This window comes from Xenorhabdus eapokensis (assembly GCF_001908105.1).
In genome coordinates this window covers 1-57,671 of sequence record NZ_MKGQ01000007.1, presented here as the reverse complement: position 1 = coordinate 57,671, position 57,671 = coordinate 1, and the positions used below count along the sequence as shown (strand labels likewise).

Here is a 57,671-nt window from a genome sequence, read left to right as displayed (position 1 = left end):
CATGCCAGCATTCTGCAAACTATGACCTATGCTCATTTTGCTCAAGATTATCTATTGGACGCTATTAAATTTAATCCACTAAAGGGATGTATCCACATTCCATCCACACTATCGGGAGAAAGTGGGCAATCATAGCACCCTAATAGATTTATAACCTATTGAAATACAACGGCAGCCCTTGTATAAAGGACTGCCTTATCCCCGCTAGTCGGGGTTTTTCATCTCTGGTGAGAAGTCATGGAAAATATTATCCAAAAAATTAATGAATTGAGAACAACATTACGCCATCACGAATATTTGTATCATGTTATGGATGCGCCAGAGATCCCTGATGCAGAATATGATCGCTTGATGCGAGAATTAAAAGCACTGGAAGAGCAACATCCAGAACTGGTTACTGCGGATTCTCCTACCCAACGAGTGGGAGCGGCGCCGTTAACGGCATTTGAACAGGTACGCCATGAGATCCCTATGTTATCTCTGGATAACGTATTTGATGAAGAGAGTTATTTGGCATTTGACAAACGCGTTCGTGATCGTCTGAAAGACAGCCAGGATTTGGTGTTTTGTTGTGAACTAAAACTTGATGGTCTGGCGGTCAGTTTGCTGTATGAAAATGGGGAATTGGTACAGGCCGCGACTCGTGGCGATGGGACAACGGGGGAGAATATTACCGCTAACGTCCGTACTATTCATGCTATTCCCTTGCGTTTGAAAGGGGATAATATTCCCGCTCGCATCGAAATTCGTGGTGAAGTTTTTATGAAGCACGCTGGATTTGAGGAATTCAATGAAGAAGCGCGTCGCACAGGAAATAAAGTCTTCGCTAATCCCCGCAACGCGGCTGCCGGATCACTACGCCAGCTTGACCCACGCATTACTGCCAAACGCCCATTGACTTTCTATTGCTATGGGGTTGGTGTTCTGGAAGGCGGAAAGTTACCCGCAAGTCACTACGAACGCCTGATGCAATTCAAGCGGTGGGGACTGCCTGTCAATGACAACGTGAAGTTATGCCAGGGAACGCAACGGGTGATGGATTTCTACCACGACATTGAGCAGAAGCGGCCGACTCTGGGCTTTGATATTGATGGAATTGTCGTCAAGGTCGATTCCCTCGTATTACAAGAAAGATTGGGGTTTGTTGCCAGAGCACCACGTTGGGCGACAGCTTTCAAGTTTCCGGCTCAAGAACAGATGACTATCATCCGTGATGTTGAGTTTCAGGTAGGGCGTACTGGTGCCATTACTCCGGTTGCTCGTTTGGAGCCTGTATTGGTGGCAGGTGTTACGGTGAGTAATGCCACACTGCACAATGCCGATGAAATTGAACGTCTGGGGCTGCGCATTGGCGATACGGTGATTATTCGTCGTGCCGGAGATGTTATTCCGCAAGTCGTGGGCGTTGTTCATGAAAACAGACCAGCAGAAACTCAGGAAGTCATTTTTCCCGTACATTGTCCGGTTTGTGGTTCAGATATAGAGCGCGTTGAAGGTGAAGCTGTCGCTCGTTGTACTGGCGGTTTATTCTGCGGTGCACAGCGTAAAGAAGCTCTGAAACATTTTGTTTCCCGTCGTGCTATGGATGTTGATGGCATGGGCGAAAAAATTATTGAGCAGCTTGTGGATAAAGAGTATGTCAAAACACCGGCTGAGCTTTTCCGGCTGACAGCCGGAAAATTAACGGGTCTTGAGCGAATGGGGCCTAAGTCTGCGCAAAATGTTATTAATGCCTTGGAAAAAGCGAAGAAAACCACTTTCGCACGCTTTATTTACTCTTTAGGTATTCGTGAAGTTGGCGAAGCGACAGCCGCCAACCTGGTTGCTCATTTTGGCACATTAGAAAAACTACGTGCAGCGGATATTGACGCTTTGATTGCAGTGCAGGATGTAGGAGGCGTTGTTGCCCGCCATGTTGTGAATTTCTTTAATGAGCCACACAATCAGGTTGTGATTGATGATCTGGTTAATAATATTGGTATTCATTGGGAATCGACTGAAAGTTTGAATTTTGATGAAGTCGACAGTCCATTTGCCGGTAAGACAGTAGTCTTGACGGGCTCATTGAGCCGTTTATCCCGAGACGAAGCTAAAGATAAGCTGACCGCCTTAGGTGCAAAAGTGACAGGAAGTGTATCTAAGAAAACAGATCTGGTTATTGCTGGTGAAGCTGCGGGTTCTAAGTTAGCTAAAGCTAGTGAACTGGGAATTTCTGTTATTGATGAAGAAGAAATGCTTCGTTTATTGGGTGAATAATACGTATTCCATTTAGGGACGCGATTATTAAAGTGTGATCGAGTTAGCTAAATAGAGATTTGTGACCATTTAGATAGTAAACTAATGTGATAGTAATCAAATTTTACTGTTATGTGTTGCATAAAATACAGGTATAAATTTGCACAAACTCGTGTTTGGAGCTCTTCTTTATGACTATGTCTCATATTTTCCATTTTATCCTCGCATTGGTCGTCATTGGCGGCCTGGCGATTTTGGCTAGTAATAACCGGAAGGATATTAAATTTCGTTATATAATTCAGTTGCTTGTGATTGAACTCTTTTTGGGATGGTTCTTCCTGAACTCTAACGCGGGTTTGGGAATAGTGAAAGGATTTGACAATTTATTTATCCATCTTTTGTCTTATGCAGCAAAAGGCACCAGCTTTGTTTTCGGTGGCATGATAGAAGCGAACCTGGCCTTTTTCTTTTTGAATGTCTTGTGTCCTATTATCTTTATCTCTGCCCTGATTGGGATTTTGCAACATATCAAAGTGCTGCCAATTGTCATCCGTGTGATCGGTACAGTACTGTCTAAAATCAACGGCATGGGTAAACTGGAATCATTTAATGCGGTGAGTTCATTGATTCTGGGGCAATCAGAAAACTTTATTGCTTATAAAAATGTGTTGGGCAAAATGTCTGAACGCCGGATGTATACGATGGCGGCAACGGCAATGTCCACGGTATCTATGTCTATCGTCGGTGCTTACATGACGATGCTGGATGCAAAATATGTGGTTGCAGCATTGATCCTCAATATGTTCAGCACTTTTATCATCTTGTCTCTCATCAATCCTTACTCTGTTGAGAGCGAAGAAGAAATCCATATGAGCAACCTCCACGAGGGGCAAAGTTTCTTTGAAATGCTGGGTGAATATATTCTGACGGGTTTCAAAGTGGCTTTGATTGTCACTGCGATGTTGATTGGTTTTATTGCTTTGATTGCGGGAATTAACGCAATTTTCCATCTGATATTTGGGGTTACCTTCCAAGAGTGCATGGGATATGTGTTTTATCCGTTTGCATGGATCATCGGTATTCCAGGTGATGAAGCGCTGAAGGTAGGCAGTATCATGGCAACCAAGTTGGTTTCCAACGAATTTGTAGCGATGCAGAGCATGCAAGAAATGTCTGCTCAATTAAGTGAACATTCGAAAGGCATTCTGTCCGTGTTTTTAGTCTCTTTCGCTAACTTCGGCTCCATCGGGATTGTTTCTGGTGCTATTAAAGGGCTGGATGAAAAACAGGGTAATACTGTTGCGCGTTTTGGCATGAAATTGCTGTTTGGCTCAACGCTGGTGAGTTTCCTCTCCGCAGCCATTACCGGACTGATTTTGAGCATCTAAATCTATTTTATTGGATTTGATAAAAAACAATCGAAAGTGGCGTCTTGGCAGGCGCCACTTTTTTATATTTGCTGGAAACTGTCTAATAGCACGCGTATTTTGCGGGATTAATTGAAGTTATTGGATGTTTTCCAATCGAATAGAGAGAGGCTATCTATATGGAGAACCATACCATACGGAGGGTGACAATCAGCCTCTACTTGAATCATTAATACAGATAACTAATGCATATATAAGAAAAATCCCTGAAAACTCGCGCTTTCAGGGATTCAGAATTTTGGTGGAGCTAAGCGGGATCGAACCGCTGACCTCTTGCATGCCATGCAAGCGCTCTCCCAGCTGAGCTATAGCCCCACAAATGTGGTTCAGGTTTTGAATACCAAATACTGATTACTCTGATGAGTCAATAAGATAAGTATTTGGTGGAGCTAAGCGGGATCGAACCGCTGACCTCTTGCATGCCATGCAAGCGCTCTCCCAGCTGAGCTATAGCCCCAAATCAAAATCCTGTGGAACGGGGCGAATCATATGAAACCCAGAGAATTCTGTCAATGAATTCATTAACATTCTCTGTGTAAACGCTGAAAAAGCCATCAGTGACCAAATTTGGAGAGCAAAAATAAAGGCACTGCATAAATTGAGTGCCTTTATTATTCAGATTATTTTGACGCAATATCGATAAATGACGATTTATTGCGCTTCACGCTGAGTAATATAATCCAGAGCCTTATCAATACGAGCTAATGAACGTGCTTGGTTAATAGCATGGATTGTTACATCAACACTTGGCGACTGGCCAGCACCTGTTACAGCAACACGCAGTGGCATGCCTACTTTACCCATACCTACTTCCAGTTCGTCAGCCGTGGCCTGAATAGCGTGATGGATATTCTCAGGTGTCCATTCTGTGATAGCTGCCAGTTTCGCACGGGCAACTTCTAATGGCTGGCGAGCAACTGGGCGCAGATGTTTTTTCGCCGCATCCGCATCAAACTCGGCAAACTCTTCATAGAAATAACGGCAAGATTCAGCCATTTCTTTCAGTGTTTTGCAGCGTTCACCCAACAGTTTGATCAAATCAACCAGTTCTGGACCTGTTCGAGTATCAATACCTTGCTGTTCAATATGCCATGCTAAATGTACAGCAACTTGCTCTGCTGGCAGGGTATTGATGTAATGATGGTTCAACCATTGCAGCTTTTCCGTATTGAACGCGCTGGCAGATTTGCTGATGGCATCAAGGCTAAACAATTCAGTCATTTCTTCAACGCTGAAAATCTCCTGATCGCCATGTGACCAGCCCAGACGTACCAGATAGTTCAACAGTGCTTCTGGTAGATAACCATCATCACGGTATTGCATTACGCTGACTGCACCGTGGCGCTTGGACAGTTTTTTACCATCGTCGCCGAGGATCATAGAAACATGGGCATATTCTGGGACAGGAGCGCCGAGTGCTTTCAGGATATTGATCTGACGTGGGGTATTGTTGATATGGTCTTCACCACGAATAACATGGGTGATTTCCATATCCCAATCATCAATTACCACACAGAAGTTATAAGTTGGTGAACCGTCGGTACGGCGAATGATCAAATCATCCAGCTCTTGGTTACTGAATTCAATCGAGCCACGGATGCTGTCATTAAACACGACAGAACCTTCTTGTGGATTGCGGAAACGTACAACATGTGGCTCATCGTGACTGTGCTGGCACTCGCTATCACGGCATTTTCCGTCATAACGTGGTTTTTCACCATTAGCCATCTGAGTTTCACGCAATTGTTCCAAACGCTCTTTAGAACAATAACAGCGGTAAGCAGTATCTTGCTCCAACATTTCATCAATCACCTGATTGTAACGGTCGAAACGTTTGGTTTGATAATAAGGGCCTTCATCCCAATTCAGATTTAACCAGTTCATCCCGTCCATAATTGCGTCGATGGCTTCTTGGGTAGAACGTTCCAGATCGGTATCTTCGATGCGAAGAACAAATTCACCTTTATTGTGGCGACTGTATAACCAGGAATAAAGAGCAGTACGCGCACCACCAACATGCAGATAGCCAGTAGGACTTGGTGCAAAACGGGTTTTAATTTTACTCATCAGGAATTGCCTTAATTACGTTTCTCTTTATTAGAGAGCGTGTTGGATGATTGAAGTAACAACAGTGGGGGTTATTTTATCACTGCACTTCAATTCCTCAATGGCGTTAACGGCAGGTTATTGAGAAAAGCTAAAATAAGCTGCTTAAATGATATCATTGCGTGATTATAATTGTTTCATTCTGTTTAATTTTACGACGAACGATTGTTTTGGTGATAAAAAGCGTTGACTCACTTCGAACTATCCCTATAATGCGACTCCATCACGACGGGGCGATTAGCTCAGTTGGTAGAGCATCTCCCTTACAAGGAGGGGGTCATCAGTTCGAATCTGGTATCGCCCACCATATTTCTCGTAGTGATAAAAATGATTTTATGATTGGGCGATTAGCTCAGTTGGTAGAGCATCTCCCTTACAAGGAGGGGGTCATCAGTTCGAATCTGGTATCGCCCACCAATCATAAATCAGTGGTATTGATGTCGTTAATAGTCATCGTGAAGTGGGCGATTAGCTCAGTTGGTAGAGCATCTCCCTTACAAGGAGGGGGTCATCAGTTCGAATCTGGTATCGCCCACCACTTCATTAGGTTGTTTCGTATCTAGTATCACACTGATATTTAGAATGGGTCGTTAGCTCAGTCGGTAGAGCAGTTGACTTTTAATCAATTGGTCGCAGGTTCGAATCCTGCACGACCCACCATTCAAATATCAAAATCAAAATTATCTAATTGGGTCGTTAGCTCAGTCGGTAGAGCAGTTGACTTTTAATCAATTGGTCGCAGGTTCGAATCCTGCACGACCCACCATTTAGATATCAAAATCAGAATTACCTAATTGGGTCGTTAGCTCAGTCGGTAGAGCAGTTGACTTTTAATCAATTGGTCGCAGGTTCGAATCCTGCACGACCCACCATTTAGGTATCAAGATATGAAGTGGGCGATTAGCTCAGTTGGTAGAGCATCTCCCTTACAAGGAGGGGGTCATCAGTTCGAATCTGGTATCGCCCACCACTTCATTCCGGCATTTCTTATCAGATCCCGCCTACTTTAGAGCCATATCTCCTGAATACTGTTTCTGTTGATACACATAACCTCGCACTTATTTTGCCTTTAATCCATAGCCCTTGAATTTTTCCAGAACTTGCTGCATTTCTGCCGGAGAAAGTATTGGCACTGTTTCCAGTATTGGCAGCACTTTCAAATAAAGTTGTGCCAATATCTCAATTTCATTGGCCAGCCATAGCGCTTTTTCCAGATTAACTTCCATGACAATCATGCCATGATGCTGCATCAATAATGCCTTACTGTATGCGATCCCCTTTTTTACATTGTCAGCTAGTTCAGCCGTCCCAAAAGTGGCATAAGGAATGCAGGGAATATGATCGATGCCTGTAACGGCAACCATGTAGTGGATAGCGGGTATAGCATGATTGAGGATAGAAACTGCCGTGGCATTAACCGCATGGTTATGTACAACAGCATTGAGATCAGAACGTACTTGATAGCAAGAGAGATGAAAATGCCATTCGCTGGAAGGCACCTTATCGGCTGCATATTTCCCCTGATTACTGACAAATACGATTTGATCAGGGGTTAGCTTTTCATAAGCTATACCACTGGGAGTAATCAGAAAACCGTCTTGATAGCGGGCACTGATATTACCCGATGTTCCTTGGTTCAATCCAAGTGCGTTCATTTTGAGACAAGTTTCAATAATTTCTTGGGCGATTTGCGCTCTATTCATCATTTTTACCTTGCATGATAATGACGATTACCCACACAGATCAGGGAAAAGCGCCCGTAATCCTTCCGCACTGGCATCACAAACCCCACGTTCAGTAATCAATCCGGTGATAAGTTCAGCAGGCGTAACATCAAAAGCATAGTTTTCGCAAGATGTACCTTGTGGCACTGTATTGACCCAGCTTCGTACCCCTTCGGGTGTGATGCCATATACGTGGGATTGTTCTTCTCCTGAGCGTTGCTCAATGGGAATTTCTTTTACGCCATCCCAGACGGTAAAGTCCAATGTAGGGGATGGCAGGGCAACGTAAAAAGGCACCTGGTTGGCTTTAGCTGCTAATGCCTTGAGATAAGTACCAATTTTGTTACATACATCGCCTTGGGCAGTTGTCCGGTCTGTGCCGACAATGCAGAGATCCACTTTGCCATGTTGCATCAAATGACCACCGGCGTTATCAGCAATTAAAGTATGGGGTACACCATGTGAACCTAATTCGAAAGCAGTTAATCCTCCTTGATTACGTGGGCGGGTTTCATCAACCCAGACATGCACCTTAATTCCGGCATCATGTGCCATATAAACTGGTGCCAGAGCGGTTCCCCAATCTACCGTCGCGAGCCATCCGGCATTGCAGTGAGTTAAAATATTGACCGTTTCGCTTGTTAGTTTGGTTTGTGCGATATTCTGGATTATTTTTAGTCCGTGTTCACCAATTTTGCGACAAAGTTCCACATCTTCATCTGCAATTTCATTGGCGATATGATAAGCCGTTGCTTCACGCTGTGAATGTTCGATATTTTCTAGTGCCCGATAAGTTCGATTCAACGCCCACTTTAAATTGATCGCAGTAGGTCGGGTTTTCACTAACATAGTGTAAGCTTGTCGCAGATTTTCATCGCTGCTTTCTTGACGCATTGCCAAAGCCATACCATATGCGGCGACGGCACCAATCAAAGGCGCTCCCCGTACCCACATTTCTTTGATGGCTGTGGCAGCATCTTGCATAGTGCGTAGTTGAATAGTCTGTATTTCAAAAGGAAGTTTTGTCTGATCGAAAATTTCGACGGTATAACCATCATCAGCGAGCCAAACAGAACGATAATGCGTGCCATTAATTTTCATATCAACCTCTTAACACTGCGCAATATAGCGTCTAATTAGCGAAAAAGTGGGATAGTTTTCTCGATTGACTATCAATTCTCGTGCCAGTTTTAGCGCCCGTTTTTCACAGATAGCACGCTGGTTTTGATTTTCAATTTGTTTGAAATCGGCAACACCAGCAAACCCAACAATACGCCGATTGATTTCTAAGCCAGCATAGGCAAGTGTGTCTTTAAATAAGGTAGCAAGAAAGTCATCTTGTACTGTTTTTAAAAAGGCAGCATCAAATGTGCCTTGTTGGTAAAGCACGACAGGATAGGCATCCCCAATGTCTTTTTCGTTCCATAATTGACGAAAATGGCGTTCAAACACCGACCAGGTTGTTTCTATTTGACCGAAAAGCCATGTTTGGTAATCAACGCATTGCGCATTATTTTCTCGCAGGGCTGGCTGGGCGAAGTAAGCCATCAATAAATTACCGATATAGTTACCGATATCAAACGCCATTGGCCCCATAAAACTAAATTCTGGGTCAATAACTTTGGTGGAATTTGGCGTTACCATGATTGAGCCGGAATGGAGATCACCATGTAGCAAGGCTTGAGCTTGTGTCATGAATTGATACTTATACTGCATGGCGGTTTGAATAAGTGCTCGATCTTGCCAAATGGAGGCGATCTCATCGTCAAGTTGGGGAGACGTCCAGTCATTTCTCTCTGCATTAAAATAGGGCTCAGTAAAAATCAGATCTTCAGTGATCTTACAAAGTTCATGATTATGAGCGAAGCAAGCAATAAGATTTTTTTTCTCTTTACCAGCCATGCCAATATCGGAAGTATGGAACAGCGTATTCGCAAGGAAAATGCCAATATCTTCGGCGAGATGGGGAAACTTTTCTCCAGCAATAAGGCGCTTGCGTAGGATGATGTGCTGGGATAAGTACTCCATGACAAAGAGAGACATTTTCTCATCATAAAAATAGACATCAGGAACATATTCTTTGGCGACTTTTCTTTCTTCAATCAAGGCATGATATTCAAAATGCACACGAACAAGGGAAAGCGGCCATGATTCACCCGCAGCCCGTACATAAGGCAGAGACTGCTTTACGACGATCGTTTTTTCTTTTCCAGAGACAATAAATACTAAATTAAGATTTCCATCACCCACTTCTTGAATTTGCCAGGTTTCAGGGGAACCGCCTGGTGAAATGGTTGTTGGTAAATTTTTAGCAAGATAATGTGATAAAGATTCGCAGGTTTGCGGGATATACCCTGTAGGGAGATGAGCAGACATTATTTTTCATCCTGATAATTTCATGAAGGAAAGTTCATAAACTGCACAGCGATAACTCATTCTGCTGTAATGAAATTTACATTTGTTAACTATAGATATGCAAAAGTAGGGTGTCTGTGATGGGACTAACGAATTCCTATTGAGTGAAATATTCTGTTTTTATTCGACTAACATCAAACGAGTATCAACTATGTTTGAGGTTTTGGCAGAGGAGGAAGGCCATAAGCAGCTCTGGCACGATCGCAGCTTTCATTATAGTCATCTGTTTCCCAGGCTTGGGGAAATTCTCTGCAAGGTGAGGGTCTGTTATCATAGATAGAACAGGAAACCGATTTACCAATTTCACCGCATAAATTGATGCATCGGGGGTGAGGTTCGTTTGTGCCTTTCATGCAGCGCCTGAAATCATTTAATTTTTCGGTCATAGATACGGGAACTGTACCGCCACCATCCTCAGCTTCAGCCCAATAAAATGAAACCCGAAAATATGCACAGCAAGCACCGCAGCTAATACAGGGGTTGTCTTGTAACTTAGATTGAGAAATTAGCATCTTACTCATACCAGAGTCGCTATCTGATGTTTAAGGTATTTACTTAGGAAAAATAACCTTTCCTCAAAAGCCCGTTTTCCAATGGAAAGTGAGTCTCCTTAAAAATAAATTATGTTGTCAAATGATATTTATTTTCAAGATAAATTTATATCTTTTTGATGTAATTTAAGTTATTTAATAGATTATTCCTTTAGCAAAGAAAATATAGCTGGATAGACCTTATCTAAATCAATATCGTTGACATTTTTAGGATCGTATAATGTGATAGATTTATCTTTTTTAGCCAGTGGTGCCCAGTTTTCCGGTTTTGTTACACCGTAAAAAGCAATAAGCTTTTTCTGTAGTGCGGCTGCTAAATGGCAAATACCGCCATCACCGACAACAACGAGTGTCATGCTGTTCAATAAAGATAAAAAAGAGCTCAGAGAATCAGATACGACGACTTCACTATTTTTTCCTATACGTGATTTTAAATCCTCAGCTAAAGGAATATCAGACTTATACGAGGAAATGAAAAATTTTGTATCTGGGTAACTTTCAAGGATTTTATTCGCGATTAAAGTGAGGTGTTCATTATTTATGAGGCTGTATTTTCTATTGTTAGATACAGAAAATAAAATCATGGGTGAGTACCGTTCAATAGAACGAAAGGTATTTTTAAAATTGATACAAGGGAAAAGCTCAGGAGATAATTCATTCTCATTAGGTGAAAATGTACGCAATACTTTTAATGCCTGATGGTAACCATTGACTTGTTCCTGATTCACTGGATAGTTAATTAACTTTGCATGCCAATGCTTATCTGTAACAACAGCATAGCGTTTTTTAGCCCCTAATAGCCATAAGAATAGATTATTTAGCTTCATAGGTGTGGGTTTGGCTGATATAGCAATATCAAATTTTTTCCGACGAAATGCTAATGCAGTTTTAATAATAGCCAGGTATTTATTTCCTTTAGGGATAATGCAGATATTGATTTCAGGACACAAATAATAAGCAAGTTCAGCATTACCTGAATCTATAAATAGGCTGATCTCTGCGTTGGGATATCTTTTCTGTAAAAACTTTATTAATGGCTGAGTGCAAATGAGATCACCAAATCCATTTCTACGTAATATGGCTATTTTCATATGATATGATCAAAATTAAAAGTTATATCGTTTAAATTAATTTAATGATAGCAGAATTAAGTCCGTTTTTAATCCCCTTAATTCCAGCTCCTGATTTTTTTTAAGTAGAAGAGCGAATAAGCTGAATGAAAGACCATGTCTTCGATTTTAATGACAATGAAACTTGCATTTTAGAATGCGGCTCGCACTCATTTCAATATGTCACGCGAAGAGGCTGAACAGTTAACGATGACCGAGTTCCAGATGATGCTGAAAGCCAAGTTTCCTGATGAGAAGGGCTTCCCTCATGAGGAGTATGATGCCGTTATTGATGCTGATGTTCAGCGTACTAATGACCTAAAATATCACAAAAGAATCCCCTGTCATTCACTGGCAAAAGATTTTTTAGGCGCCTTAATCCCGCATTACAATATGTGTGAGACAGAAGACTAAAGCGCTTATCGATACAACACAGGGGATCATCTGCGAATCGTGAGCTTTAGCGTTCTCGCGGGTTGAAAATAACGATTTAATTACCTGTTTCACCTGATGTTTTGACACACCTTTTGCGACTAAATGCCTGTGTTTTAACTTCATTCCAAAGCTGCCAATCTATCAGCGGCTCTTTATATAGTGAGAGACATAGGCTTTTTCCTTTGGTTTGGCTCGCTTGATTGTCAAGTCTGTCAGCTTCATAAATCACCAATCTTGTATAGAAAAATTGTAGAGATTTAGAAAGACACCACTAGACTTCGATAGATGAGGGATTTAATGAGTTTATTGATTTTACTAGGATTAATTGACTTGAATAGACTGTGAGAGAGGTTCATTTGGCGCCCCCTGCAGGAATCGAACCTACAATTAGCCCTTAGGAGGGGCTCGTTATATCCATTTAACTAAGGGGACTTTTTACTACTTTGTTTATATCTTATCTCTTCCTGCCTGTTTTAATCAAGTTTTTTACCTTTATTTGTTTCTGTTTGTTTTTAGTTGTAGTCGGTTCATTCACTTGCCATTGAGCACATAAGAGCCTAATACTCAAATACTTTATAGGTCTGCCGTGTACAACACGATGTCCACACAATTCCCGTGTACACCAATTGCTGCCATATCTGTAGCATCTTGGGTTGAATTTTCGACAAGCAAGAAAAGGAAAATCCCAAAAAAGCCAGGGTGCTTTTAACTCAATTACGTTCGGTTGTTAATTGGTTATCGAGCAGAACATAGCATAAGTCTGCATTGAGGCTAAAAGAGTAGAGCCTGCCAACAGGCAAAGAAGAATGAATTTTTTTATTTTATTATTCTCCATATTTCGTTTGAATTAACATTACTGCAACAACATTCAATCTCATAAACCTATTTTCGCCCAATAACAAGCGAATAGAGATTAACAATTAATTAACAATTGAAATTAAATGAAATATTTCGGTGCCCATTCTCTGAGAAATGTCACCATCGAAGAGGATTGCGAAATCAAAGATTACCATTAATGAAAGATTGGCAGTATATTTTACATATTGGGTGCAATAGCTGGTATATAACGCGATAGTTAATATCTAAAAATAATTTTATGGAGAACAATATGAAGTATAGTCTGAGCGGGGTTGCTCTTACAGCAGTCTTACTTGTGGGATGTGCCAGTTCATCGAATACGATGGAACAGGGACGTTCTGATCCGCTGGAAGGGTTTAACCGTGCTATGTTCAACTTTAATTATGATGTTCTCGATCCGTATGTACTGCGTCCTGTTGCTGTAGGTTGGCGTAATTATGTGCCGATGCCTGCCCGAAATGGTATTAGCAATTTTATGAGTAATCTTGAAGAACCCGCCAGCATGGTCAACAGTTTTTTGCGTGGTGATGTTCATGAAGGTGCAAAACACTTTAACCGTTTCTTTTTGAATACCTTGTTGGGAATGGGGGGACTTATTGATGTTGCTTCTATGGCGAACCCCAAACTGATAAAAGAAGATCCGATGCGTTTTGGTAGCACATTGGGATACTATAACGTGGGGTATGGCCCCTATGTTGTTCTGCCCGGTTATGGAAGTTTTACTCTGCGTGATGAAGGTGGTAACTTTGCGGATATAACTTATCCCGTTCTGTATTATCTCACTGGCTGGATGTCGGTAGGAAAATGGATGGTCGAGGGTATAGAAACCCGTGCCCGCTTGCTGGATTCTGATGGATTATTAAAGAACTCTTCGGATCCTTATTTGATGGTGCGCGATGCTTACTTCCAACGCCACGATTTTATGGCCAATGGCGGTAAGTTGGAGCCGGAAAATAATCCTAATGCGGCAACTATTCAAGATGAATTGGATTCTATAGATTAAATAGGTATCTATAATTAAAAAAGGATAGCGAGTGCTATCCTTTTTTTAGGTTACGTTATTCGGTTAGAGCACGTATTAGAACGAGTAGTTAAAGTTTATGCCATACAACCATGCGGTTCCTTTAGAATCAAACTCATATGGTCTATCGAAAGGAGCAATTATATCCTCTTTCAATTTTTCGCTAACATGTACTTTCTTACCGCGCATATAGGAAACACCAACATCCACGGAAGCATCTTTATTGAACGCATAAGTGGTTCCTAAGCTAAACCAAAAACGATCTTGATCCGGAATTGAGATAGAACGATTTTTGGCTGGCACAGGGCTTTCATCAAAGGCGATACCGGTACGGAATGTCCAGTTATCATCATAGTAGTAAGTTGTACCTAGCGAGATACGGTAAGCATCGCGGAAGCCTTCGTCTTTGTGGAATAAGGTAGCGCCGGAATCTTTGCTTTTACCACGTAATTCTTTAAATTCGCTCCAGCCTGTATACAAGAAGCTATAGTGAATTGCCCATTGTGGTGCAACACGGTTATAGCCTGAAAGTTCCCACATATCGGGTAAGTTCAGATCCAGAGTACCTTTAATGGTGTTGCCAGCAAGGCCGCCGGGGAGCAGCGCTGGCATTTCATTGCTGTAATCTCCCTTTTTGAACTTAACTTTGACCTTGGAGCGATACGTCAGGCTATAGCGGTTGTTTTCATCATACTGATATAGGAATCCTACATTCCAGCCATAACCCAAATCTTTACCTTCCAATTTGGCAGCTTCAGTCGTTGCTTGGGTATTAAATCCTGTCATTTTGGCTGTTGCAGGGCCTGTTTCACCCATATGACGAACGATTTCAGCATCGGCATAAACAGCGTTGACACCTAAGCCAAAGCTGAATTGATCATTAAATTTGTAAGCACCACTTAGATTAAAGTTCAACGTTTTGAGTGATGTCTTCCCACCAATTAGGTCAGCAGGATAATTATTACTGAATTCTGTGGATAAGCCAAAATTGCTCACGGCTGAGGCGCCAAAATACCACTGATCATTGATTGGAGCGATAAAATGCAGGTTTGGGATCCAGGCATGTGGTGCGATGTTTTTAGCATCTGTGCTCTGACTAGTCACAGGTGATTTACCGGTAATATCAACATCTGGGTTGACGTACACTAAACCACCAGAAAACGATGGGGTGTTAAATAAGGTCATGGCCGCAGGGTTACGACTTCCTACGGAAGCGTTATCTGCAACGGCACCTGCCCCAGAAAATGCACGGCCTAGTCCTGATGATGAATATTCATTCAATTGAAAACCAGCAGCACTAGCGTTGGATGAGAGGATTGCAACCGCCACTGCTAACGCTGAACGTGTAAATAGGTTTTTCTGGTCCATAACCAAAACCTCATTGTCTAATTATTATTAACATGCCACTCAAGTAGCTGAGAGCGCGGGATTGTAGAGTCGATTTGTCGCAATGACAACAATGACAAATATGACAAATCAGACCAGCGAACGAAGTATAGGCTTGATAATAGAATATGTTGCAAGAATGTTTTCTAAATATAACTAAAATGATTCTTAAATTGGGACTTGCTTAACAAAAAGTAGACAGCTTCCGTTAATGAAGTGTAAACGGATTTCTGTAGGCGTGGTCAGATCAATAAATCGTGAGATAAATGATGCCAAACAGCGTAAATACTGGTTATCGGTAGTGAGGAGAACGTAGAATTATTAGCAAGTTTTTTTAGCCGGAGAGAAATTAAATGTCTGATGCTATTAACCGTTGCAGTGCCGAAGAAACGGCTGCTTGCTGTTGTGTTGATGTGGGAACAGTGATTGATAATGAAGATTGTATCGCTTCTTACCAGTGTATTTTTACGAGTGAGCAAGAAGCAGAAGTTATGCTTAATATGTTGATTGAAAAGGCAAAATCAGTAGAATCTGATCCGTGTATTATACGCCATAGTATCGAAGCGGTGGATGGTGGAATGCAGTTATCGGTGGATTTTACCTTTAGTTGTCAAGCAGAAGCCCTCATTTTTCAGTTAGGCTTGCGTTAATTCACTCTAAACAACGGTTTTCTCATTGTTTTGCTATACCAAACAGTGAGAAAATTTCTTGTAACAGATTGTAAATCATTGTCTTTTCTTTGTACTCCCGTCGCTTATTCTTCGTTTAAGTTGTATAAATTATAAATAGTTTAAAGTTGAGTTTGTTCTCATTTTTAGTTTATACCTATTTGCTATTTCCCAACATTGCGTTAACAATGCATCATCAGGTCTGACCTCTTATGGGGTGAGTAAATGTTTTTAATCAATCAATTGATTTAGTTAATAATAATTAGGAGTTGCTATGGGTCGTTCTTCAACAAAAGTAATATCGCAACGGGAACGTGTCGCTATTGTCAGTGGATTACGCATTCCTTTTGCGAAACAGGCAACTTTCTACCACGGTATTCCGGCTGTTGACTTAGGAAAGGCTGTTGTAAGCGAACTGGTCATTAGGAGCGGTTTGTCGCCTGAGAAGATCGACCAATTGGTTTTTGGACAGGTGGTTCAAATGCCGGAAGCACCGAATATTGCAAGAGAAATTGTTTTGGGTGCAGGCTTAAGTGTGAATACTGATGCCTATAGTGTTTCCCGTGCCTGTGCGACCAGTTTTCAGGCAATTGTAAACGTAGCCGAAAGTATTATGGCGGGGGGAGTCAATATAGGGATCGCTGGAGGGGCGGATTCCTCATCTGTTTTGCCCATCGGAGTGACTAAGTCATTGGCGCGCACATTAGTTGACATGAACAAAGCCAAAAATCTCTCTCAACGATTAAAATTACTCAGCCGCTTGAAATTACGTGATTTATTGCCTGTATCCCCTGCTGTTGCCGAGTATTCCACAGGGCTGAGAATGGGGGATACCGCTGAACAGATGGCAAAAACTTATCATATCAGCCGCGAAGATCAGGATGCATTAGCACACCGATCTCATGTAATGGCGGCCAGAGCCTGGGAGCAAGGGCTTTTGCAAGAGGAAGTTACATCAGCATATTTCCCGCCATACAGTAAAACATTGGCAGAAGATAACAATATCAGAAAAAACTCAACGTTAGCTTCTTATGCCAAATTGCGTCCGGCCTTTGATCGTAAATATGGCACAGTGACAGCGGCAAACAGCACACCACTGACTGATGGTGCAGCAGCAGTGATGTTAATGCGTGAATCAGTTGCCAAAGAACTCGGTATGGTTCCATTGGGGTATTTACGGAGTTATGCATTTTCTGCCATTGATGTTTGGCAGGACATGTTGCTGGGGCCGTCCTATGCAACTCCGCTGGCACTGGATCGTGCAGGTATCACTCTGAATGAACTTACGCTTATTGACATGCATGAAGCCTTTGCTGCCCAAACACTAACGAATCTAAAAATGTTTGCCAGTGAGAAATTTGCCCGCGAAAAATTGGGGCGTACTCAGGCAATTGGTGAAGTGGATATGGATAAATTCAATGTATTAGGTGGATCAATTGCTTATGGGCATCCATTTGCGGCGACAGGAGCCAGAATGGTTACCCAGACGTTGAATGAATTGCGTCGCCGCGGTGGTGGACTTGGGTTAACGACAGCTTGTGCCGCGGGTGGTTTGGGTGCAGCAATGGTATTGGAGGTAGAATAATGGCTCAGACTGAAAAAGAAACGGTTATGTCAGCAGCAATGCAACCGGAGCAATCGGTATTCCGTTTTTCTGTCAGGGACGACAAGGTGGGAATTATCACCATTGATGTACCAGGAGAGAAAGTCAACACACTGAAAGCTGAATTTGTTGAACAGTTCTTGAAAGTGTTTGAAAAAGCGCAACAAGTTTCAGACTTGAAAGGGCTGGTTATTGTATCCGGCAAGCCAGATACCTTCATTGCGGGTGCTGATATTAGCATGATAGCGAATTGCCAAACTCAGGAAGAAGCAACAAAATTGGCTGAAAAAGGTCAAAAGCTCTTTGCGCAAATTGCCAGTTACTCTTTGCCTGTTGTAGCAGCGATTCATGGCGCGTGCTTAGGGGGGGGGCTGGAGTTGGCATTGGCTTGTCATGCGCGTATCTGTTCTTTGGATGAAAAAACACGTCTTGGTTTGCCGGAGGTTCAGCTTGGATTATTACCCGGTTCAGGCGGAACTCAGAGATTGCCTCGCTTGATTGGCGTCAGTGCTGCTTTGGACATTATATTGACAGGCCGTCAGCTTAAGGCAAAACAGGCGCAACGGTTAGGTGTGGTGGATGATGCGGTTCCTTTAGATATCTTGCTGGATGTTGCTGTGCAATATGTTAAAAAAGGCAGCGTGAAGCGTAAGCCATTGGCATGGTCGCAGCGTATACTGGCAAGCGCATTAGGTCGGCCATTGTTATTCCAAATGGTTCATAAAAAAACGCGAGAAAAAACTCGTGGCCATTATCCTGCACCAGAGAAAATCATTAATGTGATTTGTGCCGGTCTGGAAAAAGGTTCAGAAAAAGGTTTTCAGCTTGAAGCCAAGGCATTTGGTGAGTTGGCGATGACGCAGGAATCGGAAGCATTACGGAGCCTGTTTTTTGCTTCGACAACCTTAAAAAATGAAACTGGCTCTTCAGAACAGCCCACCGAAATCAAACAGGTAGGAATTTTAGGGGGAGGCTTAATGGGAGGCGGTATTGCCAATGTGACCGTGACGCGAGGAAATTTGCCTGCTCGCATCAAAGATATTAGTGAGAAAGGCATCAATCAGGCATTGAAATATACATGGGATCTTCTTTCTAAGCGGGTAAAACAGCGTCGTTTGAAATCCAGTGAGCGTTCCCATCAGATGTCGTTATTGACAGGAACGACGGATTACAGTGGGTTCAAACAAACTGATATTGTAGTTGAAGCTGTATTTGAAGATTTAGTATTAAAACGCAAAATGGTTGCAGAAATTGAAGAGCATACCAAACCCGAAACTATTTTTGCATCTAACACTTCTTCATTACCCATTCATAAGATTGCTGAAGCTGCGACTCGGCCAGAACAGGTGATTGGCCTTCACTATTTCAGTCCGGTAGACAAAATGCCGTTGGTGGAAGTCATTCCACATAAGGGAACGAGTGAAAAAACGATCGCAACTGCCGTCGCGTTAGCTAAGAAACAGGGAAAAACCGCGATTGTTGTTGGGGATAAAGCAGGTTTTTATGTAAACCGGATTCTGACACCTTATATTAATGAGGCAGGTTATTGTGTATTGGAAGGTGAGCCGATTGAACATATTGATAATGCTTTAATGAATTTCGGTTTTCCTATTGGCCCAATCAATCTGCTGGATGAAGTTGGCATAGATGTAGGCACCAAAATTATCCCTGTTTTGGTCGAAGACTTGGGAAGTCGATTTGCGGCGCCAGAGATTTTGGCTGCAATTTTGCAGGATGACCGCAAAGGCAAAAAGAATGGCCGCGGTTTCTATTTGTATGCGAGTAACAAATTGTATGCGAATAAAAAAAGCTCATTTTGGCCTTTTGGCAAAAAATCCAACAAAGAAGTGGACGCATCGGTTTATTCCTTATTAAAGATCAAACCAGCCATAAAAATGTTGCCTGCTGACATTGCCCAGCGTTGTGTCATGCTGATGTTGAATGAAGCCGTGCGCTGTTTGGATGAGGGGATTATCAGAAGCCCTCGTGATGGTGATATTGGCGCTGTATTTGGCATCGGATTCCCGCCATTCCTGGGGGGGCCATTCCGTTATATCGATAAGCTTGGCAGTGATAAAGTTGTAGAAGTTTTACGTCGCCTGGAGGCGCAACATGGGGAAAGGTTTGCTCCCTGTGAACGTTTAGTCCAGATGGCGGAACAGAAAAAGAAATTTCACGCATAACTTGAATTCTATTTTTACAATCAGTCAGATCGGCTCTCTTAAATTAGAGCCGATTTCTTTTACTTTGGCTTTAAGGCAGAATGCAAATTAGCTCTCATTGAAACGTTTTTATACCTTTATAAATTTACAGGGTATATGTCAAATATTCGCTTGATAATAGCGCTTGAGCTTACCTATTAATGCCGTATAACCAATGAGTTATCTCAATAACAATGAATGTATGTTATTTTGAAACAAATTCGCAATTAAACTAGACCGGTGAATTATGTACGTTTTTATTATGCGTCACGGTGATGCAGTCTTGAATGCAATCAGTGATGCGGCGCGGGAACTGACATCCCTGGGGTATCAAGAATCACAGAAAATAGCTTATTGGCTCTCGCAGCAATCGCCTGATATTGATCGTGTTTTGGTCAGCCCTTATATCCGTGCAGAACAAACACTAAAGGCTGTGCGAGAAAATTTGGTGCTTCCTGACGATGAAGAAATACTGGCTGAATTAGCGCCATCAGGAGATGCCGTGTTGGTTGCCAGCTACTTACACGTTTTGTCAACACAAGGACATAAATCTGTCTTGGTAGTTTCCCATTTGCCGTTAGTCGGCTATTTGGTTTCTGAGCTTTGCCCTGGACAAACTCCGCCGATGTTTGCCACATCCAGCATTGCTTGTGTCGAGCTGGATCCCCAAACAGAAAAAGGGTGTCTGCTATGGCAAACATCCCCTGCACAATTAGCGGCGAAATCCTAACCAGACACCTTAATTATTAGCGCCGCGTAAACTCATCCATCGCCACCAAAATGAGTAATGCAGCGTTCCCGCCCCACTCTTTGGGAGCTTGATGGAAAGCAATAATATCAGGATGTTGGGCAAGCCATAGCGGGGCTTGTTGTTTGAGAATATGTTTACCGTGTCCATGCATAACGCAGGCACAATAGACATGTTCACGACGACAGGCTGCGATTAATGCTCCAATTTCTTGTTTGGCCTGTAACTGAGTTAACCCATGTAAATCCAGAAAAAGTTCGGGGGAATAATCTCCACGACGTAATTTCTTTAATTCATAATGACTGTCGCCTTCCCGAATGTAACGGGTTGGGCCTTCCATATCCAAATTTGGCTGGAACTCATCGGAAAAATAGTAACTGGCATCCGCTTGCTCTTGCATCAAGCGTTCAGGGGCAACAAGGTTAATTTTTTTTCTTTTCGGAGGATGGGAAATCGTATCTTGCGCGATACGACGGGTTCCTGTAACAGACGTTCTGAATAGACTGATGTCTTCTGAGTTTAGTTGATATTTCTTCTTCATTACACATTCATTTACTCACCGCTTTTGGCAAGTGTACATGATTTTTTGTGATTTTTCTTGGCCGTTATTATTTTAAGTAACAAATTGTTCACAAAATGATTTGACAATTAGGTTTGGTTATAAAATAAATGTATATACAACATGAGCTCTGATACAAACAAGAAAAATAACAGGATAGTACAATGTCGATTGAACTAAGAGACACTGATGTCATATGGCGTAATGCCAAACTTGCCACAATGAACCCTGCAATTAAAAACGTTGATGGTGAAAGTCATTACGGCATGTTAGAACAGCATGACCTTATTGTGCGGGATGAAAAAATCTTAGCGATTTTGCCGACAGATAGCGTACCAGCCAACCAATGTAAAATCATTGACGCAGAGCAGCGCCTAATCACACCTGGCTTAATCGATTGCCACACTCACTTAGTTTTTGGTGGCAATAGAGCCTCTGAGTGGGAACAACGCCTGAATGGGGTTTCTTATGCAGAAATTAGCGCCAAAGGGGGAGGTATTAATTCCACAGTTAATGCCACCCGCAATAGTTCGGCTCAACAGTTGGAAAACGTATCCCAGAAGCGTCTCAATGCATTGATGGCCGAAGGAGTGACAACGATTGAGATGAAATCAGGTTATGGGCTGGATCTGGCAAGTGAAGAAAAACAGTTAAATGTTGTGCGGGCATTGGCACAGAAAAATCCCATCGAAATTAGCCCGACATTACTTTCTGCCCATGCTGTCCCCCCTGAATATAAACATAATCCTGATGCCTATATTGATTTAGTTTGTGATTCCATCCTGCCTGCTCTCTGGCAAAAACAGTTATTCGAAGCTGTAGATGTATTCTGTGAAACAGTGGGTTTCAATCTGAGCCAGACCAAACGCCTGTTTGCAACAGCAAAACGCTTAAATATTCCCGTCAAAGGTCATGTTGAGCAACTTTCCAATTTGGGAGGAAGTGAACTGGTTGCTGAATATCAAGGTTTATCCGTTGATCATATTGAACATTTGGATGAAAAGGGTATTGAAGCCATCAGCCGTAGTGGAACTGTCGCCGTGTTATTGCCGGGGGCATTTTATTTCCTGAGAGAAACTCAACGCCCTCCTATTGCATTATTGCGCCAATATGGTGTCCCAATGGCTATTTCGACAGATTTTAATCCTGGAACCAGTCCTTTTGCTTCTTTGCGCCTGATTATGAATATGGCGTGCGTACAATTGGGTTTGACACCAGAAGAAGCCTGGCAAGGAGTGACCATTCATGCCGCTCAGGCACTGGGACGAGCGGAGAGTCACGGTCAATTAGCGACAGGTTTTATGGCGGACTTTGTCGTTTGGGATGCCCAGGAACCCGTTGATATCTTATATGAACTGGGACATAACCCATTGGTTTATCGTATTTATCATGGCGAAATTACACATCGTGATGACTTAAATGGTTTTAATTAATGGTGGTGAGGAAAAAATATGAATTTATGGCATCCAACATCAGAAAACAGTTGGCAAGGGCGTAATGATCTTGCAGAAGCCAATAATGCCTTACGCTTGTTCCAGACAATAAAACAGCCAGCCAGTTTCTCACCGGCAGAATTTCCTCATCATATTGCGCTATTGGGATTTGAATGTGATGAAGGCGTTAAACTTAATCAGGGACGTCCGGGAGCGAAATTGGGATCAGAATATTTGCGCCAATCGTTGGCAAACCTGGCGAGTTATGACGGCCATGATAGGTTGGTGGATTTAGGTAATATCCGTGCTAATCCTGGTGAGTTGAGTGAGGCACAGCAGGCGCTCAGTGATGCTGTCTATGCATGCCAGCAACATAAGATGAAAACACTGATTTTTGGTGGTGGGCATGAAACGGCTTTTGCTCATGGGATGGGAATTTACCGTGCGTTTTCGGAGCAGCATGTCGGTATCATCAATTTTGATGCCCATTTGGATCTGCGAAATTCACCGCAACCTACATCAGGAACTCCATTTCGGCAACTTGCGCATTACTGCCAGCAACATCAACGTCCATTTAATTACAGTTGTGTTGGTGCCAGTTTGGCATCAAATACTCAGGCATTACTGGATGAGGCTAATCATCTTGATGTCACCATTATCTGGGATACTCATTGTGTTGAATCTATGTTGGATAAGGTACAGCAGCAATTACAAGATATAATTAATCAGGTTGATATCATTTATATGACTATCGATTTGGATGTGCTGCCAATTTGGCAAATGCCAGCCGTTTCTGCACCTGCGGCGTTGGGCGTTCCGCTGGAGCGTTTATTGCCATTAGTTCAACTCATCTGTCAGAGCAAAAAATTGCAAGCCGTAGATTTAGTTGAGCTTAACCCTTTATATGATATCCAGGGAATGGGGGGGAAAGTCGCGGCTCGCCTTGCATGGCAATTGGTGCACTGGTGGAATAAATAGGTTGGTGGGCGAGTAAAAAGTGAGAAGGAAGGGATAGTGACAGACGATTTACCAGATACATATGCCAAACCAGTGCCTTTGTATGCAAAAGTCAAACAAGCGATTATTGAAAAGATCTATACAGGGGAATGGAAACCGCATGATCGGGTTCCTTCGGAAGCGGAATTGGTCAGGCAATTTAACTGTAGTCGCATGACGGCTAACAGGGCATTGAGGGAGCTGACGGCAGAAGGTTTTCTATTCCGTTTGCAAGGCGTGGGTTCGTTTGTTTCCGAGCCGAAAGGACAATCTGCGTTATTTGAAATTCACAGTATTGCAGATGAAATTGCCTCCCGCTCTAACCAACATAGTTGCAAAGTACTGAAACTTGCTGAAGTGAGTGCCAATATGACTCAGGCTGCGGAATTCAGTATTGCAGTCGGCGCGCCGCTCTACCATTCCATCATTGTACATTATGAAAATGATGTACCTGTGCAGATTGAAGATCGCTTTGTCAATGTTCAGGCGGCACCGGAATATTTGCGACAAGATTTCCGTCAGCAAACTGCCCATAATTATTTATCCCAGGTAGCGCCATTGACAGAAGGGGAACATATCGTTGAAGCCGTGGCGGGAGATGCCCTCTCTTGTCGGTTATTACAAATTGAGGCAAATACGCCCTGTTTGTTAATCAGCCGGCGAACCTGGTCGAAAGAATTTATTGTTTCCAGTGCCAGGTTATTGTTTCCTGGATATCGATATAAATTGAAAGGGCGTTTTAGTTCATAGTTCTGTAATGGAGCTAAAAAAATTAGGTTGTAAAAACCTCTTATTTCCTTTGGATAGAAGAGGTTTTTTATTACTCATTGTAACAATAATGTAAAACCAATGTGATATTAAACACAAAACCAGCAAAAATACTTCCCTGTTCACCACAAAATTAATTGTGGATATATTATTGATTTTTATAAAAATAGTACTATTACCGCATTATTAACTTTATCTTCGTCACATTTTTGCCTATTGAATATACATGTATATACAACTATACAATTAACAAAATTCACAAAAATGAGATAGGAAAAAACCGTGACGATGCAAAATAATAAATTCAGCAACGTAACCATTCGCGCTCCCAGAGGAACGCAACTCACCGCAAAAAGTTGGCTAACCGAAGCACCACTTCGGATGCTCATGAATAATCTTGATCCCGATGTAGCAGAAAATCCTCATGAATTAGTGGTTTATGGTGGCATTGGTCGTGCAGCCAGAAACTGGGAATGTTATGAAAAAATCGTTGAAACCTTAAAGGATCTGGAAAGTGATGAAACCCTGCTGGTGCAATCCGGTAAACCTGTGGGGGTGTTCAAAACCCATGAGAATGCTCCGCGTGTATTAATTGCCAACTCGAATTTGGTTCCACACTGGGCAACATGGGAACATTTTAACGAACTGGATGCCAAAGGGCTGGCTATGTATGGCCAGATGACCGCCGGTAGTTGGATTTACATTGGCAGTCAGGGCATTGTTCAGGGAACTTACGAAACTTTTGTCGAGGCAGGCCGCCAACACTACAACGGCAATTTAACCGGACGTTGGATATTGACGGCAGGTCTGGGCGGTATGGGCGGTGCCCAGCCACTGGCTGCGACATTAGCAGGTGCCTCTTCATTAACTATCGAATGCCAACAAAGCCGCATTGATTTTCGTCTGCGCACCCAATATGTGGATGAACAGGCCGTTGATCTGGATGATGCTTTGGCGCGTATTGAACGTTATACCCAGGAAGGCAAAGCAGTCTCGGTAGCATTGTGTGGTAATGCTGCAGAAATCTTACCTGAGCTGGTACGCCGTGGCGTGCGCCCTGATATGGTGACAGACCAAACCAGCGCCCATGATCCATTACATGGTTACTTGCCAGTAGGTTGGACATGGGAAGCGTATTGCCGCCGTGCCGAAAGTGAGCCAGAAGAGGTGATCCAAGCGGCAAAAGCGTCAATGGCTGTACACGTTGAAGCCATGCTGGCATTCCAGAAACAGGGTATACCTACCTTCGATTATGGTAATAATATCCGCCAAATGGCGAAAGAGATGGGTGTTTATCATGCCTTTGATTTTCCCGGATTTGTTCCCGCTTACATTCGCCCTCTGTTCTGTCGTGGCATCGGTCCTTTCCGTTGGGTGGCACTCTCCGGTGATCCTGAGGATATTTATAAAACCGATGCCAAGGTAAAAGAGCTGCTGTCGAATGATGCTCATTTACACCGCTGGTTAGATATGGCGAGAGAGCGTATCAGTTTCCAGGGCTTGCCTGCACGTATTTGTTGGGTAGGGTTGGGAGATCGCGCCAAATTAGGATTAGCATTCAATGAAATGGTTCGCCGTGGGGAACTTTCCGCACCAATCGTGATTGGCCGTGACCATCTGGATTCCGGCTCTGTCGCCAGCCCTAATCGTGAAACTGAATCCATGCAAGATGGTTCTGACGCAGTTTCTGACTGGCCATTACTGAATGCCTTACTGAATACGGCTGGTGGTGCGACATGGGTTTCCCTGCATCATGGTGGCGGCGTTGGTATGGGATTCTCTCAACATTCCGGCATGGTCATTGTTTGTGATGGTACTGATGAAGCGGCTGAGCGCATTGCTCGTGTATTACACAATGATCCAGCAACGGGCGTTATGCGCCATGCCGATGCGGGCTATGAACTGGCTATCCAGTGTGCGAAAGAGCAGGGACTAAACCTGCCAATGTTAAACCTGTCAGTGACTGATGCGAAATAAGGAGCGTTGTTAAAATGAAAAATATTACTATTCATCCAGGAAAAATGACGCTTGAAGAATTACGTCATGTTTATCAGCATCCTGTTCACATTAATTTGGACGAACAATGCTTTCCTGCCATTGAGAGCAGCGTTGCTTGTGTGAATCGCATTATCAGTGAAAATAAAACCGCTTACGGTATCAATACCGGTTTTGGTTTGCTGGCGAATACCCGTATTGCAGAGCAGGATTTGGAAGAATTGCAGCGTTCTATCGTGTTGTCACATGCTGCGGGAGTGGGTGAGCCGTTGCCGGATGAAATTGTCCGCTTGATTATGGTATTGAAAATTAATAGCCTTGCCCGTGGTTATTCTGGCATTCGTCTGGACGTCATTCAGGGACTGGTTGCCTTGGTTAACGCTGAAGTTTATCCCTGTATCCCAAGTAAAGGTTCGGTAGGGGCTTCCGGTGATTTAGCCCCCTTGGCGCATATGAGCTTGTTATTGTTGGGAGAAGGTAAAGCCCGTTATCGTGGTGAATGGCTACCGGCAAAAGTGGCACTGGAAAAAGCAGGACTTGAACCGATGCGTCTTGTCGCAAAAGAAGGGTTGGCACTGCTCAACGGTACGCAGGCTTCTACCGCTTTTGCCTTAAAAGGGTTATTTGCCGCAGAAGATTTACTTGCGTCAGCGATTGTTTGTGGTGCCTTGTCTGTTGAAGCCGCTCTTGGCTCCCGTAAACCCTTTGATGCTCGTATCCATGAAGTGCGTGGTCAGACAGGCCAAATTGATGTGGCAGCCCTTTACCGTTTGGTATTAGAAGAACAAAGTGAGATTTGTGAATCCCATAAAAACTGCCCGAAAGTCCAGGATCCTTATTCATTGCGTTGTCAGCCACAAGTGATGGGAGCTTGTTTATCTCAAATCCGCCATGCTGCTGATGTTATTATGGTTGAAGCTAATGCCGTCTCTGATAATCCACTGGTATTTACCGAAGAAGATGAGGTGCTTTCTGGGGGTAATTTCCACGCGGAACCCGTCGCTATGGCATCGGATAATCTGGCTATTGCTTTGGCAGAAATCGGTTCACTGTCAGAACGCCGCATTGCCTTGCTGATGGATAGCAATATGTCCCAGTTACCCCCATTCTTAGTCGAAAACAGCGGTGTTAACTCTGGTTTCATGATTGCACAGGTGACTGCGGCTGCGCTGGCAAGTGAGAACAAGGCGCTGGCGCATCCTTCCAGTGTCGATAGTCTGCCGACATCTGCCAATCAGGAAGATCACGTTTCAATGGCACCCGCCGCAGGCCGTCGCCTGTGGGAGATGGCAGATAACGTGCGTGGGATCTTAGCTATTGAATGGCTGACAGCTTGCCAGGGCATGGATTTCCGTCATGGCTTGAAGAGTAGTCCGATATTAGAAAAAGCTCGCCATATTCTGCGTGATAAAGTTGCCCATTATGATAAAGACCGCTTTTTCGCACCGGATATTGAAGTAGCAATTCAGTTGTTGGCCGAGCAGCAACTTTCTGCCCTGTTGCCGGCCGGAAATATCTTAGAAAAATAAGTACAGACACATCGTTTTAGGCCGGATAAAATCCGGCCTTATCGTAGTATTTATCTCTTTATCTCTGCCAATCTAATAATAAAAGACACAAGGATAAATCATGCAAAACATCTCACAACTCAAACGAGGGTTAAGCGTTCGCCACATTCGGTTTATGGCACTGGGTTCGGCAATTGGCACCGGTCTTTTCTATGGTTCAGCGGGCGCCATTAAAGCCGCAGGACCTGCGGTATTGCTGGCTTATGCCATTGGTGGTGCAGCCGTTTTTATGGTTATGCGGGCATTGGGGGAAATGGCGGTACATCGCTCTGCGCCAGGTTCTTTCTCCTATTATGCCACCCAATACTTAGGGCCATTGGCGGGTTTTCTGACCGGATGGACTTACGTCTTTGAAATGCTGGTCGTTTGTCTTGCTGACGTCACCGCATTTGGCATCTATATGAAGCTCTGGTTTCCCCATGTTGACCAGTGGATTTGGGTACTTGGCATTGTCTTTTTTATTGGCGCAATCAACCTATGTAACGTCAAGGTATTTGGTGAAATGGAGTTTTGGCTGTCTATCATCAAAGTTGCTGCGATTATCGCCATGATTGTCGGCGGTTTTGCCATCATGATGTATGGGTTTGGTCAGGAAGCTGAGCATGTCACCGGCCTGTCGAATTTATGGGAACATGGTGGATTTATGCCAAACGGCATAGCGGGGGTGATTGCTTCGTTTACGGTTGTTATGTTTGCCTTTGGTGGCATTGAAGTCATCGGCATCACCGCCAGTGAAGCTAAAAATCCAGAAAAATCCATCCCACGTGCGATCAACGCGGTTCCGTTCCGTATCTTACTGTTTTATGTCCTTACGCTGTTTGTTTTGATGTGCATTTATCCGTGGAATCAAGTGGGACAAAATGGCAGTCCATTTGTCCAGATCTTCTCCAGTTTGGGAATTGATTCCGCAGCTAATATTTTAAATATTGTCGTCATTACCGCGGCAATTTCCGCGATCAACAGTGATATTTTTGGTGCCGGACGGATGATGTATGGCATGGCGCAGGAAAAACAGGCACCCGCCTCTTTTACTCAATTGACTAAAAACGGAGTACCGTGGGTGACGGTGCTGGCAATGTCTGGGATCTTGTTGGTCGGCGTCCTGTTGAATTATCTGTTGCCGGAAAAAGTTTTCGTCATTATTGCTTCCATCGCAACATTTGCAACGGTGTGGGTATGGCTGATGATTTTGCTGTCACAATATGTCATGCGTCGAAAAATGCCGGCAGAAGAGGTCAGACAGCTTAAATTTCCGGTTCCCTTTTGGCCTGTTGCACCGACTCTGGCCATTGCTTTTATGGCATTTGTTATTGCGGTATTAGGTTATTTCCCAAATACTCGGATTGCATTATACGTAGGGATAGTATGGATAGTATTATTGACGATTAGCTATTATTTATGGGTGAAAAAACCAAGTCATGGCTAACCCTCCCATACCAGCCTATGTATTTTGTGAATACAATTTCATCCTAAGATAACTCGGTGTTAAGAAAGCTGATTTGTGTTCTGGATCATGGCAAACTAGCGAGTTGATATATCTTTTTTGTTGTTTGGAGGTGTTTTTTGGATAAGATTTTAGTCGATGAGGCTGTTGCAGAGCTGCGTACCATTTTAGATATGTTGCGTTGGTCTACTAGCCGTTTTAGCGAATCGGATATCTATTATGGACATACTGCATGTAATCCGTGGGACGAGGCTTTGCAAGTAGTTCTCCCCTCATTGCGTTTGCCTATGGATGTTCCTGATTCAATGATGGCTTCACGCCTGACATCAACAGAGCGGCAACGCATCGTGGAACTTGTCTTACGTCGTATTAATGAACGCATTCCTGTTGCTTATTTGATCAATCGGGCTTGGTTCTGTGGTCATGAATTTTATGTCGATGAGCGAGTTCTGATTCCACGTTCACTGATTAGAGATGTGATTGAAAACCATTTTGAAGGACTTATCTCACGTCAGCCAGCGACAATTTTGGATCTTTGTACAGGAAGCGGTTGTATTGCAATTGCCTGTGCCCATGCCTTCCCAGAAGCCGAAGTTGATGCGGTTGATATTTCTCCTGATGCTTTGGCAGTTGCAGAAATAAATATAGAGAATCATAAGCTTTCCCACCGTGTCATCCCGATTCGTTCAGATCTATTTCATGATATACCATCGGTGAAATACGATATCATTGTCACTAATCCTCCTTATGTCGATGAAGAAGATATGAGTGATTTTCCTCAGGAATATGATCATGAACCTGAATTAGCCATGGCTGCCGGTATTGACGGGTTGGATTTGGTTCGTCGTATTCTGGCAACTGCCCCGGATTTCCTTTCAGAAGATGGAATACTGGTGTGTGAAGTAGGTAACAGTATGGTACACCTGATTGAGCAATACCCTGACGTACCATTCAAATGGCTGACATTCGAACATGATTATGGTGATGGTGTTTTTGTACTGAATCGCCAGCAGCTTGTTGAATATCAAGACTATTTCCAGCAATTCAAAGACTGATATTTTTTCATTCATCCAATGGTTAAAACGGATATTTCATATAAATTGTATCTATATTCAGTGGATTTCGAGTCGTAGCTAGCAATATTGTTGCTCGGAAGATTAAGGATAAAAGGCAAATAAAATTACTGAAATAAGATAGGTTTTAATCATTGGGTGAGTTATTGTTATTCGCTCTTTCTAAATGTACAGATAATGATGGCAGGGTAGGAATGGCAGGAAATAGTATTGGGCAGTTTTTTCGTGTCACCACATTTGGTGAATCTCACGGGATCGCACTGGGATGCGTTGTCGATGGTGTTCCACCAGGCATTGCTATTACAGAAGCTGACTTACAAATCGACTTGGACAGACGTCGTCCGGGAACTTCCCGTTATACGACACAGCGTCGTGAGCCCGATCAAGTTCGCATTCTTTCTGGTGTTTTTAATGGCGTGACAACAGGCACCAGCATTGGCCTGATGATTGAAAACACCGATCAGCGTTCACAAGATTACAGCGCAATTAAAGATGTTTTCCGCCCAGGCCATGCTGACTATACCTACGAACAGAAATATGGACTGCGTGATTACCGTGGTGGCGGACGTTCATCAGCCCGTGAAACCGCCATGCGCGTTGCAGCAGGGGCAATTGCTAAAAAATACCTACTCGAAAAACACGGCATTCTTATTCGTGCTTGCCTGACTCAAATGGGCGATATTCATTGTGAATTGAAAGATTGGGATCTTGTTGAACAGAACCCTTTTTTCTGTCCGGATGAGAGTAAGTTGACCCAGCTTGATGAATTACTCCGTACATTGAAAAAAGAGGGGGATTCTATCGGTGCCAAAGTGAGTGTGGTTGCTGAAAACGTCCCGGCGGGATTGGGTGAACCGGTTTTTGACCGTTTGGATGCCGACCTTGCTCATGCTTTGATGAGCATTAACGCGGTCAAAGGCGTTGAAATTGGTGATGGTTTCGGTGTTATCAATTTACGTGGCAGCGAAAACCGCGATGAAATGACGACACAAGGATTTACCAGTAACCATGCCGGCGGCATTTTAGGCGGAATTAGTAGTAGTCAGCCAATTATTGCACATATTGCCTTAAAGCCGACATCCAGCATTATGGTGCCAGGAAAAACTATCAATCGTCAGGGAGAAGCAGTGGATATGGTAACTCGCGGCCGCCACGATCCTTGTGTTGGTATTCGTGCCGTACCCATCGCAGAAGCTATGATGGCAATTGTACTGATGGATCACTTACTGCGCCAGCGGGCACAATGTGCTGATGTGATATCATCACTCCCGCGCTGGTAATCTGGGAAGAGGCTCCTGATACCCGTTTCGGTTGATGCTGAAAGGTATCAGGAGAACAGGCAAGCAATTTTCTGGTGAAATGCATAATGGAATGGTCATTTTTGGGGCCGGAAATTTACGGTTTCCTCTTTTTAGTTGCGATGGTAGCGGGGTTTATCGATTCTATTGCCGGAGGCGGTGGATTGTTAACCATTCCGGCGTTGCTATCGATGGGCGTTTCCCCTGTCCAGGCGCTGGCAACAAGTAAATTACAGGCTATAGGTAGCTCTTTCTCTGCCAGCCTCTATTTTATCCGCCGTGGTATAGTGGATTTGCGTTCCCAGCGTTTTGCTATCGTCATGACGATAATTGGCGCCATGTTGGGCGCTTTGTTGGTTCAATTTATCTCACCGGATTTTCTGCGTTATTTATTGCCGGTACTGGTAATCATTATCGGTCTTTATTTCCTATTGGTGCCGAATATTGGAGCAGAAGATCGGCAACATCGTCTTGAACCAATTGCATTTGGTTGTCTTGCTGGATGTGGTATTGGTTTTTACGATGGCGTATTTGGGCCAGGAACGGGATCTTTTTTCGCACTCTCTTATGTCATGCTTTGTGGCTACAATTTAGCGAAAGCAACGGCTCATGCCAAGGTACTGAACTTTGCATCTAACATCGGAGCTTTGGGGTTCTTTGTTCTTGGTGGGCAGATCTTATGGCTGGCGGGAGTTGTGATGCTGGTAGGACAAATCATCGGTGCGCGATTTGGCGCGAGTTTAGTACTGAGCAAAGGAAAGAAACTCATTCGCCCGCTGTTGGTAACAATTTCCTTTTTGATGAGCATCAAACTTCTTTATGATCAGCACGGAGATACAGTCCGTTCTTGGCTGGCATTTTATTTTTGATTTAGGATCTGGCATTAATACATGACCGCACATCACTATCAACAACTGATTGAAATTTTTGATAATTGTTTTAGCAATGACTATAACACTCGCTTGATAAAAGGTGATGATGAGCCGATTTATCTGCCGGCAGATGATGAAGTGAACTATAACCGGATAGTGTTCGCCCACGGATTTTATGCCAGTGGATTACATGAGATTTCTCATTGGTGTATTGCGGGTGAAGAGCGTCGCAAACTGATCGATTTTGGTTACTGGTATTGCCCTGATGGGCGTGATGCCCAAACTCAGGAGAAGTTTGAAAAAGTGGAGATTAAACCACAGTCGCTGGAGTGGTTATTCTGTGTCGCTGCGGAGTTTCCTTTTAATGTCAGTTGTGACAATCTTGAAGGCGATTTTGAGCCGGATCGTCTTGCTTTTCAGCGGAAAGTGCATGCGCAAGTCATGCAATACCTGAAAAATGGGATACCCACACGAGCGGCACGCTTTATTCAAGGTCTGCAATCGTTCTACAATACGCCCCCATTAAAAGCAGAGCATTTTCCTTACCCGGAAGATCTCTTTGCTAACTGAAATGATTTTGAGGAAAAAAATAATGCTCGCAGAGTTTGAAACCCGTATTCTGGCGCAAATTGATGATATGGTTGAACATGCCAGTGATGATGAATTATTTGCTGGTGGTTACCTCCGCGGGCATCTGACATTAGCTGTTGCTGAATTGGAGCAAGAAGGTGCAAATACCATAGAACAGCTCCATCAGCGTGTTGAAGAAAGCATCCACAAAGCAATTAAAGTGGGAGAACTGGCTCCACTGGATCAGATTTTGGTTTTGGCAACTTGGCAAAAACTGCTGGATGGTGCAAAAGATTAATTCTTTGATATAAAAATAACTTTATTTAGGGCTATTCATATAGCCCTTTATTTTTGCTTTAACTGAGTAACGTCCCGTCTTCAATTACAAAAAAACTCGTAGTGCTTCTCAATAATGAGAATAAATAGTGATAATTAGATTTTTATTGATCTTTTTATAGTAAATATAAAGTATAGTAATCTGGTTTTTAAATCTATTTCGAATGTATTTTTGATTGAAATTAAAATAATTAGGGTGTTAATATATTGAATATGGTTAAAGGTAAATGGTAAGTAAAATAATTAAATTCTATTTTTTACTCTTATTTAAGAATATTTTTACTTATTATCCAAATAATTTATAAGTGTATTTTGTTTTAATGAGGGTTAATGAAATTATTTTATTATTTGTTTTAAATAACTCTGTTATTAATAGAACGACTGATGATTAAAATAAGTGATGATGCTAAAGTTTTGACAATGATATGTTGGTGGGAAGTGATTTTACTGATTAACTGATTGAAAATTATAGATAATTAACTGGTTTAATAGGTGGGGTGTTGTTATGTGAATGCAAGAAAAATAAATTCCCCTTGGAAAGTCAAAATCAGAAAAGGATTCTTCAGGAAATAGTGACATGAAAATGGAAAATAATTTTGTTCAAAATGGTTACAATGATCATACTGAAAATGAAAAAATACTTTTATTACCTGAATCGATAAATACTGACTCATTGAAACTGGTTGAGAAAGAAGTGATGAATACAACACTGGAAAAAAAAGTTGAAAATCTGGGGTCTGACGTTGCTCAAATAAAAATGGATGTTGCTGTTATAAAGTCAAATTATGCAACAAAAGCGGATATTGAATCTATTAATTCATTGACTCATAAAGAAATATCATCTATGCGAGGAAATATATTACCCTTGCAGAGTAATATGGGATCTGTAAGCAGTAATATATCGACCTTGCAGAGTGATATGGTAGCGGTACGTAGTGATATATCGACTTTGCAGAAGGATATGGTAGCGGTACGTAGCGATATATCGACCTTGCAGAAGGGTATGGTAGCGGTACGTAGTGATATATCGACTTTGCAGAAGGATATGGTAGCGGTACGTAGCGACATATCGACCTTGCAGAGTGATATGGTAGCGGTACGTAGTGATATTTCATCTATACGCAAGGATATTTCATCTATACATCAGAAAATATCAACTGTAAGTGAGGATCTATCCAATAAAATAGTTGCTCAAACCAAATGGATGGTCACAATGATGTTTGGTTTTTCTGGTGTCATTATTGCAGCAATGAGGTTTATGATTTGAAGTAATATCATCTTTGGAAATAAAGACCGTGGGAGGCACCAGGCATGATTGTTTCCATACCTGATGCAATAGAATAAATCACTCTAAGGTTTTTCTGTTCTTACTGCTTTGCCACGTAATAACTTCCTAACCCAAAAGCGATTTGGGTGTAAAGCCGCTAATGTTTCATCATCAAGCGGTAGAGGTTCCCCAAAAATTTGGCTAGCCAATAATTCTGCACTTAAAGGAGCAGAACATAATCCACGTGAACCCAACGCACCAAGAACAAATAAGTCTGGGTAACAAGGCGATTCTTCAATGATTTTATTCGCGTTTATTTGCAGAGATAAATTTGCATATTTATCCATAAGTTCACTGAAAACAGGAACATTCCCGACCATTGGCATATGATCCCGAATGACACATCGGATGCCCTGACGAGACTTCTCTTCTGAAATGTCAACTTCTTGTGGCCAATCAACATCAGAGAAACATTTTAATAAACGATCTCGGTTTTCTTGTTGCTCGATGGAAGAGTACAGTGTATCTAGCTGATTGCGTTGATAACTGGCACCGATACAGTGATATTGGTTATGAGGATTAACGGGAGTCATGTAGCCATCGTAGCACAATACACTTTTCAATTGGCTTAGGTTATCTGTAGTTGGAATATGGCTAACTTGGCCACGAACAGCGGTTACAGGGAGTTTTTTCGTCTGTTCAAATTGTGGCAGACAGTGACCATTGGCAATAATGATAACTTTGTGCTTCTTGCATTGCAGGTTTTCTTTATGTGCAATCTGCAATTGCCAGCCATTTTCACTTTGAATGAGCTGAGTGACTTTATGATTAAAAAAGATCTGCATTCCACGTTGTTCAGCCAGTTTAACCACTGCTTGAGTTAGTTGTGCGGGGTATAACCATCCTCCTTGTGGATAGTAAATGCCATCATAATTCACATCTAACCCACTTACATGGCTTAATTGGCTGCGGTTCATACCGAGTGCAATTTCTTCTGGCCATGTCGTCCGTAGCATTTTGCTTATTTTATTCGCGCTTTTTTCATCATAAGCTAATTGGCTGACACCACACCATTGATGATCGAACGATACATTTTCGTCAATTAACTGATCGTACTGACGGCGGGCAAAAGTAAATGCTGCTGTAAAGAAGCGTTCTAATGGGTCGTCATTACCATTCAGTAAAGGATAAAGGGCTCCTTGTTGATTGCCGGACGCATTTTGGGCAGGTTGAACATCCTGACAATACAGTGTGACTTTGGCACCACGGCGCAATAGTGTAAGTGCGGTCAGTGCACTGGCAACACCACCGCCGATGATGGCAATATCATCAGTACAGGTAGCAGCTTTGCGAGAAAACCATGGTGTATAAGATAAGGAAAGCGGGTTACTTAATGGCGATAAAGTACCCGTTAGCATCTCTCTTTTACGTCCAAAACCTTTAACCTTAGTGACATTAAAACCCGCTGCTTGCAATCCTCGGCGGACTATTCCGGCGGAGGTAAAGGTTGCAAAAGTCCCTTCAGGGCGACAAAATTTTGCCATTGCAGCGAACAACTGTTCACTCCACATTTGTGGATTCTTTGCTGGCGCAAAACCATCCAAAAACCAGGCATCAACTTTCCCTGTCAGGCTTGAAGTCACCTTTGGTAATAGATCATTTACATCGCCAAACCAAAGATCCAAGGTAATAGCGCCATTATCCAGACTTAATCTATGGCAGCCAGCCAGTGGTAAGGGCCACTGTTGGTATAATTGGGCAGAAAATTCCTTAAGTTCAGGCCAACGTTGATGTGCTGTTTTCAGGTCAGTTGGTTTTAATGGATATTTTTCAAAACTGATATAATGCAGTCGTTTTAATGCAGCTTCAGGATATTGTTGTCTAAAATGAGAGAAAGATCGCCAAAGTGTCAAAAAATTCAATCCAGTACCGAATCCTGTTTCTGCAATAACGCACTCTGAACGGGAATGTGTATTAAAACGTTGAGGGAAATGATTGCCTTGCAAAAATACATATAGCGTTTCTTCCAAGCCATCTTGATTTGAAAAATAAACGTCATCAAAATGTTCTGAAATGGGGGTGCCCTGCTCATTCCAGCTTAGGGTTGCGTTGTTGATAGCACTGCTTTTCACAATAATGCCTGTACTGTTGATAACAATAATATGTGGATTTTAACTGTCTTCATTTGGTTGCACCACTCATGGTAGAGCTTCAGAGTTAAGTCCAGATCAATTTTTCCTTGAATTTTTAACCTGATCGGACTTGTTCGGCGTACAAGTGTACGCTAAAGTGCGGGTGAATAAATCCCGCAGGTAAACATATTGATGAGGTAAGTAATGAAACGTGCAGTGATCACCGGTCTGGGTATTGTTTCTAGTATTGGTAATAACCAGAAAGAGGTGCTGGAATCTCTGAAAGAGGGCCGTTCCGGGATAACTTTCTCTGAAAAATTTAAAGAAATGGGCATGCGCAGCCATGTTTGGGGTAATGTAAAACTGGATACTTCTGGTTTGATTGACCGCAAAACTTTACGTTTCATGAGTGACGCATCTATTTATGCTTATCTGGCAATGGATGAGGCAATTAAAGATTCCGGCCTGTCCGATGAACAAGTTTCTGACCTTCGTACTGGCTTGGTTGTGGGTTCAGGAGGAGGCTCTCCCTATAACCAAGTCGCTGGCTCAGATGGCATGCGTGCCCGTGGGTTGCGTGGTGTTGGGCCTTATATGGTCACACGGGCAATGGCCTCTGGCGTATCAGCGTGTTTAGCAACCCCATTTAAGATCAAGGGAGTCAACTACTCCATCAGTTCTGCCTGCTCAACTTCTGCACATTGTATCGGTCATGCCGTCGAATTAATCCAACTCGGTAAGCAAGATATTATTTTTGCCGGCGGTGGTGAGGAATTAAGCTGGGAAATGGCTTGTGAATTTGATGCAATGGGCGCACTTTCCACTAAATATAATGAAACACCCGAACTAGCCTCCCGTACTTATGATCAGGATCGCGATGGTTTCGTGATCGCAGGAGGGGGCGGTATTGTTGTTGTTGAAGAATTAGAGCATGCATTAGCCCGTGGTGCGCATATTTATGCTGAAATCATCGGTTATGGAGCAAATTCAGATGGCGCGGATATGGTCGCTCCTTCTGGAGAAGGTGCTGTACGTTGTATGAAGATGGCATTAGAGGGTGTTGAAGGTGGAGTCGATTACGTTAATACCCACGGAACTTCGACACCCATTGGTGATTTGAAAGAACTGGAAGCCATTAGAGAAGTGTTTGGTGACAATACACCCGCCATTTCTGCCACCAAGGCGATGACAGGGCATTCATTGGGTGCAGCAGGTGCCCATGAAGCGATTTACAGCTTATTGATGTTAGAGCATGGAATTATTGCACCAAGCATCAATATTGAAAACCTGGATGAAAAAGCACTGGGTATGAATATTGTTACCGAACCTACCGAACGCGAGCTAAGAACAGTGATGTCCAATAGCTTCGGGTTCGGTGGTACAAATGCATCCCTGGTGATGCGCAAGTATTCAAACTGATTTTTTAAGTCATAAAAAATTTACAACCAATCCATCAATTATGTGGATTGGTTGTTTTTATTAAGGCGCCGAGATTTTATTGCGGCGTTTATTCATGATGCGCACAATGGGTGGAATAACAATGACCAATACTGCCAGAGCCAGCAAAACTTGTGTAATGGTACTACTCCATAGGATCTCAAAATCGCCATTGCTGATTGATAGTGCCCGCCGTAAATTTTGCTCCAGCATTTCGCCTAAAACGAAGCCCAAGATCAGTGGTGACATTGGAAAATTCATTTTTCGCAGTATGTAGCCGAAAACGCCTAGCCCGACCATCAACATAAGATCAAAAGTGGTACTGTGGATGGCATATACTCCAACTGCGGAAACGATGGCGATTGAAGGAACCAGAAACCACATTGGAATATTCAGCATACGAGTAAATACCCCAATCATCGGAATATTCATGATCAGCAACAAAATGTTGGCAATCAATAAAGCCGCAATGAGACCCCAAACGATATCTGGTTGCTCGGTGAACATAGTAGGGCCAGGAGTAATATTATAAAGCGTCAAAGCACCTAACATGACTGCTGTTGTTCCTGATCCGGGTACACCAAGAGTCAACATAGGAATGAATGAGCCACATGCTGACGCATTATTAGCGGCCTCAGGTGCGGCTACACCACGGATATCCCCCTTACCAAATGAATCACTGTTACCACTGAGCCGTTTTTCAGTCATGTATGTAATTGCACTGGCGATTGTAGCCCCTGCGCCGGGTAATATTCCCACGAAAAAGCCAATCACTGAGGAGCGTAAGGTTGGTCCTACACATGTTGCTGCTTCTTTTCTATTGAATAGCAAGCGCCCCGTCTGCCTAATGACTTTTTGCCCCGCCGAAGTGCTCTCCAGCATCAATAAAATTTCACTAACTGAAAACAGTCCGATGACGACGACAATAAATTGAATACCATCGGAGAGATGCACATTATCAAAGGTGAAACGATACACACCTGTATTGGCGTCCACGCCCACAGTTGCTAAAGCCAAACCGATTAAGGCCGCAAGTAGTGATTTTATGGGATTTTGGCTCATCATACTGCCGAGACAAGCAATGGCAAACACCATGAGTGCAAAGTATTCAGCTGGCCCAAATGCTAAAGACCACTGCGCCAAAAGTGGGGCAAATAAGATGATACCTGTGATAGCTAAAAGTGAGCCACAAAACGAACTAACGGCGGAGATAGAGAGTGCAACGCCCGCTCTCCCCTGTTTTGCCATCGGGTAGCCATCAAGCGTTGTCATAATGGCTGCGGCATCTCCCGGTACATTCAGCAAGATTGAAGAGATACGCCCCCCATACTCACAACCAATGTAGACCGTTGCTAATAAAATTAGGGCAGATTCAGCGGGTAATTTTAACGCAAAAGCTAATGGCAACAGGATTGCCACTCCATTTATGGGACCAAGACCAGGCAGTAACCCAACAACAGTACCGATAAAACAGCCTATCAATGCAATGACCAGGTTTTTGGGTATTAATGCGACTTCAAAACCATGGCTCAGATAAATCCAAGTATCCATCATTGTCTCCTTAGCTGAGCCAACTGCCGAGGGGCAGTGTGACCTCTAACAGACGATCAAAAGCGAAAAAGAGCGAACTGCCGAGAAATACCCCAGAAATAATCGCGGCAAGCAGAGTAGCGTTAAAGAGTCGTGCTACGCAGATAGTCAATAATGTGGTTGCGAGTGGAAACCCCAACCACTCAAATGACCAAGCATAAGCGGCTAGTGTGGCAATTAATAAAACTAAGCGACGTAACACTTGTGGTGTCGGCCAGTAAACAGGGTCAGGTTTTTTAAACAGCAACAGTAAAGCACAGAGTGTCATTAATGAAATAATTGCAATTGGAAATGGACGAGGACCCAGAGGTTCGTAGCTATATTCGCTATGGATCCCCCAGCCAATGACCAACCCTATTCCACATAGCACCAGCCATACAGTAGCAAAGATACGATCGCTCATGATGCTACCCCTGTTATTTTGCTAAACCAAAGGATTTGGCCATTTCATGGTATTGAATAACTTGTTTTTTCACATAGTCATCCAGCTCTTTGCCCGTCATATTGAATTCAAATAATCCGCGTAGTTCACGCTGTTTTTTGAATTCGTCAGTGTGTTGGAGTGTTTTAAAGGTATCTACCCACCATTGATACTGTTCATCAGAAACTTTTGGCCCCATATAAAAACCGCGAATAATTGGCCAAACAAGGTCATAACCCTGTTCTTTTGCTGTTGGAATTTTTGCCAGATCGCCGTCCAGGCGTTTATCTGCATAAACAGCGAGTATGCGAATTTTATCGCCATTGAGGTAAGGTAAAGTTTCACTTAGATCACCGGATACGACCTGAATATGATTACCCAGCAGGGCAGTGATAGGTTCACCACCACCTTCAAACGCGACATAGCGCATTTTGCGGGGATCAATACCCACCTCTTTTGCCAGTAATGCGGTTTTCATCCAGTCTTGACTACCGATGGAAGCACCTGCGCCAAACACAATACTATCGGGCGCTTTTTTAAAAGCCTCCATCAAATCTGTCAGCGTCTGGTAAGGAGAATCATTGCGTACAGCAATCATGCCGTAGTCTGTGCCGACACTGGCTAGCCAGCGTACATCATTGACGTTGTAGCGACCAAACTTGCCTTGTGCAAGATTCAATAAGGAACCCCCAGAGAAGGCAACGACAGTGCCGGATTCACCCGGCCGTTGGGCAATAATGGCATTATAGGCAACTGCACCGACACCTCCGGGCATAAATGTTACCCGCATAGGAGAGTCGATAGTTTTGGTTTCTAATAGTGAAATTTGGATGAGTTTACAGGTTAAATCGAAGCCTCCACCCGGTTTGGCTGGTGCAATACATTCGGTTCTATCGGGAGCAGAAGTTGCAAAAGCGCAGGCACAAATAAACAGGCTCGCAGCGGTTAATAACGTTTTAAAAGTTCTCATTTTATTCCTCACATAGCACCAGTAAAGAAGATGGATGACAAATTTCTGGCGCATGTTTATTTATAGAAATGAAACCTTTCAATTACCTTTCATTAACAAGAAAAGTTGTCTGGATGTGACCTTAATCGCTTAATTTGCGTAGTGTTTTACATAATCTTGTTAATTTTTAACAATAGGTATTATTCATGCGGCTCTTATTGGTTGAAGATCACCCAGAATTATCACATTGGTTACAAAAGGCATTGAATAATGCTGGATTTGTGGTTGATCTGGCGAAAGACGGTATTGTGGCAGATCAGCTTTTGCAGACGGAAAATTATGCCTTGTTGATTCTGGATGTGGCTTTACCCAGATTGGATGGCTTGTCTCTGTTATTGCGGTTGCGTAAGCGAGGTCAAAACTTACCCGTACTGTTATTGACTGCCAAAACCGAGGTTACGGATCGTGTGAAAGGATTGAATTCTGGTGCTGATGACTATTTGACCAAACCTTTTGAGTTTCAAGAGCTGGAAGCGCGTATTCGTGCGTTGTTACGCCGTAGTTCAGCCATCCCACAAGAGGCGCAGAAATTTGGTTCATTAGCTTATGAAGGCGAAGGGTATTTTGTATTGAACAATATCCCGTTGGCACTGACTCCCAGAGAGCTATCTGTTTTAACAACACTATTTCATCGTCGAGGGCGTCCGGTATCTAAACAACAATTGTTTGAGCAGGTATTTTCCCTATCGGATGAGGCAAATCCACAAAGCATAGAATTGTATGTTCACCGGTTGCGGAAAAAATTACTCAACAGTGATGTAGAAATAAAGACATTGCGTGGATTGGGATATCGATTGGAGCGGTTGATGTAATGAAATATCTAACAATACCACGGTCGTTATTTCACCAATTGTTACTGTTTTTTGGTGTACCCCTATTGTTACTGGGCTGTGCTTCTGTTTATAGTCAATATATCAGTGTAAGAAATGCTGCAATGCTGGCTTATGACAGAACTCTGCTTGCATCAGCAAGAACAGTCGCTGAGCGCTTGGCTGTTCGGGATCAGAACCTGATCGTTGATGTACCTTATGTTGTTTTGGACAGTTTCGAGCGCAATACCAATGATCGCCTGTATTATCAGGTTATATCGCCGGAAGAAAAGACGATTTCCGGTTATAACGACCTTCCTCGAATACCGCAGAACGTCCAGCGTTCACCTTTGTATACAGCATTAGCTTATTTTTATAATGCCGAATACCAGGGGCAACCTATACGTGTAGTGGGATTGTATCAACCGATCAATGAAGGCAACATAATGGGAATGGCGTTGATATTGGTGGCAGAAACTGAAACTTCTCGCCGATATATGACTAACCAATTGTTGCTATCTTCGTTGGTTAATCAGGGGGCAGTCGTATTATTGACATTACTCATTGCTTATATTCTGCTCAAACTTCTGCTTAAACCGTTGCGAAAACTTTCAGGCATTATGAGCCTTCGTTCTGCCAATGATCTAACACCATTACCAAATATTTTACCCTGGTCCGAACTTGCTCCATTACTGCAATCGCTTAACCGATATATTGGACGGTTGGAGTTAATGGTTGGACGCCAAGAGCGATTCAGTGCGGACGCTTCTCATCAACTGAGAACCCCTTTAGCGGTATTGAAAACACAGGTTGCAGTCGCACGTGGCAATCAAGATCCAGAGCAGCGGGATAATATACTGACGGCGATTGATAAGAGTTTGGATAACATGATCTCACTGACTGCTCGTCTATTGCAACTTTCACAGCTTAAAGTGCATGAAAAAGAAGCAATACAAAATTATCAGCCAGTCAATATCGTGGAACTATTGCAACAAGTTTGCTTTTCTCGTTTACAGCAAGCAGAAAGCCAAAATATTGACTTAGGTTACGAAGGGGAAGAGGCCTTATGGATCAAGGGCGATCCCCTATTGTTAGCCGAAATGTGCGCCAACTTGCTGGATAATGCCATCAAATATACCCCGCAAATGGGAGTGGTAACGGGAAGAGTGAGCATAATGCCAGATAAAAAACAGGCTTGTCTTGAGATCGATGATTCAGGGCCGGGTATCGCTCAAAAATATATTTATCAATCGCTTATGGCGTTTAACCGATTGGATAACGCTACCGGGCTGGAGGGGACGGGATTAGGGCTGACTATTGTTAAAGAAATCTGCCGATACCACAGTGCCACTCTCCAGCTTTTACCCAGTGAAGTACTAGGTGGGTTATTAGTGAGAATTATATTCGGGCTTTCTACGAATGAGCGGGATACGTAACTGTTGCGCAAGTATCACACCAACTAAAACAATACCTCCCCCAATTAGGTGGTAACTGTGCATTTCTTCATGGAGAGCCACAATAGCAATGATGGCGGTAAATACGGGCGCCAGATTCATAAAAATAGCAGTCATATTTGCGCCAATGCGAATGACCCCCTGTATCCACAAATAGGGTGCAAGAATGGATGCGGGAATGCCGGCAAACAGAACAAGAGAAATATTATCGGCTGTTAACTGAACATTGTTTGCCATCAAGAAATTGGGTAGAAGCAATAAAACACCGAACCCAATTTGTACATAGAGTGATTGCCAGTTGGGTAATGGAATTGCCCAGCGTTTGGTTAAAACCCCATATAAGGCATAAGACGCTGCTGCAATAAACATCAGCACTTCTCCAATACCCAGACCGTGTTGCAATAGGGAAGAGGGCTCCCCTTTGCTGATCAACCACACAAGGCCGAATAGAGACAGCACGGTGCCGAGAGTGATACCAACAGTAGGGGCAGCCCGCAAGGCAAAGATGCTGATAATGACAGTTAATAGTGGTATCAATGAAGTGAAAATACCGATGATTGTCGCACTGACGGTATGGGCTGCGTAGTACGCCAGGCTTTGGTTAAGCACCATGCCCAGAGAACCCAAAATCAATAACTTCCACCAATATTGCGCAACGATTTTCCGCTGTTTCAGGATTGGCAATAAGATAAAAGGCGTCAAAGCTAGAAAGGCGATAAACCATCGGTAGAAAGCAATGGCAGCAGGTTCAATAAGAGTGGCAGCAGCTTTGCTGACAACGGCATTGACTGACCAGATCAGCACAGCGACAAGGGGAAATAATAAATTCTTCATTAAGCTGGATATTTATGTGAGTGTTTCGTGTACTTAGTTTAGCAATGACCGATTTATTATATATATTGATAATCAGACAACAGATAGGGCAATTAAGACAAGATATTTACCCTTTGTTACTTTATGGATAAAAGATTGCGGGAGTAAAAATGATAGAACGGGTGGAGACGAACTTGCAACCAATCATACCAGATACACTCTCTTTTCGTGATGAGACACTGAATGCTGATACGGAATGTCGGTTACATTCGCATCCTTTTGGGCAATTAATTTATGTTGTTTGTGGGGTGATGGAAACGCAGGTAGGCAAACAGCGTTTTCTGGCTCCACCGGAATTTTGTATCTGGATACCGGAAAATACCGCCCATTCGAGTTATAACCGGAAGGCATTGCGATTTTGGATAATCGATATTTCGCCACAATGGACTGATATCTTACCGCAACAGCCTTGTATTATCCGATTGAGTGGCATCTTCAATGCTATTATGGCGGATTTTTTTGCACGAAAGATCTGGCAACCGGAAACAGAAATAGATCGGCGCTTGGCACGAGTGTTAATTGATCAATTGGAATTATCACCAAAGCAATGTACCTACTTACCTTCTTCAAAAGATAAGTTGCTCACTCCAGTATTACAGATGTTGGAACGCAATCCGGCGGATAATACCTCTTTAGCTGAGTGGGCCAAAAAGCGTTATACCTCAGAGAGAACTTTATCGCGGCGCTGTAAGCAGGAATTGGGGATGTCATTTAGCGAATGGCGGCAGCGGCTACGGTTTCTGCATTCCATATCCTTATTAGAACAGGGGAAAAGTATTCACGAAATCGCATTTGATATGGGATATAGCTCATCATCGGCTTTTATCGCCATGTTTCAGCAGATAGCGGGCACAACGCCAGAACGTTTCAGAAAAGGCTAGGGGCATATAGGCTTTATGTGGATAAAGTGGCAGAATAGCGGATCACGCCCATTTAAGCCATTGGATGAGAAAAGTGAAAATCTTAGTTGATGAAAATATGCCTTATGCTGAACAACTCTTCCAGCAATTAGGTGAAGTGCAGGCAATTCCGGGGCGCCCAGTGCCTGAAGGAATTTTGGAACATGCTGATGCCTTTATGGTTCGATCTGTCACTAAAGTCAATGAATCGTTGTTGCAAGGTAGTTCGGTGAAATTTATCGGGACTGCCACTGCGGGAATGGATCATGTTGATCAGCAATGGCTAGCTCAGGCAGGGATTGGTTTTTCCGCTGCTCCTGGATGTAACGCTATTGCCGTGGTTGAGTATGTGTTCTCGGCACTAATGCTATTGGCTGAACAAGATCAATTTCAGCTTAAAGATAAAACTGTCGGTATTGTCGGTGTTGGCAATGTCGGAGGTCGTTTAGCTGATCGACTGGCGGCTTTGGGCGTGAAGACGTTATTGTGCGATCCTCCCCGTGCAGATCGTGGTGATGAGGGGGAATTTTGGCCTTTAGAAAAATTGGTGCAAGAAGCGGATATTCTGACTTTTCATACACCTCTTAATCACTCTGGTTCATACCAGACTTATCATTTGGCTGATGCAGAATTACTTTCTGCATTGCCGGACAACCGTATTTTGATTAATGCCAGCCGTGGTGAGGTGGTTGATAATCAAGCGTTACTTTCCGCGCTGCAAAATGGGAAAAAGTTACGTGTAGTGCTTGATGTTTGGGAACCAGAGCCTAACCTTTCTCTACCCCTGTTAGCTTTGGTTGATATTGCGACTCCACATATTGCTGGCTATACCTTGGAAGGCAAAGCACGGGGTACAACTCAGGTTTTTGAAGCCTATTGTCAGTTCCTGGGGCAACCTCGTAAGACGCAGTTAGCTGATCTGTTGCCGACACCAGATTTCAGTCAGGTCACAGTGCGGGGGGAAGTGACACAAAGTCTCCTCAAGCGTTTAATGCATTTAGTGTATGATGTGCGCCGTGATGATGCGCCCTTACGTCAGGTTGCGGATCAGGAAGGTACTTTTGATCGATTACGCAAATACTATCCAGAACGTCGGGAATGGTCTTCCCTGACCGTACATTGTGACTCAGAAGAGAGTGCTCAATTACTGTCCAGAATTGGGTTTAATGCAAAAGTGATTTAATACAGGCAGGGATCCTTGCCTGTCAGCAAAATAAAAGAAGTGGAGAGAACCAACATGTCAGAAGGTTGGAATATTGCGCTCTTGGGTGCAACGGGTGCAGTAGGTGAAGCGATATTGGCGTTATTACAGGAACGCCAATTTCCGGTTGGTGAACTGCATCTTCTTGCCAGTGAACAAAGTGTTGGAAAGATCCAGCGTTTTAACGGAAAAAACATCACGGTTCGTGATGCGGCAGAATTTGACTGGTCACAGGTACAACTCGCCTTTTTTGCCGCGACGATGGAAGTAACTGCACAACATATTGAAAAAGCAACAGAATCTGGTTGCCTGGTGATTGATGGCAGCGGCTTGTTTGCAGCCGAGCCAGATGTGCCTTTGGTTGTTCCTGGCGTTAATCCATACGCATTGGCTGAATACCGTAACCGTAACATCATTGCTGTGGCAGATAGTTCAACAAGTCAGGTTCTGACAGCCATTAAGCCATTGATCGATGCGGCTGGCATTGCCCGTTTACATTTGACCAATATATTGCCCGTTTCTGTTCATGGCAAAGCAGCCATTGATGATCTGGCAGGGCAGAGTGCGCGTTTATTGAATGGCATTCCACCAGATGAAGGCTATTTCAGCAAACAATTAGCTTTCAATTTATTGCCTTTGTTGCCTGATGCAGAAGGTGTGGTGTGTGAAGAGCGTCGTATTGTCGATCAAATTCGCAGAGTATTGCAGGATGCAGGATTGCCAGTTTCCGTAAACTGTGTCCAGTCTTCGGTTTTCTATGGCATTGGCCAAATGGTGAATCTGGAGACATTGCGTCCGGTTGGGATAGAAGAAGCCCGCAGTGAATTTGAACGCCTTGAAGATATTCAGGTTTCAGAAGAGGGTGATTATCCGACTCAGGTCACTGATGCTTCGGGCAGTGATAGCTTAAGCATAGGCTGTCTGCGCAATGACTATGGTATGCCAGAGGTGCTGCAATTTTGGTCAGTTGCCGATAACATCCGTTTTGGTGGTGCCTTGATGGCGGTTGAGATCGCCGAGAAACTGATGCAGGAGCAATTTTACTGATGTCGGATACAGCGCTGAGTCAGTCTGTGCCAGAGGCAAAAAAAGTGAAAATTGCGCTGGGGATTGAATATGATGGCAGTCGATATTATGGTTGGCAGCGTCAGCAAGAAGTGAAAAGCGTACAGGAATGTCTGGAAAAAGCCCTGTCGAAAGTAGCGAATGAACCGATTTCAGTTTTTTGTGCGGGTAGAACGGATGCAGGGGTACACGCGACGGGGCAGGTCGTGCATTTTGAAACCTCAGCCCAACGTAAAGATGCTGCATGGACAATGGGCGTAAATACCCATTTGCCACCGGATATTGCAGTACGTTGGGTTAAAACGGTGGATGATGAGTTCCATGCCCGTTTTAGTGCCACTGCTCGCCGTTATCGCTATGTGATTTTTAACCATCGCTATCGTCCCGCGGTATTGGCGCATGGCGTCACGCATTTTCATTATCCATTGGATGAGAAAAAAATGCATGAAGCGGCACAGAGCTTATTGGGAGAAAATGACTTTACCTCTTTCCGGGCAGTGCAATGCCAGTCCAATTCACCGTGGCGCAATGTGATGCATGTTAACGTTAGTCGGTACGGGCATTATATTGTCGTGGACATTAAGGCGAATGCCTTCGTTCATCACATGGTACGCAATATCGTTGGCAGCTTACTGGAAATTGGTTGCGGTAACCAGGATATTGGCTGGATGGCTGCATTATTGGCACTGAAAGACAGGACAAAAGCGGCAGCAACTGCCAAGGCTGAAGGCTTATATTTAGTTGCTGTGGATTACCCTGAGCGTTTTGGTTTACCTGAACCCATTATGGGACCTCTGTTTCTGGAAAATGATTAGTTTCTGGCAAATCATTTAATTTGACATTTTCGAATCGTGACAGGGAAGTTTGGTCATAACGAGGAATATTATGGAGTTTTTGACTCATTTTGTTGATTTTGCAAAATTCATTGTCGATTTTATTTTACATATTGATGTTCATTTAGCTGAGTTGGTTGCTAGTTATGGTGACTGGGTTTATGGCATCCTATTTCTGATTATATTTTGTGAAACAGGCTTGGTGGTCACGCCATTTTTGCCAGGGGACTCCTTGCTATTCGTAGCTGGCGCACTATCTGCATTAGATTCCAATGATCTGAATGTACACATCATGGTGGCTTTGATGGTGACAGCCGCGATTATTGGTGATGCTATCAACTATACCCTTGGCAGAATTTTTGGTGAGAAATTATTTTCCAATCCAAATTCAAAGATTTTTCGCCGCAGTTATTTAGATAAAACCCATGAGTTTTATGAAAAACATGGTGGAAAAGCAATAATCTTGGCGCGGTTTGTGCCAATTATCAGAACGTTTGCCCCGTTTGTTGCAGGAATGGGGAAAATGTCTTACCGCCACTTTGCTGCTTATAATGTAATCGGTGCCTTTATCTGGGTGCTATTATTCACTTATGCTGGTTATTTATTTGGTGATATGCCTGTTATACAGCAGAATCTGAAATTATTGATTGTTGCAATTATTTTTATTTCTATTTTGCCAGGTATCATAGAAATTTGGCGTCATCGTCGTGCTGCATCGAAAAAAGCAACAAACCGTGCAGTAGATAAGTAGAAGACAGATAAATAGAAGATAGATAAATCGATAACCGTAAACAGGTTTGAGCAGTTTTTTATCCACACTGCGATGGCATTGTGGTTTAATGGCACGTAAAACAAAAGCTGGCAGCAGCCAGATTCAGACGGAAAGGTTCATTAATGAGCTGGATTGAAAAGATTCTAAACAAAAGCAAAATTATACAAACTCGTAAGGCAAGCATACCTGAAGGAGTTTGGACAAAATGCGACAGTTGCAGTCAGGTACTTTATCGTGCTGAATTAGAGCGTAACCTTGAAGTGTGTCCAAAATGCGACCACCATATGCGCATTTCAGCCCGTAAGCGATTACATTCATTTTTGGATGAAGGTACTGGCACAGAATTAGGCAGTGAGCTGGAACCCAAAGATACCCTGAAATTCCGCGATATCAAAAAATATAAAGATCGCTTAGTTGCAGCCCAGAAGCAGACGCAAGAAAAAGATGCACTCATCGTTATGAAAGGTAAGTTGCATGACATGCCAGTTGTGGCTGGTGCCTTTGAGTTCAATTTTATGGGTGGCTCAATGGGCTCTGTGGTTGGCGCTCGTTTTGTGCGTGCTGTTGAACAGGCTTTGGAAGATAACTGCCCATTTGTTTGTTTTGCTTCCAGTGGTGGGGCACGTATGCAGGAAGCGTTGATGTCACTGATGCAGATGGCAAAAACCAGTGCTGCGCTGGCAAAAATGCAACATCGTGGATTGCCTTATATCTGTGTTTTGACCAACCCAACAATGGGTGGAGTAACGGCAAGTATGGGGATGCTTGGTGATATCAATATCGGTGAACCTAAGGCATTGATTGGCTTTGCGGGTCCTCGTGTCATCGAGCAGACCGTGCGGGAAAAATTGCCGGAAGGTTTCCAGCGCAGTGAATTCCTGCTGGAGAAAGGTGCGATTGATATGATTGTGCGTCGTCCTGACATGCGCGATAAAGTTGCCAGCCTGCTTGCAATGTTGACTCATAAACCACAGCCGGGCACAAAAGCAGAGACAGTAGAAGCAACTGTTGTTGAACCTGCTGATGTCGAAGCGGATATAAACATCAATCCTAATAAAGAAGATGTCTGATATTTCACAAATTCCTCAAGCCACGTCGCCACTGATGACGTGGCTTTCCTATCTGGGAAACCTGCATACCAAAGCCATTGATATGGGGCTTGAGCGCGTGGGTAAACTAGGTCGCCAGTTAGGCTTATTGAATCCGGCACCAAAAGTTATCACGGTATCAGGCACCAATGGCAAAGGAACCACTTGTCATACTCTGGAATCTATTTTTCTGGCCGCAGGGCTTAAAGTCGGCGTGTACAGTTCCCCGCACTTAGTCCGCTACACCGAAAGGGTACGTATTCAGGGAAAGGAACCTGCGGAACAAGATTTCTGCCGTGTATTTGCTGCGATTGAAGCTCAGCGTGGCGACATCTCATTAACTTATTTTGAATATGGGACGTTGGCAGCATTACAGCTTTTTAAAGAAGCGGAGCTTGATGTTGTGATTTTGGAAGTTGGGCTGGGTGGACGTTTGGATGCCACCAATATCGTTGATGCCGATATTGCCGCCATCACCAGTATTGCACTGGATCATACAGATTGGTTGGGCGCAGATCGCGAACACATTGGCCGTGAAAAAGCGGGCATTTTCCGCCGTGGACATTTTGCGGTGGTGGGTGAACATGATATGCCTCACTCAATTGCTGAAGTTGCAGATGAGTTGGGCGCGAAGCTCTTTCGTCGTGGCGTTGATTGGCATTTCTCACAGAATGAAAATAGCTGGAACTGGCTAAGCGGTAATCGACAATTTAATGAATTACCCTTACCTAATTTGCCGCTGGCCAATGCCGCGACTGCAATGGGGGTGATTCACTGCTTGTTGCAGCAGGATGGCAAAGTCAGCCAAGCCATTGATGAACAAGCAATCTGTGCAGGGCTAAGAAATGCGCAATTACCAGGGCGTTTCCAAATTGTCAGGGAAAGTCCGTTGGTCATTTTGGATGTGGCTCATAATCCACATGCTGCGGGTTATCTAGTGCAAAAGCTGGCAGAACTCCCTCGCTTACCAGACAGTAAGATCCGTGGTGTAGTTGGCATGTTGGCAGATAAAGACATAGCAGGTACACTTGCTTGCCTTTCTCAACAGATTGATGAGTGGTATTGCGCATCGTTGTATGAATTGAGGGGAGCAGAGGCCGAGGTACTGTCTGGACATCTTGTGCAGGCTCAGACTCGGACATTCGCCGACGTCAAAACCGCCTGGCAACAGGCAATGGAAGACGCATCGGTGCAAGATATTATCGTGGTTTGTGGCTCTTTCCACACGGTCGCACATATTATGGAAGCACTGGAGGAGGGCAAGGAAAGTGGCCAGTAAATTCCAAAATCGCTTGGTTGGCACTATCGTTCTTGTCGCATTGGGCGTGATTGTCCTGCCTATGATTTTTGATGGCGATAAGCAATATAACGAAGAGCAATTTGCTTCGATTCCGTTGATGCCAAAACCTGGTGATGAAGAAGATATTGATTCGCTCCCACCATTGACACAAAACATGCCATCTACACCGCCCGAAGGTGCTGCACAAGCAATGCAATCACAGGAGCAAGAGCCGGATATAGACATGTTATCTCGGCCATCGCCTTCAGAGCCAACAACAGCACCTCCTGTTACTGTTATTCAAGAGCCTAAAGTAACGGTGAAATCTGAGCCATCTCCTCAACCGAAAGTGGAAACTAAGCCACAGGTTAAACCTGAACCTCGCGTTGAAAGCAAGCCAGAACCTAAACCAAAGCCAACAGAACAGCCTCCTCAGGCAACGGCATATGTTGTTCAGCTTGGTGCATTAAAAAATGCGGATAAGGTTGATGAGATAGTGGCAAGGCTGCGTCTTTCTGGGCATCAGGTATATACAGTTCCTTCTTCTCCGGTACAGGGGCAATTAACTCGAATCTATGTAGGGCCGAATGCATCAAGGCAGGTACTGGCATCTGTTTTGTCCGAATTGAAGGAACTTACCGGATTACAAGGGCAGATCAAAAACTATAAGCCATAATTCGATTGGCCTTTATGGGGAGTGAGGAGTCCATAAGGGTTAATTTTCAGTAGAGTGATAAATCTACTACGCAAACGTTTTCGTTTTCTGTTAGAATGCGCCCGACCTGAATGTCGGGAGCCTGTTTTTGGATTAAAATATGGTCTGGATTGATTATACGATTATTGCCATCATTGGTTTCTCGGCACTGGTTAGCTTGATTCGTGGCTTTGTTCGTGAAGCGCTCTCCCTGATAACGTGGGGCTGTGCTTTCTTTGTTGCAAGCCACTTCTATACTTATCTGGCGGCTTATTTTACCCGCCTTGAGGATGAGCTGGTGCGCAATGGGGTAGCGATTGCTATCCTATTTATTGCAACACTGATTGTTGGTGCGGTAGTAAACTATGTCATTGGTTCACTTGTTCAGCGAACGGGCCTGTCAGGTACTGATCGAGTTTTGGGGATCTGTTTTGGGGCTTTGCGGGGTGTCTTGGTAGTCTCTGCTATTTTGTTTCTTGCGGACTCTTTCACGCCACTACCCAAAAGTCAGAATTGGCAACAATCACAACTGATCCCACAGTTTAGTCAAATTATCAGGTGGTTTTTTGACTACCTACAAAGTGCGTCGAGTTTCCTGCCGGAGAGATAACGCTCTCCGCTTGGCTGATGAGGAAAGGCTACATGTGCGGTATTGTCGGTATCGTCGGTTTTACACCGGTTAACCAATCGATTTATGATGCATTGACGGTGCTTCAGCACCGTGGACAAGATGCAGCAGGTATTGCAACTATTGATGGTAACAATGGGTTTCGTTTACGTAAGGCTAATGGTTTGGTCAAGGATGTGTTTGAAACACGGCACATGCTACGTTTACAGGGAACCATCGGCATTGGGCATGTCCGTTATCCTACGGCGGGCAGTTCCAGTGCATCTGAAGCGCAGCCCTTTTATGTGAATTCTCCTTTTGGTATTACGTTGGCACATAACGGCAATCTGACAAACGCACATGAATTGAAAAAAATGCTGTTTGAAGATGCCCGCCGTCATGTCAACACGACCTCAGATTCCGAAATTCTCCTAAATATTTTTGCCAATGAATTAACCCAATTTCCCCATTTCCCCTTAGAGCCTGATGATGTTTTTTCAGCAGTCTCAAAAACGCACAAAAAAATTCGTGGAGCTTACGCTTGTGTTGCCATGATTATTGGGCATGGATTGGTGGCTTTTCGTGATCCACATGGCATTCGCCCTCTGGTGTTGGGAAAGAAAACACTGAAAGATGGTCGCAATGAATATATGGTGGCATCGGAAAGTGTGGCGCTGGATACATTGGGTTTTGAGTTTCTGCGTGATGTGGCTTCTGGGGAGGCGATTTATATCACTGAAAACGGGCAATTGTTTACGCGCCAGTGTGCAGAAAACCCATCATTAACCCCTTGTTTGTTCGAGTTTGTCTATTTCGCTCGTCCGGATTCCTTTATTGACAAGATTTCGGTATATAACGCCCGATTACGGATGGGACGGAAATTGGGGGAAAAAATTGCCCGTGAGTGGGAAGACTTACATATTGATGTCGTTATTCCCGTACCGGAAACCTCTTGTGATATCGCCTTGGAAATTGCCCATATTCTGGATAAGCCCTATCGTCAGGGATTTGTCAAAAACCGTTATGTAGGGCGTACCTTTATCATGCCTGGTCAGCAGGAGCGACGTAAATCCGTTCGTCGTAAACTGAATGCTAATCGCGCTGAATTCAGGGGTAAAAATGTGTTGCTGGTGGATGATTCCATTGTGCGTGGAACCACGTCTGAACAGATTGTTGAACTGGCGCGTGAAGCGGGAGCTAAGAAAGTCTATTTTGCTTCGGCGGCACCGGAAGTTCGCTTCCCGAATGTTTATGGTATTGATATGCCGAATGCCAATGAACTGATTGCCCACGGCCGGGAAGTGGATGAAATTCGTCAGATCATTGGTGCTGATGCGCTGATATACCAAAACCTTCACGATCTTGTTCAGGCTGTCCGGGAAGAAAACCCTGACATTGAAAAATTCGAATGCTCTGTATTCGATGGTATCTATGTCACGAAAGACATTGACCAGTGTTACCTCGACTATCTGGAAAACCTGCGTAAAGACGATGCTATGAAAGTGCGTGGACAGGGCGAAATAGAGGATCTGGAAATATATAATGAAGGATAATATTGTTATTATCATGCAGTTATAGCTAGAATTCCAGAGGAAAACATGAAGAAATTGATTGTCGGGCTGACCGGAGCGAGTGGTGCAATTTATGGTGTCAGGTTGCTGCAAGTGTTGCAGCCAGTAGAAGGCATTGAAACGCATTTAGTGATCAGCCAATCAGCTCGGCAGACGTTGGCCTTGGAGACGGACTACACGTTGCGAGATGTACAGGCTTTGGCTGATGTTGTACATGACAATCGTGATATTGCCGCAGCCATTTCCTCTGGCTCTTTTAAGACATCGGGTATGGTGATTTTGCCGTGCTCCATAAAAACTTTATCAGGTATTGTACACAGTTACACTGACGGCTTAATTACCCGTGCCGCTGATGTTGTTTTGAAAGAGAAGCGCAAACTCGTGTTGGGAGTGAGGGAAACACCCTTGCACTTGGGGCACTTGAGGTTAATGGTGCAGGCAGCAGAAATTGGGGCGGTGATCATGCCGCCTGTTCCCGCATTTTATCATCGTCCTGAACATATTCAGGATATTATCGACCAGACGGTTAATCGGGTACTTGATCAATTTGAGATTGACTTGCCAGAAGATCTGTTTAGCCGTTGGCAGGGCGCTAAACCCACTGAGTATGGCATTTAAGTTGAATCAATATGCTGTTGTGAATGAACGACAACAGCATATTGTTGACGACCTTATTCTTATTCGGATATATAAAGTTAGCAAGCACTATTCTTTTCCTTCATGACATCCTGCAAGGCTTCTTCCAGTTGAAAATAACGGAAACCAAACCCAGCTTCTTCCAGTTTTTTGGGAATAGCTTGCTGACCACCTAAGATTAACTCTGCGGCTTCTCCCATCATGGCTTTTAACACAAATGCAGGTATGCGTATAAAAGCAGGGCGATGTAATATCGTTGCGAGTGTGGCACTAAACAGCTCATTATGAACCGGATAAGGAGATGTCATATTAAAGGGGCCATATAGCTCAGGGGATACTAGCAGGTAATAGATCCCATTGACCATGTCGTCAATGTGTATCCACGGCATATACTGCTTGCCATTGCCGATTGCTCCCCCTAAACCCAACCGGAATAGTGGCAACATTTTTTGCAATGCCCCTCCTTTGGGGGCTAATACAATGCCTGTACGTAACAAACATACACGGGTTTTGTCACTTTGAGCCTGTAGGGCAAGCTGCTCCCAACGTTCACAAAGCTGATGGGCAAATTCATTATGAGGAAGATCGTTTTCGGTAACGACTGATTGTCCCTGATCGCCATAATAGCCAACGGCTGAGCCGGAAATAAAGACAGATGGTGGAGATTCACTGGCCTTGATTAGCTTGCTCAATTGTTCAGTGATCTGCCAACGGCTTTGACAAAGTTTCTCTTTTTGTTTCGCTGTCCATCGTTTGTTGATAATAGGCTCGCCAGCAAGATTGATAACAGCATCAAAGCCATTAAGATCGGGTTGGTCATTTAGCGTTGTCCAACATTCAACGCGATCAGAAAACAGTGAATACACCTTTTGTGGTGAACGACTTAAAATGGTGATGGAATGGGAGAGAGAAATCAACTGGCAGGTCAATTGACGACCAATTAGCCCTGTTCCCCCCGTAAGTAAGATACGCATAGCCACCCCCTGTAACAAAAGATAATAGCGTATTGACTATAACAAGGGATGACTTAAGTGGCAGCGAAATACGCTGCTATCTGTTACCAATATCAAGTTTTATGGTGAAAAATATCGCCATCAAATGATATTTAGGCTTCCTTATAGGCTGTTTGTGTTGCAGGGCGTTGGCTGATCTTATCCAGCCATTTAGCTACCGCCGGATAATCCTGTAGGTCGATTTTTTGGTGTTCATAGCATCTTGCCCACGGATAAGTGGCAATATCTGCGATGCTGTACTCGTTTCCGCCGAGATAAGCCGTTTTTTCCAGTTGGGTATTTAGCACCTTGTATAACCGTTTTGATTCTTCCACATAGCGATTAATGGCATAAGGTACAACTTCTGGAGCGTAGCGGTTGAAATGGTGATTTTGACCGAGCATTGGGCCAAAACCGGCAACTTGCCAAAACAGCCATTGCAGTTGTTCGGTACGTTCACGCCAGTCTTTGCTTAATAACTGGCCTGTTTTGTTTGCCAGATAAAGTAAAATAGCCCCTGATTCGAAGATAGAGATAGGTTCTCCTCCATCAGCGGGTTGGTGATCGACAATCGCGGGGATTTTGTTATTGGGTGAAATGGCAAGAAATTCAGGTTTGAACTGTTCGCCAGTACTGATATTGATGGGGTAGGTAGTGTAAGGTATGCCAACTTCTTCAAGAAAAAGGGTAATTTTATAGCCATTTGGGGTTGGAGCATAGTATAGATCTATCATATAACCTCCAGCAATAATAACTTTCTGAGAAATATATTGATGTTACCTTACCATCGTTTGTCTATAAATGTTATAAATTTACTGCAAAAAATAACATGCAACTCATTGATAAAAGGTTCTTAGAATGATGCAAGAAAAATCAGCCAATATTGAATGGATTGACATTGTCAATGAAGACAATGAAGTCATTGCACAGTCGTCTCGTCAGCAGATGAGAGCGCAAAACTTGAGGCATCGTGCTACCTATATTGTCGTGCATGACGGTATGGGCAAAATTCTGGTTCAGCATCGCACCGAAACGAAAGACTTTTATCCGGGAAAATTGGATGCAACGGCAGGTGGTGTTGTGATGGCAGGAGAAAATTTACTTGAGTCTGCGCGGCGGGAAGCCGAAGAGGAATTGGGAATTGCAGGTATTCCTTTTGCCGAACATGGGATTTTTTATTATGAAGAGGAGACTTGCCGTATATGGGGTGGCCTGTTCAGTTGTGTTAGTCATGGGCCATTTGCATTGCAGGAAGAAGAAGTTACCGCCGTTTACTGGTTAACACCCCAAGAAATCACAGCGCGTTGTGATGAGTTCACACAGGATTCACTGAAAGCGCTCTCTTTATGGTTAGCACGTAACAACCAAGTGGAGTAGTTCTATCTATTCTAAGCCTGGTAGGTATTGTGACTTTCATTACCGAAATGAGTATCTTTCATTGGTATTAAATAATAAATCTAAATAGGAGTATGTATATTTACAATACATACTCCCAGTGGATTCGAATGGTAAATATTTAATTTAACGCGATGCTCGACTTTTAGGGTGAGTTGAAATGACATAGCCGCTCCTTTATAACTTTAAGTCGTCAAAAATAGAGAAATAAAGGAACAAAAGGCTATGTCACAGCAAGATTTTATCAT

Annotated in this window: 50 protein-coding genes, 10 tRNA genes and 2 pseudogenes (1 of these 62 running past the window's edge); 44 read left to right on the top strand and 18 right to left on the bottom strand. The window is 43.5% G+C overall.

The features are described from left to right. From Xedl_RS07030 to Xedl_RS07020, 3 genes are all read left to right on the top strand, one after another. Nucleotides 1–135 carry the 3' portion of a phage integrase gene (locus tag Xedl_RS07030; protein ID WP_074023114.1) on the top strand. The gene continues 879 nt to the left of window position 1, outside the view, so 135 of the gene's 1,014 nt are visible here — the last part of the coding sequence; its start codon lies off the left edge, out of view; the stop codon is at nucleotides 133–135. A 102-nt stretch (nucleotides 136–237) separates the two neighbouring features. Further along, nucleotides 238–2,256: an NAD-dependent DNA ligase LigA gene (gene ligA, locus Xedl_RS07025; RefSeq protein WP_074023113.1), complete on the top strand. Its 2,019-nt coding sequence runs from the start codon at nucleotides 238–240 to the stop codon at nucleotides 2,254–2,256. Between the two features lie 176 nt (nucleotides 2,257–2,432). Beyond that, entirely contained in the window at nucleotides 2,433–3,623 is a 1,191-nt protein-coding gene (locus Xedl_RS07020) for a NupC/NupG family nucleoside CNT transporter (RefSeq protein WP_074023226.1), read from the top strand. 278 nt (nucleotides 3,624–3,901) lie between these two features. Here the strand turns inward: Xedl_RS07020 and Xedl_RS07015 are convergent. The 3 genes from Xedl_RS07015 to gltX form a co-directional block, all read right to left on the bottom strand. Further along, nucleotides 3,902–3,977 (bottom strand) — tRNA-Ala (locus tag Xedl_RS07015). A 66-nt stretch (nucleotides 3,978–4,043) separates the two neighbouring features. Continuing rightward, a tRNA-Ala gene (locus Xedl_RS07010) sits at nucleotides 4,044–4,119 on the bottom strand. A gap of 194 nt (nucleotides 4,120–4,313) precedes the next feature. Beyond that, nucleotides 4,314–5,729 carry a glutamate--tRNA ligase gene (gltX, locus tag Xedl_RS07005; RefSeq protein WP_074023112.1) on the bottom strand — a complete coding sequence of 472 codons (1,416 nt, stop codon included), beginning with the start codon at nucleotides 5,727–5,729 and terminating at the stop codon, nucleotides 4,314–4,316. 270 nt (nucleotides 5,730–5,999) lie between these two features. Between gltX and Xedl_RS07000 the strand changes: the two genes are divergently transcribed. The 7 genes from Xedl_RS07000 (at nucleotide 6,000) to Xedl_RS06970 (ending at nucleotide 6,738) form a co-directional block, all read left to right on the top strand. After that, a tRNA-Val gene (locus Xedl_RS07000) sits at nucleotides 6,000–6,075 on the top strand. 34 nt (nucleotides 6,076–6,109) lie between these two features. Next, a tRNA-Val gene (locus tag Xedl_RS06995) sits at nucleotides 6,110–6,185 on the top strand. A 45-nt stretch (nucleotides 6,186–6,230) separates the two neighbouring features. Next, a tRNA-Val gene (locus Xedl_RS06990) sits at nucleotides 6,231–6,306 on the top strand. 46 nt (nucleotides 6,307–6,352) lie between these two features. Then, nucleotides 6,353–6,428: transfer RNA gene (locus Xedl_RS06985), tRNA-Lys, on the top strand. Between the two features lie 30 nt (nucleotides 6,429–6,458). Further along, a tRNA-Lys gene (locus Xedl_RS06980) sits at nucleotides 6,459–6,534 on the top strand. Nucleotides 6,535–6,564: 30 nt separating this feature from the next. Then, nucleotides 6,565–6,640: transfer RNA gene (locus tag Xedl_RS06975), tRNA-Lys, on the top strand. 22 nt (nucleotides 6,641–6,662) lie between these two features. Beyond that, nucleotides 6,663–6,738, top strand: a tRNA-Val gene (locus Xedl_RS06970). An 88-nt stretch (nucleotides 6,739–6,826) separates the two neighbouring features. On the opposite strand, the gene Xedl_RS06965 is transcribed toward Xedl_RS06970, so the two are convergent. The 5 genes from Xedl_RS06965 to Xedl_RS06945 all read right to left on the bottom strand — a co-directional run bounded on the left by Xedl_RS06965 (nucleotide 6,827) and on the right by Xedl_RS06945 (nucleotide 11,549). Further along, the gene (locus Xedl_RS06965; protein WP_074023111.1) at nucleotides 6,827–7,471 is read right to left on the bottom strand and encodes an L-fuculose-phosphate aldolase; all 645 of its coding nucleotides are present in this window, start codon (nucleotides 7,469–7,471) and stop codon (nucleotides 6,827–6,829) included. A 27-nt stretch (nucleotides 7,472–7,498) separates the two neighbouring features. Further along, nucleotides 7,499–8,593 (bottom strand): S-methyl-5-thioribose-1-phosphate isomerase, encoded by a 1,095-nt coding sequence (gene mtnA, locus Xedl_RS06960; RefSeq protein WP_074023110.1) that lies wholly within the window; start codon nucleotides 8,591–8,593, stop codon nucleotides 7,499–7,501. A 9-nt stretch (nucleotides 8,594–8,602) separates the two neighbouring features. Further along, nucleotides 8,603–9,868, bottom strand: a complete 1,266-nt coding sequence (mtnK, locus tag Xedl_RS06955) for an S-methyl-5-thioribose kinase (RefSeq protein WP_074023109.1) — start codon at nucleotides 9,866–9,868, stop codon at nucleotides 8,603–8,605. Between the two features lie 188 nt (nucleotides 9,869–10,056). Further along, nucleotides 10,057–10,428 carry a YkgJ family cysteine cluster protein gene (locus Xedl_RS06950; protein WP_074023108.1) on the bottom strand — a complete coding sequence of 124 codons (372 nt, stop codon included), beginning with the start codon at nucleotides 10,426–10,428 and terminating at the stop codon, nucleotides 10,057–10,059. A gap of 173 nt (nucleotides 10,429–10,601) precedes the next feature. Further along, nucleotides 10,602–11,549, bottom strand: a complete 948-nt coding sequence (locus Xedl_RS06945) for a glycosyltransferase family 9 protein (RefSeq protein ID WP_074023107.1) — start codon at nucleotides 11,547–11,549, stop codon at nucleotides 10,602–10,604. A 174-nt stretch (nucleotides 11,550–11,723) separates the two neighbouring features. Between Xedl_RS06945 and Xedl_RS06940 the strand changes: the two are divergent. Beyond that, a pseudogene (locus Xedl_RS06940) lies at nucleotides 11,724–11,981 on the top strand (DUF6246 family protein); the annotation flags it as partial. A gap of 378 nt (nucleotides 11,982–12,359) precedes the next feature. On the opposite strand, the gene Xedl_RS06935 reads toward Xedl_RS06940, so the two are convergent. Then, nucleotides 12,360–12,434, bottom strand: a tRNA-Arg gene (locus tag Xedl_RS06935). Nucleotides 12,435–12,555: 121 nt separating this feature from the next. On the opposite strand from Xedl_RS06935, the pseudogene Xedl_RS33540 reads away from it, so the two are divergent. Continuing rightward, a pseudogene (locus Xedl_RS33540) lies at nucleotides 12,556–12,749 on the top strand (integrase); the annotation flags it as partial. 361 nt (nucleotides 12,750–13,110) lie between these two features. After that, complete coding sequence (mlaA, locus tag Xedl_RS06930) at nucleotides 13,111–13,863, top strand: phospholipid-binding lipoprotein MlaA (protein WP_074023106.1); 753 nt, start codon at nucleotides 13,111–13,113, stop codon at nucleotides 13,861–13,863. Nucleotides 13,864–13,938: 75 nt separating this feature from the next. Here the strand turns inward: mlaA and fadL are convergent, their stop codons facing one another. Beyond that, complete coding sequence (fadL, locus tag Xedl_RS06925) at nucleotides 13,939–15,249, bottom strand: long-chain fatty acid transporter FadL (RefSeq protein WP_074023105.1); 1,311 nt, start codon at nucleotides 15,247–15,249, stop codon at nucleotides 13,939–13,941. Between the two features lie 371 nt (nucleotides 15,250–15,620). Here fadL and Xedl_RS06920 point away from each other — a divergent pair, with 371 nt between their 5' ends. The 4 genes from Xedl_RS06920 (at nucleotide 15,621) to sixA (ending at nucleotide 20,469) form a co-directional block, all read left to right on the top strand. Continuing rightward, a complete protein-coding gene (locus Xedl_RS06920) occupies nucleotides 15,621–15,917 on the top strand; it encodes a YfcZ/YiiS family protein (protein ID WP_074023104.1) in 297 nt (98 codons plus the stop codon). Nucleotides 15,918–16,209: 292 nt separating this feature from the next. Then, the gene (fadI, locus tag Xedl_RS06915) at nucleotides 16,210–17,520 is read left to right on the top strand and encodes an acetyl-CoA C-acyltransferase FadI (RefSeq protein ID WP_074023103.1); all 1,311 of its coding nucleotides are present in this window, start codon (nucleotides 16,210–16,212) and stop codon (nucleotides 17,518–17,520) included. Continuing rightward, nucleotides 17,520–19,721 carry a fatty acid oxidation complex subunit alpha FadJ gene (fadJ, locus tag Xedl_RS06910; RefSeq protein ID WP_074023102.1) on the top strand — a complete coding sequence of 734 codons (2,202 nt, stop codon included), beginning with the start codon at nucleotides 17,520–17,522 and terminating at the stop codon, nucleotides 19,719–19,721. The genes fadI and fadJ overlap by 1 nt, the downstream gene beginning before the upstream one ends. A 265-nt stretch (nucleotides 19,722–19,986) precedes the next feature. After that, complete coding sequence (gene sixA, locus Xedl_RS06905) at nucleotides 19,987–20,469, top strand: phosphohistidine phosphatase SixA (protein WP_074023101.1); 483 nt, start codon at nucleotides 19,987–19,989, stop codon at nucleotides 20,467–20,469. A gap of 16 nt (nucleotides 20,470–20,485) precedes the next feature. On the opposite strand, the gene smrB is transcribed toward sixA, so the two are convergent. Further along, nucleotides 20,486–21,028: an endonuclease SmrB gene (smrB, locus tag Xedl_RS06900; RefSeq protein ID WP_074023100.1), complete on the bottom strand. Its 543-nt coding sequence runs from the start codon at nucleotides 21,026–21,028 to the stop codon at nucleotides 20,486–20,488. A gap of 182 nt (nucleotides 21,029–21,210) precedes the next feature. Between smrB and hutI the strand changes: the two genes are divergently transcribed. The 12 genes from hutI (at nucleotide 21,211) to Xedl_RS23640 (ending at nucleotide 34,666) form a co-directional block, all read left to right on the top strand. Then, nucleotides 21,211–22,479, top strand: a complete 1,269-nt coding sequence (gene hutI / locus Xedl_RS06895; protein ID WP_074023099.1) for an imidazolonepropionase — start codon at nucleotides 21,211–21,213, stop codon at nucleotides 22,477–22,479. Nucleotides 22,480–22,497: 18 nt separating this feature from the next. Then, nucleotides 22,498–23,457, top strand: coding sequence for a formimidoylglutamase (gene hutG, locus Xedl_RS06890; RefSeq protein ID WP_074023098.1), 960 nt, complete (start codon nucleotides 22,498–22,500; stop codon nucleotides 23,455–23,457). 36 nt (nucleotides 23,458–23,493) lie between these two features. After that, nucleotides 23,494–24,225: a histidine utilization repressor gene (gene hutC / locus Xedl_RS06885; RefSeq protein ID WP_422645913.1), complete on the top strand. Its 732-nt coding sequence runs from the start codon at nucleotides 23,494–23,496 to the stop codon at nucleotides 24,223–24,225. A gap of 300 nt (nucleotides 24,226–24,525) precedes the next feature. After that, nucleotides 24,526–26,220, top strand: a complete 1,695-nt coding sequence (gene hutU / locus Xedl_RS06880) for a urocanate hydratase (protein ID WP_208605034.1) — start codon at nucleotides 24,526–24,528, stop codon at nucleotides 26,218–26,220. Nucleotides 26,221–26,234: 14 nt separating this feature from the next. Beyond that, nucleotides 26,235–27,767, top strand: coding sequence for a histidine ammonia-lyase (gene hutH / locus Xedl_RS06875; protein ID WP_074023095.1), 1,533 nt, complete (start codon nucleotides 26,235–26,237; stop codon nucleotides 27,765–27,767). 100 nt (nucleotides 27,768–27,867) lie between these two features. Continuing rightward, nucleotides 27,868–29,232, top strand: a complete 1,365-nt coding sequence (locus Xedl_RS06870; RefSeq protein WP_074023094.1) for an amino acid permease — start codon at nucleotides 27,868–27,870, stop codon at nucleotides 29,230–29,232. Between the two features lie 137 nt (nucleotides 29,233–29,369). Then, nucleotides 29,370–30,305: a 50S ribosomal protein L3 N(5)-glutamine methyltransferase gene (prmB, locus tag Xedl_RS06865; protein ID WP_074023093.1), complete on the top strand. Its 936-nt coding sequence runs from the start codon at nucleotides 29,370–29,372 to the stop codon at nucleotides 30,303–30,305. A 212-nt stretch (nucleotides 30,306–30,517) separates the two neighbouring features. Further along, nucleotides 30,518–31,603: a chorismate synthase gene (aroC, locus tag Xedl_RS06860; RefSeq protein WP_074023092.1), complete on the top strand. Its 1,086-nt coding sequence runs from the start codon at nucleotides 30,518–30,520 to the stop codon at nucleotides 31,601–31,603. An 86-nt stretch (nucleotides 31,604–31,689) separates the two neighbouring features. Continuing rightward, the gene (locus Xedl_RS06855; protein WP_074023091.1) at nucleotides 31,690–32,490 is read left to right on the top strand and encodes a sulfite exporter TauE/SafE family protein; all 801 of its coding nucleotides are present in this window, start codon (nucleotides 31,690–31,692) and stop codon (nucleotides 32,488–32,490) included. A gap of 21 nt (nucleotides 32,491–32,511) precedes the next feature. After that, complete coding sequence (locus tag Xedl_RS06850) at nucleotides 32,512–33,063, top strand: elongation factor P hydroxylase (RefSeq protein ID WP_074023090.1); 552 nt, start codon at nucleotides 32,512–32,514, stop codon at nucleotides 33,061–33,063. Between the two features lie 22 nt (nucleotides 33,064–33,085). Beyond that, entirely contained in the window at nucleotides 33,086–33,361 is a 276-nt protein-coding gene (locus Xedl_RS06845; RefSeq protein ID WP_074023089.1) for a YfcL family protein, read from the top strand. Between the two features lie 615 nt (nucleotides 33,362–33,976). Beyond that, on the top strand, nucleotides 33,977–34,666 hold the full coding sequence (locus tag Xedl_RS23640; protein ID WP_083600286.1) for a coiled-coil domain-containing protein: 690 nt from the start codon (nucleotides 33,977–33,979) through the stop codon (nucleotides 34,664–34,666). Nucleotides 34,667–34,749: 83 nt separating this feature from the next. Here the strand turns inward: Xedl_RS23640 and mnmC are convergent, their stop codons facing one another. Further along, nucleotides 34,750–36,798, bottom strand: a complete 2,049-nt coding sequence (gene mnmC, locus Xedl_RS06835; RefSeq protein WP_074023088.1) for a bifunctional tRNA (5-methylaminomethyl-2-thiouridine)(34)-methyltransferase MnmC2/FAD-dependent 5-carboxymethylaminomethyl-2-thiouridine(34) oxidoreductase MnmC1 — start codon at nucleotides 36,796–36,798, stop codon at nucleotides 34,750–34,752. A gap of 204 nt (nucleotides 36,799–37,002) precedes the next feature. Between mnmC and fabB the strand changes: the two genes are divergently transcribed. Further along, complete coding sequence (fabB, locus tag Xedl_RS06830) at nucleotides 37,003–38,217, top strand: beta-ketoacyl-ACP synthase I (protein ID WP_074023087.1); 1,215 nt, start codon at nucleotides 37,003–37,005, stop codon at nucleotides 38,215–38,217. 60 nt (nucleotides 38,218–38,277) lie between these two features. On the opposite strand, the gene Xedl_RS06825 is transcribed toward fabB, so the two are convergent. The 3 genes from Xedl_RS06825 to Xedl_RS06815 are packed head-to-tail and all read right to left on the bottom strand — an operon-like array spanning nucleotide 38,278 to nucleotide 41,216. After that, nucleotides 38,278–39,786, bottom strand: a complete 1,509-nt coding sequence (locus tag Xedl_RS06825) for a tripartite tricarboxylate transporter permease (RefSeq protein WP_074023086.1) — start codon at nucleotides 39,784–39,786, stop codon at nucleotides 38,278–38,280. Nucleotides 39,787–39,796: 10 nt separating this feature from the next. Continuing rightward, nucleotides 39,797–40,228, bottom strand: coding sequence for a tripartite tricarboxylate transporter TctB family protein (locus Xedl_RS06820; protein ID WP_074023085.1), 432 nt, complete (start codon nucleotides 40,226–40,228; stop codon nucleotides 39,797–39,799). A 13-nt stretch (nucleotides 40,229–40,241) separates the two neighbouring features. Next, nucleotides 40,242–41,216 (bottom strand): Bug family tripartite tricarboxylate transporter substrate binding protein, encoded by a 975-nt coding sequence (locus tag Xedl_RS06815; RefSeq protein WP_074023084.1) that lies wholly within the window; start codon nucleotides 41,214–41,216, stop codon nucleotides 40,242–40,244. A 185-nt stretch (nucleotides 41,217–41,401) separates the two neighbouring features. On the opposite strand from Xedl_RS06815, the gene tctD reads away from it, so the two are divergent. Further along, on the top strand, nucleotides 41,402–42,067 hold the full coding sequence (gene tctD, locus Xedl_RS06810) for a transcriptional regulator TctD (RefSeq protein WP_074023083.1): 666 nt from the start codon (nucleotides 41,402–41,404) through the stop codon (nucleotides 42,065–42,067). Further along, nucleotides 42,067–43,500: a sensor histidine kinase gene (locus Xedl_RS06805; protein ID WP_074023082.1), complete on the top strand. Its 1,434-nt coding sequence runs from the start codon at nucleotides 42,067–42,069 to the stop codon at nucleotides 43,498–43,500. The genes tctD and Xedl_RS06805 overlap by 1 nt, the downstream gene beginning before the upstream one ends. On the opposite strand, the gene Xedl_RS06800 is transcribed toward Xedl_RS06805, so the two are convergent. After that, entirely contained in the window at nucleotides 43,453–44,352 is a 900-nt protein-coding gene (locus tag Xedl_RS06800; RefSeq protein ID WP_074023081.1) for a DMT family transporter, read from the bottom strand. The two genes, Xedl_RS06805 and Xedl_RS06800, sit on opposite strands and share 48 nt — an antisense overlap. Nucleotides 44,353–44,501: 149 nt before the next feature. Between Xedl_RS06800 and Xedl_RS06795 the strand changes: the two genes are divergently transcribed. From Xedl_RS06795 to Xedl_RS06745, 11 genes are all read left to right on the top strand, one after another. After that, a complete protein-coding gene (locus Xedl_RS06795) occupies nucleotides 44,502–45,272 on the top strand; it encodes an AraC family transcriptional regulator (protein ID WP_074023080.1) in 771 nt (256 codons plus the stop codon). 73 nt (nucleotides 45,273–45,345) lie between these two features. Then, nucleotides 45,346–46,473 (top strand): 4-phosphoerythronate dehydrogenase PdxB, encoded by a 1,128-nt coding sequence (pdxB, locus tag Xedl_RS06790; protein ID WP_074023079.1) that lies wholly within the window; start codon nucleotides 45,346–45,348, stop codon nucleotides 46,471–46,473. A gap of 54 nt (nucleotides 46,474–46,527) precedes the next feature. Beyond that, the gene (locus Xedl_RS06785; protein ID WP_074023078.1) at nucleotides 46,528–47,538 is read left to right on the top strand and encodes an aspartate-semialdehyde dehydrogenase; all 1,011 of its coding nucleotides are present in this window, start codon (nucleotides 46,528–46,530) and stop codon (nucleotides 47,536–47,538) included. Next, nucleotides 47,538–48,371, top strand: coding sequence for a tRNA pseudouridine(38-40) synthase TruA (gene truA / locus Xedl_RS06780; RefSeq protein ID WP_074023077.1), 834 nt, complete (start codon nucleotides 47,538–47,540; stop codon nucleotides 48,369–48,371). Before Xedl_RS06785 ends, truA begins: the two co-directional genes overlap by 1 nt. Nucleotides 48,372–48,441: 70 nt before the next feature. Beyond that, a complete protein-coding gene (locus Xedl_RS06775) occupies nucleotides 48,442–49,140 on the top strand; it encodes a DedA family protein (RefSeq protein ID WP_074023076.1) in 699 nt (232 codons plus the stop codon). Nucleotides 49,141–49,283: 143 nt separating this feature from the next. Beyond that, on the top strand, nucleotides 49,284–50,231 hold the full coding sequence (accD, locus tag Xedl_RS06770) for an acetyl-CoA carboxylase, carboxyltransferase subunit beta (RefSeq protein WP_074023075.1): 948 nt from the start codon (nucleotides 49,284–49,286) through the stop codon (nucleotides 50,229–50,231). Next, on the top strand, nucleotides 50,224–51,528 hold the full coding sequence (gene folC / locus Xedl_RS06765; RefSeq protein WP_074023074.1) for a bifunctional tetrahydrofolate synthase/dihydrofolate synthase: 1,305 nt from the start codon (nucleotides 50,224–50,226) through the stop codon (nucleotides 51,526–51,528). The genes accD and folC overlap by 8 nt, the downstream gene beginning before the upstream one ends. Continuing rightward, complete coding sequence (gene dedD / locus Xedl_RS06760) at nucleotides 51,518–52,204, top strand: cell division protein DedD (RefSeq protein ID WP_074023073.1); 687 nt, start codon at nucleotides 51,518–51,520, stop codon at nucleotides 52,202–52,204. The genes folC and dedD overlap by 11 nt, the downstream gene beginning before the upstream one ends. Nucleotides 52,205–52,343: 139 nt before the next feature. Beyond that, nucleotides 52,344–52,832, top strand: a complete 489-nt coding sequence (cvpA, locus tag Xedl_RS06755; RefSeq protein WP_074023072.1) for a colicin V production protein — start codon at nucleotides 52,344–52,346, stop codon at nucleotides 52,830–52,832. Nucleotides 52,833–52,864: 32 nt separating this feature from the next. Continuing rightward, the gene (gene purF / locus Xedl_RS06750) at nucleotides 52,865–54,382 is read left to right on the top strand and encodes an amidophosphoribosyltransferase (protein WP_074023071.1); all 1,518 of its coding nucleotides are present in this window, start codon (nucleotides 52,865–52,867) and stop codon (nucleotides 54,380–54,382) included. Between the two features lie 45 nt (nucleotides 54,383–54,427). Then, the gene (locus Xedl_RS06745) at nucleotides 54,428–55,018 is read left to right on the top strand and encodes a UbiX family flavin prenyltransferase (RefSeq protein WP_074023070.1); all 591 of its coding nucleotides are present in this window, start codon (nucleotides 54,428–54,430) and stop codon (nucleotides 55,016–55,018) included. 77 nt (nucleotides 55,019–55,095) lie between these two features. Here Xedl_RS06745 and Xedl_RS06740 read toward each other — a convergent pair whose 3' ends face one another. Both Xedl_RS06740 and Xedl_RS06735 read right to left on the bottom strand, forming a co-directional pair. Continuing rightward, nucleotides 55,096–56,010 carry a TIGR01777 family oxidoreductase gene (locus Xedl_RS06740; protein ID WP_074023069.1) on the bottom strand — a complete coding sequence of 305 codons (915 nt, stop codon included), beginning with the start codon at nucleotides 56,008–56,010 and terminating at the stop codon, nucleotides 55,096–55,098. A 131-nt stretch (nucleotides 56,011–56,141) separates the two neighbouring features. Continuing rightward, a complete protein-coding gene (locus Xedl_RS06735) occupies nucleotides 56,142–56,762 on the bottom strand; it encodes a glutathione binding-like protein (protein WP_074023068.1) in 621 nt (206 codons plus the stop codon). Nucleotides 56,763–56,886: 124 nt separating this feature from the next. Here Xedl_RS06735 and yfcD point away from each other — a divergent pair, with 124 nt between their 5' ends. Continuing rightward, complete coding sequence (gene yfcD / locus Xedl_RS06730) at nucleotides 56,887–57,405, top strand: NUDIX hydrolase YfcD (RefSeq protein WP_074023067.1); 519 nt, start codon at nucleotides 56,887–56,889, stop codon at nucleotides 57,403–57,405. Nucleotides 57,406–57,671 lie beyond the last annotated feature (266 nt).

Bases quoted from the DNA above. Each gene is read 5' to 3' on its own strand.
- hutG (WP_074023098.1), top strand. From the start codon at position 22,498: ATGAATTTATGGCATCCAACATCAGAAAACAGTTGGCAAGGGCGTAAT.
- yfcD (WP_074023067.1), top strand. From the start codon at position 56,887: ATGATGCAAGAAAAATCAGCCAATATTGAATGGATTGACATTGTCAAT.
- Xedl_RS06920 (WP_074023104.1), top strand. From the start codon at position 15,621: ATGTCTGATGCTATTAACCGTTGCAGTGCCGAAGAAACGGCTGCTTGC.
- Xedl_RS06850 (WP_074023090.1), top strand. From the start codon at position 32,512: ATGACCGCACATCACTATCAACAACTGATTGAAATTTTTGATAATTGT.
- Xedl_RS06800 (WP_074023081.1), bottom strand. From the start codon at position 44,352: ATGAAGAATTTATTATTTCCCCTTGTCGCTGTGCTGATCTGGTCAGTC.
- fadL (WP_074023105.1), bottom strand. From the start codon at position 15,249: ATGGACCAGAAAAACCTATTTACACGTTCAGCGTTAGCAGTGGCGGTT.
- Xedl_RS06945 (WP_074023107.1), bottom strand. From the start codon at position 11,549: ATGAAAATAGCCATATTACGTAGAAATGGATTTGGTGATCTCATTTGC.
- Xedl_RS06805 (WP_074023082.1), top strand. From the start codon at position 42,067: ATGAAATATCTAACAATACCACGGTCGTTATTTCACCAATTGTTACTG.
- Xedl_RS06855 (WP_074023091.1), top strand. From the start codon at position 31,690: ATGGAATGGTCATTTTTGGGGCCGGAAATTTACGGTTTCCTCTTTTTA.
- Xedl_RS06870 (WP_074023094.1), top strand. From the start codon at position 27,868: ATGCAAAACATCTCACAACTCAAACGAGGGTTAAGCGTTCGCCACATT.
- fadJ (WP_074023102.1), top strand. From the start codon at position 17,520: ATGGCTCAGACTGAAAAAGAAACGGTTATGTCAGCAGCAATGCAACCG.
- gltX (WP_074023112.1), bottom strand. From the start codon at position 5,729: ATGAGTAAAATTAAAACCCGTTTTGCACCAAGTCCTACTGGCTATCTG.
- Xedl_RS06845 (WP_074023089.1), top strand. From the start codon at position 33,086: ATGCTCGCAGAGTTTGAAACCCGTATTCTGGCGCAAATTGATGATATG.
- Xedl_RS06965 (WP_074023111.1), bottom strand. From the start codon at position 7,471: ATGAATAGAGCGCAAATCGCCCAAGAAATTATTGAAACTTGTCTCAAA.
- Xedl_RS06820 (WP_074023085.1), bottom strand. From the start codon at position 40,228: ATGAGCGATCGTATCTTTGCTACTGTATGGCTGGTGCTATGTGGAATA.
- hutI (WP_074023099.1), top strand. From the start codon at position 21,211: ATGTCGATTGAACTAAGAGACACTGATGTCATATGGCGTAATGCCAAA.
- Xedl_RS06825 (WP_074023086.1), bottom strand. From the start codon at position 39,786: ATGGATACTTGGATTTATCTGAGCCATGGTTTTGAAGTCGCATTAATA.
- truA (WP_074023077.1), top strand. From the start codon at position 47,538: ATGTCGGATACAGCGCTGAGTCAGTCTGTGCCAGAGGCAAAAAAAGTG.
- fabB (WP_074023087.1), top strand. From the start codon at position 37,003: ATGAAACGTGCAGTGATCACCGGTCTGGGTATTGTTTCTAGTATTGGT.
- Xedl_RS06950 (WP_074023108.1), bottom strand. From the start codon at position 10,428: ATGAGTAAGATGCTAATTTCTCAATCTAAGTTACAAGACAACCCCTGT.
- tctD (WP_074023083.1), top strand. From the start codon at position 41,402: ATGCGGCTCTTATTGGTTGAAGATCACCCAGAATTATCACATTGGTTA.
- fadI (WP_074023103.1), top strand. From the start codon at position 16,210: ATGGGTCGTTCTTCAACAAAAGTAATATCGCAACGGGAACGTGTCGCT.
- mtnA (WP_074023110.1), bottom strand. From the start codon at position 8,593: ATGAAAATTAATGGCACGCATTATCGTTCTGTTTGGCTCGCTGATGAT.
- Xedl_RS23640 (WP_083600286.1), top strand. From the start codon at position 33,977: ATGAAAATGGAAAATAATTTTGTTCAAAATGGTTACAATGATCATACT.
- Xedl_RS06795 (WP_074023080.1), top strand. From the start codon at position 44,502: ATGATAGAACGGGTGGAGACGAACTTGCAACCAATCATACCAGATACA.
- Xedl_RS06745 (WP_074023070.1), top strand. From the start codon at position 54,428: ATGAAGAAATTGATTGTCGGGCTGACCGGAGCGAGTGGTGCAATTTAT.
- folC (WP_074023074.1), top strand. From the start codon at position 50,224: ATGTCTGATATTTCACAAATTCCTCAAGCCACGTCGCCACTGATGACG.
- smrB (WP_074023100.1), bottom strand. From the start codon at position 21,028: ATGAAGAAGAAATATCAACTAAACTCAGAAGACATCAGTCTATTCAGA.
- cvpA (WP_074023072.1), top strand. From the start codon at position 52,344: ATGGTCTGGATTGATTATACGATTATTGCCATCATTGGTTTCTCGGCA.
- purF (WP_074023071.1), top strand. From the start codon at position 52,865: ATGTGCGGTATTGTCGGTATCGTCGGTTTTACACCGGTTAACCAATCG.
- mtnK (WP_074023109.1), bottom strand. From the start codon at position 9,868: ATGTCTGCTCATCTCCCTACAGGGTATATCCCGCAAACCTGCGAATCT.
- hutH (WP_074023095.1), top strand. From the start codon at position 26,235: ATGAAAAATATTACTATTCATCCAGGAAAAATGACGCTTGAAGAATTA.
- Xedl_RS06775 (WP_074023076.1), top strand. From the start codon at position 48,442: ATGGAGTTTTTGACTCATTTTGTTGATTTTGCAAAATTCATTGTCGAT.
- Xedl_RS06740 (WP_074023069.1), bottom strand. From the start codon at position 56,010: ATGCGTATCTTACTTACGGGGGGAACAGGGCTAATTGGTCGTCAATTG.
- sixA (WP_074023101.1), top strand. From the start codon at position 19,987: ATGTACGTTTTTATTATGCGTCACGGTGATGCAGTCTTGAATGCAATC.
- aroC (WP_074023092.1), top strand. From the start codon at position 30,518: ATGGCAGGAAATAGTATTGGGCAGTTTTTTCGTGTCACCACATTTGGT.
- Xedl_RS06815 (WP_074023084.1), bottom strand. From the start codon at position 41,216: ATGAGAACTTTTAAAACGTTATTAACCGCTGCGAGCCTGTTTATTTGT.
- Xedl_RS06785 (WP_074023078.1), top strand. From the start codon at position 46,528: ATGTCAGAAGGTTGGAATATTGCGCTCTTGGGTGCAACGGGTGCAGTA.
- Xedl_RS07020 (WP_074023226.1), top strand. From the start codon at position 2,433: ATGTCTCATATTTTCCATTTTATCCTCGCATTGGTCGTCATTGGCGGC.
- ligA (WP_074023113.1), top strand. From the start codon at position 238: ATGGAAAATATTATCCAAAAAATTAATGAATTGAGAACAACATTACGC.
- Xedl_RS06735 (WP_074023068.1), bottom strand. From the start codon at position 56,762: ATGATAGATCTATACTATGCTCCAACCCCAAATGGCTATAAAATTACC.
- mlaA (WP_074023106.1), top strand. From the start codon at position 13,111: ATGAAGTATAGTCTGAGCGGGGTTGCTCTTACAGCAGTCTTACTTGTG.
- accD (WP_074023075.1), top strand. From the start codon at position 49,284: ATGAGCTGGATTGAAAAGATTCTAAACAAAAGCAAAATTATACAAACT.